Origin of the sequence: Flavobacterium luminosum (genome assembly GCF_023635005.1) — a bacterium.
Classification (GTDB): Bacteria; Bacteroidota; Bacteroidia; order Flavobacteriales; family Flavobacteriaceae; genus Flavobacterium; species Flavobacterium luminosum.
Genome location: NZ_JAMLJM010000002.1, coordinates 230,687 through 287,644 on the forward strand (window position 1 = coordinate 230,687; position 56,958 = coordinate 287,644).

Annotated in this window: 60 protein-coding genes and 2 tRNA genes (2 of these 62 only partly in view); 32 read left to right on the plus strand and 30 right to left on the minus strand. The window is 33.8% G+C overall.

The features are described 5' to 3' along the window. Positions 1-178, plus strand: partial view of a bacillithiol system redox-active protein YtxJ gene (gene ytxJ, locus NAT50_RS04245; protein ID WP_250591810.1) — the 3' end only. Its footprint begins 209 nt before the window's first position; only the last 178 of its 387 coding nucleotides appear in the window; the start codon falls outside the window, past its left edge; its stop codon occupies positions 176-178. A 45-nt stretch (positions 179-223) separates the two neighbouring features. Here ytxJ and NAT50_RS04250 read toward each other — a convergent pair whose 3' ends face one another. Beyond that, on the minus strand, positions 224-1,411 hold the full coding sequence (locus NAT50_RS04250; RefSeq protein ID WP_250591811.1) for a hypothetical protein: 1,188 nt from the start codon (positions 1,409-1,411) through the stop codon (positions 224-226). Positions 1,412-1,505: 94 nt separating this feature from the next. Beyond that, complete coding sequence (gene fahA, locus NAT50_RS04255; RefSeq protein WP_250591812.1) at positions 1,506-2,789, minus strand: fumarylacetoacetase; 1,284 nt, start codon at positions 2,787-2,789, stop codon at positions 1,506-1,508. A 113-nt stretch (positions 2,790-2,902) separates the two neighbouring features. Between fahA and glyA the strand changes: the two genes are divergently transcribed. After that, entirely contained in the window at positions 2,903-4,177 is a 1,275-nt protein-coding gene (gene glyA, locus NAT50_RS04260; protein WP_250591813.1) for a serine hydroxymethyltransferase, read from the plus strand. Positions 4,178-4,232: 55 nt separating this feature from the next. Here glyA and NAT50_RS04265 read toward each other — a convergent pair whose 3' ends face one another. Then, the gene (locus NAT50_RS04265) at positions 4,233-5,792 is read right to left on the minus strand and encodes a hypothetical protein (RefSeq protein WP_250591814.1); all 1,560 of its coding nucleotides are present in this window, start codon (positions 5,790-5,792) and stop codon (positions 4,233-4,235) included. A gap of 118 nt (positions 5,793-5,910) precedes the next feature. On the opposite strand from NAT50_RS04265, the gene NAT50_RS04270 reads away from it, so the two are divergent. From NAT50_RS04270 to NAT50_RS04285, 4 genes are all read left to right on the plus strand, one after another. After that, a complete protein-coding gene (locus NAT50_RS04270; RefSeq protein ID WP_250591815.1) occupies positions 5,911-6,333 on the plus strand; it encodes a PaaI family thioesterase in 423 nt (140 codons plus the stop codon). A gap of 2 nt (positions 6,334-6,335) precedes the next feature. Beyond that, positions 6,336-7,394, plus strand: coding sequence for a chorismate-binding protein (locus tag NAT50_RS04275; protein ID WP_250591817.1), 1,059 nt, complete (start codon positions 6,336-6,338; stop codon positions 7,392-7,394). 27 nt (positions 7,395-7,421) lie between these two features. Then, complete coding sequence (bshB1, locus tag NAT50_RS04280; protein ID WP_250591819.1) at positions 7,422-8,138, plus strand: bacillithiol biosynthesis deacetylase BshB1; 717 nt, start codon at positions 7,422-7,424, stop codon at positions 8,136-8,138. Between the two features lie 116 nt (positions 8,139-8,254). After that, positions 8,255-8,331: transfer RNA gene (locus tag NAT50_RS04285), tRNA-His, on the plus strand. An 82-nt stretch (positions 8,332-8,413) separates the two neighbouring features. Here NAT50_RS04285 and NAT50_RS04290 read toward each other — a convergent pair. The 4 genes from NAT50_RS04290 to NAT50_RS04305 form a co-directional block, all read right to left on the minus strand. Further along, a complete protein-coding gene (locus NAT50_RS04290) occupies positions 8,414-9,400 on the minus strand; it encodes a M28 family metallopeptidase (RefSeq protein WP_250592028.1) in 987 nt (328 codons plus the stop codon). Between the two features lie 445 nt (positions 9,401-9,845). Further along, positions 9,846-10,430 carry a DUF3667 domain-containing protein gene (locus NAT50_RS04295; protein ID WP_250591821.1) on the minus strand — a complete coding sequence of 195 codons (585 nt, stop codon included), beginning with the start codon at positions 10,428-10,430 and terminating at the stop codon, positions 9,846-9,848. A gap of 5 nt (positions 10,431-10,435) precedes the next feature. Next, positions 10,436-11,479, minus strand: coding sequence for an RluA family pseudouridine synthase (locus NAT50_RS04300; protein WP_250591823.1), 1,044 nt, complete (start codon positions 11,477-11,479; stop codon positions 10,436-10,438). A 2-nt stretch (positions 11,480-11,481) separates the two neighbouring features. Beyond that, positions 11,482-12,090: a PASTA domain-containing protein gene (locus tag NAT50_RS04305; protein WP_250591824.1), complete on the minus strand. Its 609-nt coding sequence runs from the start codon at positions 12,088-12,090 to the stop codon at positions 11,482-11,484. Positions 12,091-12,202: 112 nt separating this feature from the next. Here NAT50_RS04305 and NAT50_RS04310 point away from each other — a divergent pair, with 112 nt between their 5' ends. From NAT50_RS04310 to NAT50_RS04320, 3 genes are read left to right on the plus strand one after another with little or no spacing between them, the layout of a single operon-like run. Further along, positions 12,203-13,177, plus strand: coding sequence for a D-alanine--D-alanine ligase (locus tag NAT50_RS04310; RefSeq protein WP_250591826.1), 975 nt, complete (start codon positions 12,203-12,205; stop codon positions 13,175-13,177). Positions 13,178-13,183: 6 nt separating this feature from the next. Next, on the plus strand, positions 13,184-13,642 hold the full coding sequence (gene coaD, locus NAT50_RS04315; protein ID WP_250591828.1) for a pantetheine-phosphate adenylyltransferase: 459 nt from the start codon (positions 13,184-13,186) through the stop codon (positions 13,640-13,642). A gap of 42 nt (positions 13,643-13,684) precedes the next feature. Continuing rightward, the gene (locus NAT50_RS04320; RefSeq protein WP_250591830.1) at positions 13,685-15,403 is read left to right on the plus strand and encodes a M14 family metallopeptidase; all 1,719 of its coding nucleotides are present in this window, start codon (positions 13,685-13,687) and stop codon (positions 15,401-15,403) included. 82 nt (positions 15,404-15,485) lie between these two features. On the opposite strand, the gene NAT50_RS04325 is transcribed toward NAT50_RS04320, so the two are convergent. Next, positions 15,486-16,097, minus strand: coding sequence for an NUDIX hydrolase (locus NAT50_RS04325; RefSeq protein ID WP_250591832.1), 612 nt, complete (start codon positions 16,095-16,097; stop codon positions 15,486-15,488). Between the two features lie 7 nt (positions 16,098-16,104). On the opposite strand from NAT50_RS04325, the gene pyrE reads away from it, so the two are divergent. Both pyrE and NAT50_RS04335 read left to right on the plus strand, forming a co-directional pair. Continuing rightward, positions 16,105-16,752 carry an orotate phosphoribosyltransferase gene (gene pyrE / locus NAT50_RS04330; protein WP_250591834.1) on the plus strand — a complete coding sequence of 216 codons (648 nt, stop codon included), beginning with the start codon at positions 16,105-16,107 and terminating at the stop codon, positions 16,750-16,752. A gap of 40 nt (positions 16,753-16,792) precedes the next feature. Next, on the plus strand, positions 16,793-17,185 hold the full coding sequence (locus tag NAT50_RS04335; RefSeq protein WP_250591835.1) for an SRPBCC family protein: 393 nt from the start codon (positions 16,793-16,795) through the stop codon (positions 17,183-17,185). A gap of 57 nt (positions 17,186-17,242) precedes the next feature. Here the strand turns inward: NAT50_RS04335 and NAT50_RS04340 are convergent, their stop codons facing one another. Further along, positions 17,243-17,974 (minus strand): biotin--[acetyl-CoA-carboxylase] ligase, encoded by a 732-nt coding sequence (locus NAT50_RS04340; RefSeq protein WP_250591836.1) that lies wholly within the window; start codon positions 17,972-17,974, stop codon positions 17,243-17,245. Between the two features lie 100 nt (positions 17,975-18,074). On the opposite strand from NAT50_RS04340, the gene rsfS reads away from it, so the two are divergent. From rsfS to NAT50_RS04375, 7 genes are all read left to right on the plus strand, one after another. Then, positions 18,075-18,446: a ribosome silencing factor gene (rsfS, locus tag NAT50_RS04345; protein ID WP_250591837.1), complete on the plus strand. Its 372-nt coding sequence runs from the start codon at positions 18,075-18,077 to the stop codon at positions 18,444-18,446. A 12-nt stretch (positions 18,447-18,458) separates the two neighbouring features. Next, positions 18,459-20,372 carry an ATP-dependent zinc metalloprotease FtsH gene (gene ftsH / locus NAT50_RS04350; protein WP_250591838.1) on the plus strand — a complete coding sequence of 638 codons (1,914 nt, stop codon included), beginning with the start codon at positions 18,459-18,461 and terminating at the stop codon, positions 20,370-20,372. A gap of 118 nt (positions 20,373-20,490) precedes the next feature. Next, entirely contained in the window at positions 20,491-21,096 is a 606-nt protein-coding gene (locus NAT50_RS04355; protein WP_250591839.1) for an LUD domain-containing protein, read from the plus strand. 1 nt (position 21,097) lies between these two features. Continuing rightward, entirely contained in the window at positions 21,098-21,901 is an 804-nt protein-coding gene (locus NAT50_RS04360; RefSeq protein ID WP_250591841.1) for a phosphatidate cytidylyltransferase, read from the plus strand. Beyond that, complete coding sequence (locus NAT50_RS04365) at positions 21,891-22,541, plus strand: phosphatidylserine decarboxylase family protein (RefSeq protein ID WP_250591842.1); 651 nt, start codon at positions 21,891-21,893, stop codon at positions 22,539-22,541. Before NAT50_RS04360 ends, NAT50_RS04365 begins: the two co-directional genes overlap by 11 nt. 6 nt (positions 22,542-22,547) lie before the next feature. Further along, a complete protein-coding gene (locus NAT50_RS04370; RefSeq protein ID WP_250591843.1) occupies positions 22,548-22,823 on the plus strand; it encodes an acyl-CoA-binding protein in 276 nt (91 codons plus the stop codon). Next, the gene (locus NAT50_RS04375; RefSeq protein ID WP_250591844.1) at positions 22,810-23,682 is read left to right on the plus strand and encodes a superoxide dismutase; all 873 of its coding nucleotides are present in this window, start codon (positions 22,810-22,812) and stop codon (positions 23,680-23,682) included. The genes NAT50_RS04370 and NAT50_RS04375 overlap by 14 nt, the downstream gene beginning before the upstream one ends. Positions 23,683-23,842: 160 nt before the next feature. Here NAT50_RS04375 and lgt read toward each other — a convergent pair whose 3' ends face one another. The 5 genes from lgt to NAT50_RS04400 form a co-directional block, all read right to left on the minus strand. Next, a complete protein-coding gene (lgt, locus tag NAT50_RS04380) occupies positions 23,843-24,781 on the minus strand; it encodes a prolipoprotein diacylglyceryl transferase (RefSeq protein WP_250591845.1) in 939 nt (312 codons plus the stop codon). A 101-nt stretch (positions 24,782-24,882) separates the two neighbouring features. Further along, positions 24,883-25,104 carry a membrane protein insertion efficiency factor YidD gene (gene yidD, locus NAT50_RS04385; RefSeq protein WP_250591846.1) on the minus strand — a complete coding sequence of 74 codons (222 nt, stop codon included), beginning with the start codon at positions 25,102-25,104 and terminating at the stop codon, positions 24,883-24,885. A gap of 37 nt (positions 25,105-25,141) precedes the next feature. Next, entirely contained in the window at positions 25,142-26,623 is a 1,482-nt protein-coding gene (gene cysS / locus NAT50_RS04390; protein WP_250591847.1) for a cysteine--tRNA ligase, read from the minus strand. A gap of 129 nt (positions 26,624-26,752) precedes the next feature. Then, positions 26,753-27,424, minus strand: coding sequence for a GTP cyclohydrolase I FolE (gene folE, locus NAT50_RS04395; protein ID WP_250591849.1), 672 nt, complete (start codon positions 27,422-27,424; stop codon positions 26,753-26,755). 180 nt (positions 27,425-27,604) lie between these two features. Continuing rightward, on the minus strand, positions 27,605-28,798 hold the full coding sequence (locus NAT50_RS04400; protein WP_250591851.1) for a pyridoxal phosphate-dependent aminotransferase: 1,194 nt from the start codon (positions 28,796-28,798) through the stop codon (positions 27,605-27,607). Between the two features lie 269 nt (positions 28,799-29,067). On the opposite strand from NAT50_RS04400, the gene NAT50_RS04405 reads away from it, so the two are divergent. After that, positions 29,068-30,396, plus strand: a complete 1,329-nt coding sequence (locus NAT50_RS04405) for an aspartyl protease family protein (protein ID WP_250591852.1) — start codon at positions 29,068-29,070, stop codon at positions 30,394-30,396. 34 nt (positions 30,397-30,430) lie between these two features. Here NAT50_RS04405 and NAT50_RS04410 read toward each other — a convergent pair. Then, positions 30,431-30,504, minus strand: a tRNA-Arg gene (locus tag NAT50_RS04410). A 98-nt stretch (positions 30,505-30,602) separates the two neighbouring features. On the opposite strand from NAT50_RS04410, the gene NAT50_RS04415 reads away from it, so the two are divergent. After that, positions 30,603-31,115 carry an adenine phosphoribosyltransferase gene (locus tag NAT50_RS04415; protein ID WP_250591853.1) on the plus strand — a complete coding sequence of 171 codons (513 nt, stop codon included), beginning with the start codon at positions 30,603-30,605 and terminating at the stop codon, positions 31,113-31,115. Here the strand turns inward: NAT50_RS04415 and NAT50_RS04420 are convergent. The 3 genes from NAT50_RS04420 to NAT50_RS04430 all read right to left on the minus strand — a co-directional run bounded on the left by NAT50_RS04420 (position 31,105) and on the right by NAT50_RS04430 (position 34,812). Then, positions 31,105-31,251, minus strand: coding sequence for an SsrA-binding protein (locus tag NAT50_RS04420; protein WP_250591854.1), 147 nt, complete (start codon positions 31,249-31,251; stop codon positions 31,105-31,107). The two genes, NAT50_RS04415 and NAT50_RS04420, sit on opposite strands and share 11 nt — an antisense overlap. A gap of 111 nt (positions 31,252-31,362) precedes the next feature. Next, complete coding sequence (locus NAT50_RS04425; RefSeq protein ID WP_250591855.1) at positions 31,363-33,234, minus strand: peptidase U32 family protein; 1,872 nt, start codon at positions 33,232-33,234, stop codon at positions 31,363-31,365. 348 nt (positions 33,235-33,582) lie between these two features. After that, positions 33,583-34,812: an MDR family MFS transporter gene (locus NAT50_RS04430; protein WP_250591856.1), complete on the minus strand. Its 1,230-nt coding sequence runs from the start codon at positions 34,810-34,812 to the stop codon at positions 33,583-33,585. Positions 34,813-34,895: 83 nt separating this feature from the next. Here NAT50_RS04430 and NAT50_RS04435 point away from each other — a divergent pair, with 83 nt between their 5' ends. Genes NAT50_RS04435 through NAT50_RS04445 form a run of 3 tightly spaced genes read left to right on the plus strand, consistent with a single transcriptional unit; the run spans position 34,896 to position 36,868 of the window. Beyond that, positions 34,896-35,489 carry a DUF1684 domain-containing protein gene (locus tag NAT50_RS04435; RefSeq protein WP_250591858.1) on the plus strand — a complete coding sequence of 198 codons (594 nt, stop codon included), beginning with the start codon at positions 34,896-34,898 and terminating at the stop codon, positions 35,487-35,489. Continuing rightward, entirely contained in the window at positions 35,489-36,124 is a 636-nt protein-coding gene (locus NAT50_RS04440; protein WP_250591860.1) for a TatD family hydrolase, read from the plus strand. The genes NAT50_RS04435 and NAT50_RS04440 overlap by 1 nt, the downstream gene beginning before the upstream one ends. 24 nt (positions 36,125-36,148) lie before the next feature. Further along, positions 36,149-36,868: a tRNA threonylcarbamoyladenosine dehydratase gene (locus NAT50_RS04445; protein ID WP_250591862.1), complete on the plus strand. Its 720-nt coding sequence runs from the start codon at positions 36,149-36,151 to the stop codon at positions 36,866-36,868. A 54-nt stretch (positions 36,869-36,922) separates the two neighbouring features. Here the strand turns inward: NAT50_RS04445 and NAT50_RS04450 are convergent, their stop codons facing one another. Further along, complete coding sequence (locus NAT50_RS04450; RefSeq protein ID WP_250591864.1) at positions 36,923-37,957, minus strand: AraC family transcriptional regulator; 1,035 nt, start codon at positions 37,955-37,957, stop codon at positions 36,923-36,925. Between the two features lie 322 nt (positions 37,958-38,279). Here NAT50_RS04450 and NAT50_RS04460 point away from each other — a divergent pair, with 322 nt between their 5' ends. Then, complete coding sequence (locus NAT50_RS04460; protein WP_250591866.1) at positions 38,280-38,663, plus strand: nucleoside triphosphate pyrophosphohydrolase family protein; 384 nt, start codon at positions 38,280-38,282, stop codon at positions 38,661-38,663. A 49-nt stretch (positions 38,664-38,712) separates the two neighbouring features. Here the strand turns inward: NAT50_RS04460 and NAT50_RS04465 are convergent, their stop codons facing one another. Then, entirely contained in the window at positions 38,713-39,780 is a 1,068-nt protein-coding gene (locus NAT50_RS04465) for a branched-chain amino acid aminotransferase (protein WP_250591867.1), read from the minus strand. A gap of 210 nt (positions 39,781-39,990) precedes the next feature. Here NAT50_RS04465 and NAT50_RS04470 point away from each other — a divergent pair, with 210 nt between their 5' ends. From NAT50_RS04470 to NAT50_RS04485, 4 genes are all read left to right on the plus strand, one after another. Beyond that, positions 39,991-40,506, plus strand: a complete 516-nt coding sequence (locus NAT50_RS04470) for a DUF4920 domain-containing protein (protein WP_250591868.1) — start codon at positions 39,991-39,993, stop codon at positions 40,504-40,506. Continuing rightward, entirely contained in the window at positions 40,506-40,937 is a 432-nt protein-coding gene (locus NAT50_RS04475) for a hypothetical protein (RefSeq protein ID WP_250591869.1), read from the plus strand. The genes NAT50_RS04470 and NAT50_RS04475 overlap by 1 nt, the downstream gene beginning before the upstream one ends. Position 40,938: 1 nt before the next feature. Next, positions 40,939-41,604 (plus strand): tRNA (5-methylaminomethyl-2-thiouridine)(34)-methyltransferase MnmD, encoded by a 666-nt coding sequence (mnmD, locus tag NAT50_RS04480; protein WP_250591870.1) that lies wholly within the window; start codon positions 40,939-40,941, stop codon positions 41,602-41,604. A gap of 71 nt (positions 41,605-41,675) precedes the next feature. Further along, entirely contained in the window at positions 41,676-41,873 is a 198-nt protein-coding gene (locus NAT50_RS04485; RefSeq protein ID WP_250591871.1) for a hypothetical protein, read from the plus strand. Between the two features lie 416 nt (positions 41,874-42,289). On the opposite strand, the gene NAT50_RS04495 is transcribed toward NAT50_RS04485, so the two are convergent. Further along, positions 42,290-43,231 carry a LysR substrate-binding domain-containing protein gene (locus NAT50_RS04495; protein ID WP_250591875.1) on the minus strand — a complete coding sequence of 314 codons (942 nt, stop codon included), beginning with the start codon at positions 43,229-43,231 and terminating at the stop codon, positions 42,290-42,292. 97 nt (positions 43,232-43,328) lie between these two features. Here NAT50_RS04495 and NAT50_RS04500 point away from each other — a divergent pair, with 97 nt between their 5' ends. Continuing rightward, positions 43,329-43,808, plus strand: a complete 480-nt coding sequence (locus NAT50_RS04500) for a Dps family protein (protein ID WP_250591876.1) — start codon at positions 43,329-43,331, stop codon at positions 43,806-43,808. On the opposite strand, the gene NAT50_RS04505 is transcribed toward NAT50_RS04500, so the two are convergent. Then, complete coding sequence (locus NAT50_RS04505; RefSeq protein WP_250591877.1) at positions 43,801-45,003, minus strand: LETM1-related biofilm-associated protein; 1,203 nt, start codon at positions 45,001-45,003, stop codon at positions 43,801-43,803. The genes NAT50_RS04500 and NAT50_RS04505 overlap by 8 nt on opposite strands. Positions 45,004-45,205: 202 nt before the next feature. Here NAT50_RS04505 and NAT50_RS04510 point away from each other — a divergent pair, with 202 nt between their 5' ends. Beyond that, positions 45,206-45,886 (plus strand): superoxide dismutase, encoded by a 681-nt coding sequence (locus NAT50_RS04510; protein WP_250591878.1) that lies wholly within the window; start codon positions 45,206-45,208, stop codon positions 45,884-45,886. 163 nt (positions 45,887-46,049) lie between these two features. On the opposite strand, the gene NAT50_RS04515 is transcribed toward NAT50_RS04510, so the two are convergent. The 8 genes from NAT50_RS04515 to NAT50_RS04550 form a co-directional block, all read right to left on the minus strand. Beyond that, positions 46,050-47,846: an acyl-CoA dehydrogenase family protein gene (locus tag NAT50_RS04515; RefSeq protein WP_250591879.1), complete on the minus strand. Its 1,797-nt coding sequence runs from the start codon at positions 47,844-47,846 to the stop codon at positions 46,050-46,052. 45 nt (positions 47,847-47,891) lie between these two features. After that, positions 47,892-48,248, minus strand: a complete 357-nt coding sequence (locus NAT50_RS04520; protein WP_250591880.1) for a four helix bundle protein — start codon at positions 48,246-48,248, stop codon at positions 47,892-47,894. 40 nt (positions 48,249-48,288) lie between these two features. After that, the gene (locus tag NAT50_RS04525; protein WP_250591881.1) at positions 48,289-49,470 is read right to left on the minus strand and encodes an acetyl-CoA C-acyltransferase; all 1,182 of its coding nucleotides are present in this window, start codon (positions 49,468-49,470) and stop codon (positions 48,289-48,291) included. Positions 49,471-49,547: 77 nt separating this feature from the next. Next, the gene (locus tag NAT50_RS04530; protein ID WP_250591883.1) at positions 49,548-51,938 is read right to left on the minus strand and encodes a 3-hydroxyacyl-CoA dehydrogenase/enoyl-CoA hydratase family protein; all 2,391 of its coding nucleotides are present in this window, start codon (positions 51,936-51,938) and stop codon (positions 49,548-49,550) included. Continuing rightward, positions 51,922-52,389 (minus strand): MarR family winged helix-turn-helix transcriptional regulator, encoded by a 468-nt coding sequence (locus NAT50_RS04535; protein ID WP_250591885.1) that lies wholly within the window; start codon positions 52,387-52,389, stop codon positions 51,922-51,924. Before NAT50_RS04535 ends, NAT50_RS04530 begins: the two co-directional genes overlap by 17 nt. Before the next feature lie 188 nt (positions 52,390-52,577). Next, a complete protein-coding gene (locus NAT50_RS04540; protein WP_250591887.1) occupies positions 52,578-54,350 on the minus strand; it encodes an AMP-dependent synthetase/ligase in 1,773 nt (590 codons plus the stop codon). Between the two features lie 65 nt (positions 54,351-54,415). Then, the gene (gene msrB, locus NAT50_RS04545) at positions 54,416-54,805 is read right to left on the minus strand and encodes a peptide-methionine (R)-S-oxide reductase MsrB (RefSeq protein WP_250592030.1); all 390 of its coding nucleotides are present in this window, start codon (positions 54,803-54,805) and stop codon (positions 54,416-54,418) included. Between the two features lie 85 nt (positions 54,806-54,890). Next, positions 54,891-55,745 (minus strand): alpha/beta hydrolase, encoded by an 855-nt coding sequence (locus NAT50_RS04550; RefSeq protein ID WP_250591889.1) that lies wholly within the window; start codon positions 55,743-55,745, stop codon positions 54,891-54,893. Positions 55,746-55,883: 138 nt separating this feature from the next. Here NAT50_RS04550 and NAT50_RS04555 point away from each other — a divergent pair, with 138 nt between their 5' ends. Both NAT50_RS04555 and NAT50_RS04560 read left to right on the plus strand, forming a co-directional pair. Next, positions 55,884-56,696, plus strand: a complete 813-nt coding sequence (locus NAT50_RS04555) for a M48 family metallopeptidase (RefSeq protein WP_250591891.1) — start codon at positions 55,884-55,886, stop codon at positions 56,694-56,696. A gap of 68 nt (positions 56,697-56,764) precedes the next feature. Continuing rightward, on the plus strand, positions 56,765-56,958 hold the beginning of the coding sequence (locus tag NAT50_RS04560) for an MFS transporter (protein WP_250591893.1). The gene runs 1,102 nt beyond the window's last position; the window shows 194 of its 1,296 coding nt (coding positions 1-194); it begins with the start codon at positions 56,765-56,767; its stop codon lies beyond the right edge, outside the window.

Genomic DNA, 56,958 nt, shown 5'->3' on the forward strand with positions numbered 1-56,958 from the left:
AAAGGTTAAACCTTATTTTTTGGATTTGTTAGAATATCGTCCTATTTCTAATGAAATTGCGGTGCGTTTTAATGTAATGCACCAGTCGCCTCAAATGATTGTTCTTAAAGACGGCTTTTCGGTTTACGATGCTTCACATGATGCTATTGATGCTGAAGATCTGAAAAAATTTGTTTAAAATAAAAAATCCGAAATAGTTTCACTGTTTCGGATTTTTTTGTTGTTATCTTCTGAATTTATTTCGGGTAATAATACTTTTTAATTTTGCTTTCAGATCTTCTCCTGAATCATAAACCATTTGTTCGTTGCTTGGAAACGGTACAGCGCGTCGACCAAAATATTGTAAATAATCAGCATCGCAAGCATTTTTATCTCCGTTATAGTTAGCATAAATATATTCGAATACAAATTCGCTTGAAAGAGGGAAAGCATCAATTAATTGGTTGGTTCTAAAATCAATATAATCCACTTTTGCAGTTACTTGTGCTGCTTTGTATTGTTTGAATTCATAAATCGTAGCACGTACTGTTTTTAAATTGTCCACCATAATCACATTGCCTTTTTCGTCTTTGGTTTGATTACCATTTGCGTCTAATAAAGGCTTTTGTCCATCAACAATTTGTTTTTCTTTAATGAATTCACGCTCTTTTACTTGTTCCGGAGAAATGTTAATCTGACGGAAATTAACAATCATTCCAAAATCATATTTAATCTCTTTTACTTTATTGTTGTGATAAACGGTCCATTTGTCGTTTAAACCAAAAGTACTAAAATCCAATAAATCACTTTGCAAACGAGCCGGAATGATCATGTTGGTTTCATTTTTAGTATATACATATACAAAGTCAGTTCCTCTGAAAAGAGCTTCCTCCATTAGTTTTTTGACATCTTTGTAGTTAGGATTTAACTGATCTAGGTAGGCTAAATCATCATACGCTTGTCTGAAACTCATTTTGTTGTTTTGTTTCATCAATCCCTTAGAATTGTCATATAAGTATTTAGACAAAGCTTCGCGTGTTTTGGTAATTGAATTAGAGTAATCATCAAAAGGGAAGATAGCATTACGCTTTTCATGCAATAAAGGCAAAGGTAAAAGAGGACGGATTCTTTCCTGACGATTTTCTAATTGAAGATACGTATTGTATATTTTTTCAAAATTAGCAGGATTGTTCGATTTCTCTAACATATCGATATTGCGAAGATCCTTCTCTTTAGCTTTGGCAAAAGCTTCTTCTAACAAGTACACATATTCTTGTTTACCTTTAGAGGTTTTATTGGTTTTAAGAGCTTCAACTGAACGATTGATAGCTGCATCATAATTACCGTCGCTTAAAAAAGATTGCGTTTTTTTTACTCCGCTGCAACTGGCTAATATTGTAATAGATAAAATTAAAAAAGTAATTTTTTTCATAAATGGAAATTTTAACAAAGATAGGTATGTATTTGATAAAGCAAAGACTAGGCCAAAAAAAAAACTCCAATTCTTTGGAGTTTTTTTAAATGTTTTATTTAGTTGTTATAGGAGGTAGAAGTTTAGTAGATACTTCTCCAAAACCAATACGTATTGTATCATTTTTGCAATAACCTCTAATGATTACGGTATCACCATCATTAATAAATTTTCTTTCAGTACCATCTTTCATTGGGATTGGGTTTTTTCCGCCCCAAGTGAGTTCCAACATCGATCCGAAAGAATCTTCTGTAGGTCCAGAAATGGTTCCAGAACCCATCATGTCTCCTGAATTTATTCGACATCCGTTGATAGTATGGTGAGCCAATTGTTGACTCATTGTCCAATACATATATTTCAGGTTTGAATTACAAACCACTGTTTCTTCTGTATTTTCTGGAGCAATCGCTACCTGTAAATTAATATCGAAAGCATGATTTCCTTCTTGTTGTAAGTAAGGGAGTGGTGCTGGTTCCTGTTTTGGTTGTTCACAACGGAATGGCTCTAATGCATCCATAGTTACGATCCAAGGTGATATTGAAGAGGCGAAATTTTTGGCAAGAAAAGGACCAAGAGGCACATACTCCCATTTTTGAATATCTCTAGCGCTCCAATCATTCAGTAAAACCATGCCAAAGATATGATCTTCAGCTTCGTTAACCGGAATATTTTCACCCATAATGTTGGCATCAGTAGTGATAAAAGCAGTTTCCAATTCGAAATCCACTAATCGCGAAGGACCAAAAACTGGTGTTGTTGCATCTGCTGGCATGGTTTGTCCCATAGGACGATGTACCGGTATACCTGATGGAACAATAGTAGAACTACGACCGTGGTATCCTACTGGAATGTGTAGCCAGTTAGGTAGTAAAGCATTTTCTGGGTCACGGAACATTTTTCCTACGTTGGTGGCGTGTTCTTTACTAGAATAGAAATCGGTGTAATCTCCAATAAAAACCGGAAGTTGCATTTCTACGTCTTCCATTTTGAAAATTACCACATCACGGTGTTTTTTATTGTCTCTTAAAGCTGGGTTTTCCGCGTCAAAAATGTCTGCAATTCGATTACGTACCAAACGCCAAGTTTTTTTTCCATCAGAAATAAAATCATTCAAAGTATCTTGAAGAAAAACATCGTCTGTTAGTTCTATCCCTTCAAAGTATCCTAATTGCTGCAAAGCACCTAAATCTATGGCAAAATCTCCTAGACGAGTTCCTACAGTAACGATGTTCTCTTTGGTTAAGAAAACACCAAAAGGAATATTCTGAATAGGGAAATCACTCTCGGGAGCAATTTCTAGCCATGATTTTCTGTCTGGATTGTTAGCGGTTATACCCATAGTATATTTTTTTGTTATAAAACTTTATTTTCAATGTTCAAATATAACTTCTATTAAGATTAAACCAAACACTTTTCGTACTTTTGACGGGTATTTAACAAATTTTAATTAAAATGCGACGCGACGAACAAATTTTTGACTTAATTCTTGACGAGCAAGATAGACAAATTCACGGTATAGAGCTTATCGCCTCAGAAAATTTTGTGAGCGATCAGGTTATGGAAGCTGCTGGTTCATGTTTAACCAATAAGTATGCTGAGGGTTATCCTGGAAAAAGATATTACGGAGGATGTGAGGTAGTAGATATTGTAGAACAAATTGCTATCGACAGAGCTAAAGCACTTTTTGGCGCTGAGTATGTGAATGTACAGCCACACTCTGGCTCACAAGCCAACACAGCGGTTTTTGCAGCTTGTTTGAAACCGGGTGATAAAATCTTAGGTTTTGATTTATCTCATGGAGGTCACTTAACTCATGGTTCGCCGGTTAACTTTTCTGGTAAATTATACAATCCAGTTTTCTATGGAGTAGAACCAGAAACAGGAATGTTGAATTATGATAAAATTCAAGAAATTGCTACTAAAGAGCAACCTAAATTAATCATTGCTGGTGCTTCGGCTTATTCTCGCGACATGGATTTTAAACGTTTCCGTGAAATTGCTGATTCAGTAGGAGCAATTCTAATGGCGGATATTTCTCACCCAGCAGGATTAATTGCTAAAGGATTATTAAATGACCCAATTCCTCATTGTCATATTGTAACAACGACAACTCACAAAACTTTACGTGGACCACGTGGAGGTATGATTATGATGGGTAAAGATTTCGAAAATCCTTGGGGATTAACTACACCAAAAGGTGAAATCAGAATGATGTCTCATGTTTTAGATATGTCTGTATTCCCAGGTAATCAAGGAGGACCTTTAATGCATATTATCGCGGCTAAGGCTGTTGCTTTTGGAGAATGTTTAACAGATGAGTTCTTTACTTACGCAATGCAGGTTCAAAAAAATGCTAAAGCGATGGCTGAGGCTTTTATAAAGAGAGGTTATAACATCATTTCAGGAGGTACAGATAATCACATGATGTTAATCGATTTACGTAATAAGAATATTTCAGGAAAAGAAGCTGAAAATGCTTTGGTGAAAGCTGAAATTACGGTAAATAAAAACATGGTTCCTTTTGATGATAAATCTCCATTCGTAACATCTGGAATCCGTGTAGGTACTCCAGCTATAACTACTCGTGGACTAGTGGAAGCTGATATGGAAAAAGTAGTTGATTTAATCGACAGAGTGTTGATGAATCATACTAACGAAGAAGTTATTGAAGAGGTTGCAGATGAGGTAAACGAAATGATGAGCGAAAGAGCAATGTTTGTTTTCTAGAAAATTCACAATATTCTATAACAAAAAACTCCCGTATCTTATTACGGGAGTTTTTTTATTCATTCAAATGTTGATAGGCTCCAAGGTCTGGTGGAGAGGTTCTAAAAACATTATCTACGTCAAAGGGAATTATTAAATCGGGATTTCCTTTTCCTATAACGGAAGAAGTTGATAATATTTTCAAATTATTTTTTTGCGGATTCTTAAATTTAGGCTCATTAGGAGTTCTAAAATTACTCACAATATTATTTTTCGAAGTTGGATTTTTTACAAAATCATAGATTGCATCAGTAAATTGATTATTGGTGTCGCTAAATCGGATTAAACTATAGCTAATGTCGAAATTAAAAGCAGCGGCATCATTTTTTTTCAATCCAATCTCGATACTGTTGGTGCCGTAGATAATAGAATTGGTAAACGTAGCCTTTTCTAAAGGAGCAATAAAGAGCGTTTCACCATCGCTAAAGGTATTATCTAATAACACGCTAGGTGTAGAACGTGGTCCTCCTGACCAATAATTGGCAAATGTACAATGAGTAAAGGTATAATTACCGCCTAGAGTACAAGCCAAAGCATATTGACCCGCTTTGTTGATGACAATATTCTTACCGTTAATTTTTCCAGTTCTTGCTAAAATACCCGCTACAGTAGAATTATAAATTTGGGTGTTTTCAATTTCAACATTGGTTCCGTCGTTATTTTGTATAAATAGACCAACCGTAGCATTTTTGATAGTTAAATTCTTAAAGCGATTATTGGTACTGCCATCGGTTAAAATCACAGCAAACCATTGTCCAGGAACCTCCGAAAATTCAGGTTCTAGTCGATCTCCTTCAAAAATAATTTCATTTTCCAAAGCTGCTGTCATAGAAGGAGCTCCGTTTACATGTATGCTGGCATTGTTAGCAACAATTAAACCGGATTGATCGTGAAAATGAACTCTGGCTCCAGCATCAATAATTAGTGTTTTATTGCTTGGAACTGTTGGGAAACCATAAATCACATACGGTTTTGTATTGTTGAAATGTAATTCGTTACCATTTTTTGGATCATTTTCATCCAAAAGATAGGCTGTAATTTTTGGATCATTATCGGATAATGACAGTCCTTCATAAGTATAACCGCCCTCGGTGTTTGGTGTGCGCTTTGGATAAATGAAATAAGCATCCTGAATTAAAGTGACTAAATCAACATCTTGTTGACGGCTCCCGGAATCAAATAAAATTTTATCGGTGTAAAGAAAGTCAGTTGGATTAGCTTCTTCAATACCAGCAGTAGCTTCAATGAAAACATATAAACTATCATTGGCTAATATTTCTACATTTTCAAAAAAAGTGCCTTTTCCGTCTCGTCCCGTCATACCATCCACCATCATTCGGTATTTCGAATTGTCTCCTTTTTCTAAGGCAATAGAAGGAATTTGGATATCGTCATTACTTTTATTATAAACTTTTAAGGTATAAGTGCTAGAACTTATGTTAGTAAACACGGTGTCTAAATAAACCGTGTCTCTAGAAAACTCTAGGCGTCCATTGCTGGCAACCGTTTCAAAGTCTTTTCTGCAAGAAGTGAGGCATGAAATAAGTACAATTAAAATCAGAAAAGTATAGCGCATCTTTTGAATTAAATTTCGATAAAAATAGTTAAAAAGTACGAACGAACGAAATTGTTTTTTAGTCTCTTTTTTTATTGATAATCTTAAAATTCGTAAATTTGGAAGATAAAATAATACTATGTCTTTCGATAAAGAAAAAGTTCTTAAAAAATGTAACGATTGGTGTAAAAACACCTTAATGGAAACCCTAGGAATAGAATATGTAGATGCTGGAGAAGGTTATTTGGTAGCCACGATGCCGGTAACTCCAAAAGTGCATCAGCCTATGGGATTACTTCACGGAGGAGCAACCGTAGCTTTAGCTGAAAGCGTGGGTAGTGCTGCTTCCATAATGTTTATTAATCATGAAAAACAAGAGGTAAGAGGAATCGAAATTTCTGCTAATCATTTAAGAAGCAAGCGTGAAGGTGTGGTTACAGCCACTGCAAAAATAATTCACCAAGGCCGATCGATTCATTTGTGGGAGATTAAAATTGTCGATGAACAGGAAAATTTGATTTCGCTTTGTAAATTGACCAACATGATTTTGCCAAAAAGATAACGATGAAAAGTTTGTTTGAAAAAGTTCATTTGCATCAAAAACTTCAATTGCCTTTTGTGGTTTATAGAAAACCTCATTCCAAGACATTAATAGGTGTCTTTCAGCAGGACGATCATTTGTATTTTTCAGATAGTTTTTCGGAAAAAGGATTTGTTTTTGCTCCTTTCGACGGGATGTCGGTTATCATGCTAGTCGAAAAATCTGAGGTTAAATTCAATAGTATTTATTTTGAAAATCAACCAAAATCTCATCTAGAAAACGAATCTGAGGATATAGCGGAAAAGGAAAAATTTATCTCGTTAGTAAAAAAAGGAATTTTTGCGATCAGAAGAGGGGAGTTCGACAAAGTGGTCCTTTCTAGAAAAGAAACAGTCACGATTCAAGATTTTCAAGTCGAAAATACTTTTGAAAAAATGTTACAGTTGTATCCTTCTGCCTTTTGTTATTATTGGTCGCATCCTAAAATTGGCGAGTGGATGGGGGCAACTCCAGAAAAGTTAATTCAGGCCAAAAGAAATGTTTTTAATACGATGGCATTGGCGGGCACACAACCCTATCAAGGCGATGAAGTGGTTTTTTGGAAGGATAAAGAAAAAGAAGAACAAGGATTTGTAACCGATTTTATTCTAGAGAATTTGAAACCCCATACCTTCAATGTCATGGCATCAAATCCTTATACAACTAGAGCTGGAAATTTGCTGCATATCCGAACTGATGTAGAAGGTATCATAAATCATGATTCAAATCTGAAGAAAGTGATTGATATTCTCCATCCGACACCTGCCGTTTGTGGTTTACCTAAATTTACGGCCAAAGATTTTATCATCAAAAATGAGAACTACCAAAGGGAATTTTATACAGGCTTTTTGGGAGAATTAAATTTTAATTTCAATACCAACGAAGAAGCGACAGATCTATTTGTAAACCTACGATGTATGAAAGTGATAGATAAAGAAACAGTGGCATTATTTGTGGGTTGTGGTATTACAAAAGATAGTAATCCCGAAGCGGAGTGGTACGAAACTGTGAACAAGTCAAAAACCATGAAAAAGGTTTTATAAGTAATAAATAAAATAAAAGTAAAATAAATGAAGTTAGATATACTTGCCTTTGGAGCTCACCCAGACGATGTAGAATTGGGTTGTGCAGCTACAATCGCTAAAGAAATTTCTTTAGGAAAAAAAGTAGGAATTATCGATTTAACCAGAGGTGAATTAGGAACTAGGGGTTCTGCAGAAATTCGCGATACCGAAGCAGCCAATGCAGCAGAAATACTAGGAATATCAGTTCGGGAGAATTTAAAATTTAGAGACGGATTTTTTATTAATGATGAGGTACATCAGCGCGAAATCATTAAAATGATTCGTAAATACAAACCTGAAATTGTATTGTGTAATGCTATAGACGACAGACACATTGATCATGCAAAAGGAAGTAAACTGGTTTCTGATGCGTGTTTTTTATCGGGATTACCCAAAATTGAAACAACTCTGGAAGGGAATGTTCAAGAGGCTTGGAGACCAAAATTGGTGTATCATTACATTCAATGGAAAAATATTGAACCGGATTTTGTGGTAGATGTTACTGGATTTATGGAGATAAAGATGGAGTCTATTCTAGCTTATTCTTCTCAGTTTTATAATCCCAAAGCTAATGAACCGGAAACTCCAATAACTTCTAAAAATTTTTTAGAGAGTGTTAAATATAGAGCTCAGGACTTAGGAAGGCTAATTGGAACTGAATATGCCGAAGGTTTTACAGTTGAAAGATGTTTGGCTGTCAATAGTTTAGAAAATTTATTGTAAAATATTGCTAATTTTTTTTGTAAAACTGAACTTTAGTTTTATATTTGCACTCGCAAATGAGGCTGATGCTAAGCTCAACGAGCAAAGTTTGAAAGTTTCATAAAAAAAATTAAATGGTGATTGTAGCTCAGTTGGTTAGAGCGTCGGATTGTGGTTCCGAAGGTCGTGGGTTCGAGACCCATCATTCACCCCAAAGCCTTGAGAAATCAAGGCTTTTTTTATGCATAAAATTTAAGGATAAAAAAAAAACTCTGGTATTCACCAGAGTTTTTTTTTTAATTTCCTGTTTTGTCAACCACAGGTCTATCTTTTCTGTTAGCTAATTCCCATGCTATTGTAAAAGCCAATTGAGTTCTTTTTGCCAACGCATCATATTCAATTTTACTAGGATCATCACCTGGTAAATGGTAATCTTCGTGTGTACCGTTAAATAAAAAAACCGATGGGATATTGTGTTTAGCAAAATTATAATGGTCAGAGCGATAATAAAAACGATTTGGATCGTTACGATCGTTGTATTTGTAATCCAGCGTCAAATTAACGTACTTTTTATTAGCTTCTTCGGTAATATTATACAAATCGGTCGATAAATAATCAGAACCGATAACATAAACATAGTTGTTACTTTCTTTATGAAAATCATCACGACGCCCAATCATGTCTATATTGATGTCGGCTATTGTTTTCTCTAAAGGGAAAAGAGGATGTTCTGAATAATATCTTGAACCATGTAAACCGTGTTCTTCTCCAGTTACATGTAAAAATAAAATAGAACGTTTAGGTCCAAAACCTTCGTCTTTTGCTTTTTTAAATGCTTGAGCTATTTCAAGTAGAGCCACTGTACCAGATCCATCATCATCGGCACCATTATATATTTCTCCATTTTTCATCCCCACGTGATCATAATGAGCAGAAATAACAAGAATCTCATCCGGTTTTTCAGAGCCTTCAATAAAAGCCCAAATATTTTCGGAATCACCTAATTTAGGAGCAAAAGCTCTTTGGAAATAGGAGGAAGGAATTGGTTGATAAAAAGTGGAAGCCCCTTTAGGAAAAGATATTCCGTTTTTTACATATTGTTCGATCAGGTATTTTCCTGCCTTTTTTTGTCCTTCTTCTCCAGTGTTTCTCCCTTGCATTTCATCGGAAGCAACAATATATAAGTGTGTTTTTAATTCTTCAGCCGTGATAGAATTCATATAATTCACAATGGCAGGCTTGACAGGTTTGGTTGTAATGGAATTCTGTGCAAAGCCACTCATAAATGAGAGCGAAGCAATAGTCCAGATAAATATTCTTCTTTTCATATAGATTTAATTGGTTAACGAATGTAATTAAATCCAAAGTTAAAGTCAATAAAAATTAGGATTAATTAACATTTAGAGCACTGTAGGCTATCAAAAAAAGAATAAGTACAGAAAATAGTAAAAGATTTATAAAGCCAATGAATGAAGCTTTAAACAGCGAAAACCAAAACTTTTCCTTGTAAAATAGACGATGCGCTTTGTAGAAATATAAAATCCACCACATGAATAGAAAGTTAGTAGAATAGTTTTCTATTACCGAAAGGGTTTCAAGTTCTAAAAACCATGATAATAAGAAAATAAATGTTGCATTGATGGTATAAGACAACAATAGCATTGAGAAATAATGAATGGTGAAAATTCCATTATCAAAATAATACCAGTTTTTCTTGTTGTGAAAGAGCTAAAGCACAAAAGCGAAAAACGGTAAAAACAAGAACAATGCTTTAGGAATGTTACTGTATAAGGATTTATAGAATTTTTCTGAAAAGTCTTTGTCTTGAGATTGTTTGGTTACATTTTTTAAACGATCCAACAACCATTTTTCACCAGGTGTTTTTTGTTCTAAAAACTCTTGGTCAAAGGCAAGACTATCGATTTGAATAACCTCATTTTTTTGTTTCTGCAAATTTTCTCCAATGGAAGTTATTGGTTGTGTTTTATTAGGATCTAATGAGGTTAATAAAGACAATAAGAAAAATGTAAGGAAACTGATAAAAATATAGAGTTTGACAGGAGCTACATATTTTTTTCTTTTTCCAGACAAATACTCTAGAGTCAATTTTGCGGGATGCAATAATAAATAACGTATCGTTTTCCAGAATGCACTGTCGTAATGGACAATGTCTTCTATGGTGTGAAAAAATAGATAATAAAAAGATTCTTTAGTTTCTATATTTTCTTGTCCGCAATTAGGGCAAAATCTTTTCTCAACTACGTGTCCGCAGTTTAAACAAGTCATGTCTTTTCTAATTGCGTGTTTTCCCATACTATTTATTCTTCCTGATTAAAAACATGTGATTTAGCATACGCGCGCCATTTTTCAATACATTCGGCCATATCTTTTGGTATTTCTGTATCAAATCGCATGTATTTTTTGGTTACTGGATGTTCAAAACCTAACGTTTTAGCATGAAGGGCTTGTCTCGGTAAAATTTTGAAACAATTTTCTACAAACTGCTTGTATTTAGAGAAAGTAGTTCCTTTTAGGATCAAATGACCTCCATAACGCTCATCGTTAAATAGCGGATGTCCTATGTGTTTCATATGCGCTCTAATTTGGTGTGTGCGCCCAGTTTCTAGGATACAAGAAACCAAAGTCACATAGCCAAAACGCTCTAATACTTTATAGTGTGTAACAGCTGGCTTACCGATGTTTGGATCTGCATAAACAGCCATTTGCATTCGATCGGTGGCATGACGTGCTAAATTTCCTTCAATGGTGCCTTCGTCTTCTTTTACATTTCCCCAAACGATAGCAATATATTCTCGTTCCGTTGTTTTTTCTTCAAACTGTTTGGCTAAATGAGCCATTGCAGCATCCGTTTTGGCAATTACTAGTAAACCCGAAGTATTTTTATCAATACGATGCACCAAACCTGGGCGTTCGCTACTATTCATGGGAAGATTTTCGAAATGATAGGCTAAAGCATTTACTAAGGTGCCAGTATAATTTCCATGACCAGGATGCACCACAAGACCTACAGGTTTGTTAATCACCAATAGCGCATCATCTTCATATACAATATCTAACGGTATATTTTCTGGAATAATATGGTTTTCGAAAGGCGGATGCGAAAGCATTACTTTAATTTCATCAAAAGGCTTCACTTTGTAATTAGATTTTACCGGAACGCCATTGGCAAAAATATTACCTCTCTCAGCTGCTTGTTGTATTTTATTGCGAGTAGCGTTTTCAATAAGTTGCATTAAAAACTTATCTACACGCAGTATAGATTGACCTTTGGGCGAAATAAATTTATGATGTTCATATAATTCGTCCTCTAATTCTTCATTTTCAAAAACTTCTTTATTCATTTTTATTCAATCACAGTTGAATCAATTTGATTGGTACTATCTAGTTCTTCTTCATCGAAACCTATTTTACCATCTCCCAATACTAAATCTATTTTTGACATTTTTAAGACCTGTTGACCGGCTCTTACTTTTTTTCCGTTCATTCTCATCTCTAACACCATGTCTTTAGCAAGGTTAGGAATATAAGTGGTGTCACCAACTTCAAGACCTAGCGCTTTTAAGGTTGGAACTGCCTGACGGTAAGTTTTTTGAACCAATTCCGGTAAACGAACTTTTGCATAGGTTTCAGCGTTGATTTTTACATAAATCACACGGTTTTCTTTTACTTTAGATCCAGGGTGAGGATCTTGTTGTACCACAGTCAGTTTTGGGAAAGCAGGATCGTAATCAACGGTATCTAAAAGTTCATAATCTAAATCCAATTCGTCTAATTTGTCTTCCGCTTCTTCCAACGTTAGTTTACTTAGGTTTGGAACAGTAATTTCTTCGCCATGATTGGTAGTGAAATTAATCCATTGCATAAATAAAAACATTGAAAGACAAACAATTAAAAAGGCTAACCCTAGTTGTTTGAAAAAAGTAAAGCTTAAAAGAAAACGTTTCCAACTCATTTTAAAAGTGATTTACTGCAAACTTACATAAATTTTTTGTGTAAAATATATAAAATAGGAAAGGCTTTTGATTCAAAAAAATGATACTTTTGTTCAAGTACAAAAAATAAATATGAAAAGTATTGCCATCATTATGGGAGGTTACTCCAGTGAGTACCAAATTTCGCTGAAGAGCGGAAATGTTGTTTATCAGAACTTAGATCAAACGAAATACAAAGGATATCGTATCCATATTTTCAAAGAAAAGTGGGTTTATGTAGACGATGACAATGTGGAATACCCAATAGATAAAAATGATTTTTCAGTAACGGTTAACGGTCAGAAAATTACTTTTGACTGTGTGTTTAATGCTATTCATGGAACACCAGGTGAAGACGGGTTGATGCAAGCCTATTTTGAATTGTTAAACATTAAGCAAACTTCTTGTGATTACTATCAAGCTGCTTTAACGTTTAATAAGCGAGATATGTTATCTGTACTAAAACCGTATGGCATAAAAACAGCTACTTCTTATTATTTGAATGAGGGAGATGTAATAGATGTTGATGCAATTATCGAGAAAGTGGGTTTGCCGTGTTTTGTGAAACCGAATAAATCGGGATCTAGTTTCGGTATCTCTAAAGTACACCAAAAAGCTGATTTTATGGCTGCGATAGAAGCGGCTTATAAGGAAGATAATGAAATTATTATAGAAAGTTTTCTGGATGGGACAGAAGTTTCGGTTGGAGTAATTAATTACAAAGGCGAAATAATTGTGTTGCCAATTACTGAAATTGTATCAGAAAATGACTTTTTCGATTATGAAGCTAAATATTTAGGAAAATCTCAAGAAATTACTCCAGCTAGAATTAGCCCGGAAATTGAAAAAAGAGTGCGTGAAGTAGCTAAAAAAGCCTACGAAGTTTTAAAAATGAGTGGATTTTCTCGTAGCGAATATATTTTGGTAAACGGAGAACCTCACATGTTGGAAATGAATACCATTCCCGGATTAACCAATGAGAGTTTAATTCCACAGCAAGCTAAAGAGGCTGGTATTTCATTACAAGATCTATTTTCGAATGCAATAGAATTGGCTTTAAAAAAATAAATAATTATGCGTAGAGCTATTTTTCCAGGATCCTTCGATCCTATCACACTAGGCCATTTGGATATCATCAACAGAAGTATTCCGTTGTTTGATGAGATTATTGTTGCCATTGGCGTTAATGCTGAAAAAAAATACATGTTTCCTCTAGAAGAACGCAAACGATTTATTGAAGAAACATTTAAACACGAGGACACAGTTTCTGTTATTACCTATGAAGGATTAACCATTGATATCTGTAGAAAGTTTGAAGCAGATTACATTCTTCGCGGGTTGCGCAATCCTGCAGATTTTGAATTTGAAAAAGCTATTGCTCATACCAATAGAAAGTTATCTAAAATTGAAACCGTTTTCCTTCTAACAGCAGCAGATACTTCATATATTAGTTCAAGTATAGTACGAGATGTAATTCGTAACGGAGGAAACTATAAAGTGTTAGTGCCACCAGCGGTTGAAGTCAAATTCTAATATAATAACAAGCAAAGGGTTTTCTTTGCTTTTTTTGTCATCATGAAAAAACTATTCACATTTCTCGTTTTATCTTCCTTTTTTGGATTTGGTCAAACTAAATATCAAACTTTTTTTGAAAAAGGTAATGGTAATCAATCGGCTACTTATAAAGAGGTGATCTCTTTCTTTCAATTATTGGATCGTGATTTTAAAACTGTCAAAATGCAAGAAATGAGCACCGAAGATAGTGGAAATCCTTTGCATATTGTTTCGTATAGTGCTGATGGTAAATTTGATTATAAAAATCCGAATAAGAGTGTAGTCTTGGTTATTAATGCCATTCACGCCGGAGAACCTGATGGTGTTGATGCTTCGATGCTTTTACTCCGCGATTTGGCTACCTCCAAAATTAGCGTGCCACAAAATACTATTTTAGTTGTTGTTCCTGTATATAATATAGGAGGTCTTCTGAATAGAAATTCTACTTGGCGAACCAATCAAAATGGACCAGAAGAATACGGTTTTAGAGGAAACTCTCGAAATTATGATTTAAACCGCGATATGATCAAAGCGGATACCAAAAACACTAAAGCACTGATTGAAATTTTTCATGCTGTTACTCCCGATGTGTTTATAGACAATCACGTAAGTAATGGTGCAGATTATCAATATGTGTTGACATTCATCCAGACTGAGCCTAGTAAAATAGGGAAGGAGTTAGGGGATTTTATGAATAAAGAAATGATTCCAAGTATTGAGAACGATTTAAAATCAAAAAATATTGAAAGTGCACCTTATGTAAATGTTTGGGGTAGTACACCAGATAAAGGTTTTGCTCAGTTTAATGAATCGCCAAGATACACCACTGGATATACTTCATTGTTCAATACGATTGGATATGTGGTAGAAACACACATGTGGAAAGACTATGCGAGTCGCGTAAAAGTGACCTATGAATTTATGGTTAGCACCTTGAAATATGCCGATTCTAATGTAAAAACCATAAAAGAAATACGAAAAAGAAACGCAGATCTTTTTCAACCCAAGAAACGTTATCCTTATGCTTGGGTTATAGATTCTTCTAAAGTACAAAAACGACGCTTTTTGGGTTATGAAGGAAAAATTAAAAAAAGTGATGTTACTACCGGAAATCGTTTGTACTACGATCGAAGCCAACCTTTTGACAAAGAAATTAATTTCTACACGCACTACAAACCAACGAAAGATATCGTAATTCCAGATGCGTATATTGTACCAAAAGCATGGTTCAATATTGTAGAGTTATTAAAATTGAATCAATGTCAATATAAAGTACTTAAAAAAGATTCGGTAATAGAGGTAGAAAGTTATCGTATCGTTGATTATAAGACTTCTTCACAAGCATACGAAGGACATTATTTGCATCGAAATACCGTAGTTAGCTCTACGAAAGAAAAGATTCAATTTTTCAAAGGAGATTATATTTTTCCAACGAATCAGCCAGCTATTAAGTATTTATTGGAAGTCTTAGAACCGGAAATGGTTGATTCTTTTTTTAATTGGAATTTTTTCGATACGATTTTACAGCAAAAAGAAGGGTATTCAGATTATTTATTTGAAGATTTAGCAGCAAAACTTTTTCAGGAAAATCCAGAATTGAAGAAACAGTTTGAAGAGAAACTTAAAAGAGATCCTGAATTTTTGAAAAATCCTCCAGCACAATTAGATTGGATACATAAAAATTCGGTGTATTACGAAAAAGCACATTTGCAATATCCTATATACCGTATCGTAAACTAATTGGTTTCTATTTAAAGATTAACGATTTATTAGAATTGGAACTAAAAGACAAAAAAAAACAACCACGAAAGTGGTTGTTTTTTTAGTTTTTAAGACTGTATTTTTTTTCTTCTTCAAATAATAATTTGATATTCTCGTAGGAATTTTTCAGAGCGCTTTCAATTTCTTCAGGATTTAGCCAAGCCACTTTTTCTATTCCTTCTTCTGCTTGTCCTACAAGCGGTCCTTCAAAATCGGTGTGCATTTCGTACCATTGCGTAATCTTTAGTTTGTACTTACCGTTACGTTTGAAGATATGATACGTTTTTTGAAGTTTTTTTGTAATTTTTAAGTTACTTACTCCTGTTTCTTCCTCAACTTCTCTTTTAGCGGCATCTTCAATTTCTTCGTATTTATTAAGACCTCCTTTGGGTAAATCCCACTTTCCATTTCTTAAAATAAATAAAACTTCTCCTTTTTTATTATAAACTAAACCACCTCCAGCTTTATTAACAGGAATTTTCTCTTTTAATTTTTTTATAATTTCTTTTTCGTCCGGATGATATAGATAAGCTTTGTGTATTTTATGTTGAAAATAATTCACAATAAGTTGTTCAATATCGATGCTTTCCAGTAGGAAAAATTTGAAATCGGTTTCCTTAACAATCTGATTTGTTAAGAAAAGAGGTTTATCGTTTACAAAAACTTTATACATTTGCAGTATGATTTTTAATAAAGACACAGCTAGTAAAACTGCCGAATTGCTTTTACAAATAAATGCAATTAAATTGAATTCTAAAAATCCTTTTACATGGGCATCAGGTTGGAAATCTCCAATTTATTGTGATAATAGGATAATTCTTTCATTTCCGGCAATCCGAAATTACATTAGAGACGAATTTGCGAAGAACATCGAAAAACAGTTTGGGAAACCAGACGTTATTGCTGGAGTAGCCACAGGAGCTATAGGCATTGGTGTTTTGGTAGCCGAAGATTTAGGTCTTCCTTTTGTTTATGTTCGCCCAGAACCTAAAAAACATGGTCGTATGAACCAAGTGGAAGGTTTTTTGCAAAAAGGACAAAATGTGGTAGTAGTAGAAGATTTAATTAGTACCGGAAATAGTAGTCTTTTAGCCGTAGAAGCCTTGAGAAATGAAGGAGCAAATGTTAAAGGGATGGCAGCCATTTTTTCTTATGGATTTGAAGTGGCAGTAGAAAACTTTAAGAGTGCTAATGTAGATTTGTACACATTGAGCAACTATGAAAATCTTTTAGATTTAGCCGTTGCAAAAGAGTACATCACCGAAGCGGAGCAAGATACTCTAAAAGAATGGCGTAAAAATCCTTCCGAATGGAATATTGAAGTATAATTTTGTAGAGAATTTTAAAAAAATTAATGATATAACAAAGATGAATTTAGAAAGCCCAAAAGTATCCGTACCAAAATCTGCTGAATATTTATTTAATGAGTTGTCTCAAGTGAAAAACTTCGAGAAATTAATGCCGGAAAACATTGCAAAATTTGAAGTTCTAGATGAGAATGCTTTTATTTTCGGATTGAAAGGAATGCCTGAAATTAAATTGAAAATGAAAGATAAAACGCCAAATTCTAAAATTGTTTTAGGAGCAGCTTCTGATAAATTACCATTCACATTAACCGCAAATCTTAATGAAAATGGTGCTGAGGCGACCGAAATACAATTGGTTTTTGATGGTGAATTTAATGCTATGATGGCTATGATGATCAAAGGGCCAATCTCTAAGTTTATAGAGACGTTAGCACAAAATATGAATAAGTTATAAAAACAGATTCAAAAATAAATATGATCCCAATTGAACTCGTTCTTTTGGGATTTTTTTTTAAAAAATCAGACTTACTTCTTTTATTCCATACTCTTGAATAGAATCATCTTCTAGTAAAACCTGCAATTTGCCGTTTCGGTTTACCCCTTGAATAATTCCCATAAATTTCAGTCCTTTTTGGTTTTCTAAAACAACCGGTATTCCTTTTTTGAATAGATTTTGTTGGTATTCCTCCCAAAGGATTTCCGATTTGTTGTCAGAAATCAAAGCAACCTTTTTTTTGATTTCTTCCACAATTTGTATGACAATGTCTTGGATGTCATATTCCATACGAGTGATGCCTTTAAGAGAAGAAGCTTTCGGTAAATTATTAAATTCAGTCTGGTTCACATTCAAACCGATACCTATAATGGACTGTATTTTTCCATTTTCTTGAATAAGGTTTTCAATGAGTATGCCAGCTATTTTCTTGTTATCTGACATAATGTCGTTAGGCCATTTAACGGATAAAGACGGAATTTTATTTTTTTGTAAAGCGGCTAAAATGCCTAAAGTTACCGCAATATTTAAAACAAAAATCCCCTCGATTGTAGTTAAGGTTTCTTTGATTAAGATGCTGGTTATGAGGTTTTTGTTGTACTCGTCATGCCATTGTGTTCCGTGTTGTCCTTTTCCTTTGGTTTGGGTTTTGGCTGTCACGACAGTATAATTTTCGATGTGCTGATTTTGTGCCAAACCCTTTAAAAAATCGTTGGTTGAATCTATGGCATCGAGTTTGATTAACTTCATGTGTCGAATTTTGAAACTTTATTAACAAAGTTGATTTGTATTTTGTGGTCAAAATAAAGACAAAAATCAATAACTTTGTAGAAATATTTATAATTATTAAATGGCGAAAAAAGAAGTAAGCAACGATATTTTATTAGCAAATATCATTAAGGGTATAGAAGAAGTAAAAGGAAATGATATAGATATTCTTGACTTAAGAGAATTAGACAACACAGTTTGCGATTATTTTGTAATTTGTAATGGTAATTCCAATACACAAGTAAACGCGATTGTAAATTCTATCCAAAAAGTAGTTTCAAAAGAACTTAAAGACAAACCTTGGCATGTTGAAGGTACAGACAATGGAGAATGGGTACTGATGGATTACATAGATATTGTAGTTCATGTTTTCCAAAAACACATTCGTGAGTATTACAACATCGAGAGTCTTTGGGGTGACGCAAAAATCACATCTATTGAAAACAAATATTAATCAAAAATAGCTATGTCAAAAGAAACAAAGCAAAATAATTTCAAGTTTAATCCATGGTGGATTTATGGCGTTATTGGTGCCATTTTTTTTGCCATGTGGATTTCGGGACAATCCCGTTGGGTAGAACCTCAAAAGACAACGGTTTCAAAATTCTATGAATATTTAGATGCGGGTCAAGTAGATAAAGTTATTGTTTACAATAAAAATTCTGCAGAGGTTTTCCTTAAGCCGGAAGCATTAAAACAAAAAGTTCACGAAAAACTTCCTAAAAAAGATTTACTAAATAATCCAAATTTAGGACCTCATTATACTTTAGAAATTGGTAATGATGAGATTTTTCAAAATAAATTAGACGAAGCTTTAAAAGCGAAACGCATCACTACTTACGATTATAAAACATCTAGTGATTTCACTGATTTGTTGATTAGCTTATTGCCAATTATAATTTTAGTTGGTTTCTGGTTATTCATGATGCGTCGTATGTCAGGCGGTGGCGCTGGTGGTGGCGGAGGTCAAATTTTTAACATAGGACGTTCTAGAGCTAAATTATTCGATGAAAAAACCGATGTTAAAGTAACATTCAAAGATGTTGCTGGTCTTGAAGGAGCAAAAGAAGAAATTCAGGAGATCGTTGAATTTTTAAGAAATCCTAAGAAATATACCGATTTAGGAGGTAAAATTCCTAAGGGTGCTTTACTTGTAGGTCCTCCAGGAACAGGTAAAACCTTATTAGCAAAAGCTGTAGCAGGAGAGGCGCAAGTTCCTTTCTTCTCTTTGTCAGGATCTGATTTTGTGGAAATGTTTGTTGGAGTAGGAGCTTCTAGAGTTCGTGATTTGTTTAAACAAGCAAAGGAAAAATCACCTTCAATTATTTTCATTGATGAAATTGATGCTGTAGGTCGTGCAAGAGGGAAAAGTAATTTTTCTGGATCAAACGATGAGCGTGAAAATACTTTGAATCAGTTATTGACCGAAATGGATGGTTTTGGTACCAATACTAGTGTGATTGTCTTGGCAGCAACCAATAGAGCCGATGTATTAGATAAAGCTCTGATGCGTGCTGGACGTTTTGACCGTCAGATTTATGTAGATTTACCGGATATCCGTGAAAGAAAACAAATTTTTGAAGTTCATTTAGGACCACTTAAAAAAGTAGAAGGTTTAGATACTGATTTTCTAGCAAAACAAACCCCAGGTTTCTCGGGTGCAGATATTGCTAACGTTTGTAATGAAGCGGCTTTGATTGCTGCAAGACACAACAAAACGGCAGTAGATAAGCAAGACTTTTTAGATGCTGTTGACAGAATTGTAGGTGGTTTAGAAAAGAAAAACAAAATTATAACTCCTGATGAGAAAAGAGCGATTGCCATTCACGAAGCTGGACACGCAACGGTGAGTTGGATGCTAGAACACGCTGCGCCATTGGTTAAAGTAACTATTGTGCCTCGTGGTCAGAGTTTGGGAGCTGCATGGTATTTGCCAGAAGAGCGTCAAATTGTTCGTCCAAATCAGATGTTGGATGAAATGTGTGCTACCATGGGTGGGCGTGCTGCAGAAAAAGTGGTTTTTGATACTATTTCTACAGGAGCTTTAAGCGATCTAGAAAAAGTAACGAAACAAGCTCGTGCTATGGTTACCGTGTATGGTTTGAATGATAAGTTAGGAAATATAACTTATTATGATTCTTCAGGTCAGGCGGATTATAATTTCTCTAAACCTTATTCGGAAGAAACGGCGAAAACTATTGATGAAGAGATTTCTTCGATTATTGAGTCACAATACCAACGCGCTATAAAACTTCTAGAAGAAAATAAAGATAAATTAGAAAAATTAGCCGATGTTTTAATCGAAAAAGAAGTTATTTTTAAAGATGATTTAGAAAATATTTTCGGAAAGAGACCCTTTGAAAAGGAAGTTTTCGAATAAAAAATGTTAAAAACTCCGTTAATAAAATCGAGAAAAATCTTAATCTAATTGAAAAATTAGGTTAAGATTTTTTTATCTTTGATAATTGTTTAAAGATTAAGCATATTTACAGCACTAGATGAGTATTTTTAAAAAAATATTTGGCACAGGAAACGATACTTCGAAAGAGGTTAATGAGAATGATTACAATCCTTTTCAAGATACGCATGCACAACTTCCAGTTGATGAACAATTTACCCTTAATTTTAAAAAAAATGGAGGTAAATTTTTATACTGTGAAAATATAGCTGAACTAAACGAACAATTTGAAAATATATTAGAAGAAAATGATTGGTTTGAATCGGAAGCCTTGTGTTTGGAACCTCGGTTATTCAAGATTTTAGAGGATAATAATATTGTTTACCAGAATCCATCAAATCCAAAATTTTTCTTTACAGGTTGTGAGAGTTTGGTTGCCGAAGAAGGTTCAATCATGTTTTCTTCCACACAAATTAGACAGAAAAAAGCAGCTGAGTTACCTGTAAATATCGTCGTTTTGGCTTCAACTAGTCAAATTGTTTTAGGGACTAGCGATGGTTTAAGGGAAATTAAAAAGCGTTATACTACAGATTACCCAACCAATATTACGACTATAAAATATTTCGAAAAAGCTAAAGAAGAAGATTTCTTGCAATACGGAAGTACTCCTAAAAACTTATACTTATTACTCCTTGAGAATTTATAAAATGAATGAAACTTTAATACGTTCATTATCAGGGTTAGTATATGTTTTAATCTTACTATTAGCTACCCTTCTGTCAAGAGAATCATTTCTCCTTCTTTTCGGTTTGTTTATGTTACAAACTGTAAGAGAATTTGCAAATCTGATTCATTTACCACAAACATTGGCATTAATCGCTTCAGGATTAATCTTTATCAATTTTGCTGTTTTTGCTACACCGCTATGGGTTGATATGGTAGTGATAGTATTTTCAATTGTAATTCTAATTTTGTTGATGTTGTGGTTGTTTTCAAAAAATCAAGCACCATTTAAACATTCAGGTTGGATTACGTTAACAGGTTACATTGCCTTTCCTTTCGTATGTTTAACGAAACTTCCTATTTTGGATTCTCAATTCATTCCTTCCATTATTATTGCTATCTTTATACTGATTTGGACGAATGATACTTTTGCTTATCTGATAGGAAAATCTTTCGGAAAAAATAAATTATTTGAACGCATTTCTCCTAAAAAAACCATAGAAGGCTTCTTGGGAGGTTTGCTTTTTGCAATCATAGCAGGTGTAATTATAAGTATGTATTATGTGCCTATTTTTTCTGTTCTGACATGGATGGTTATAGCAGTGGTGACAAGTGTTTTTGGAACTATTGGTGATCTTGTAGAATCTAAGTTTAAAAGAATGGCCAACGTTAAAGATAGTGGTCGTATTATGCCTGGACATGGTGGTATTTTAGATAGACTGGATAGTATTATATTTGTAGCTCCATTTGTTTTTATTTTATTTAAAATTTTAGAATATGTTTCATAAAGAAGGTTATAAAATCATTTTAATTGCTGCTTTAAGTTTAGTTGTAGGGATTTTGTTTTTAGATAAGCTAGTAGAGATTTTTTGGCTTAGATTATCTTTACAATTGTTACTGTTGTTTTTATTTGTAATGGTCTTACAGTTTTTTAGAAATCCTAATAGAACAATTACTCCAGACGATACTAAAATAGTAGCACCTGTAGATGGAAAAGTAGTGGTTATTGAAGAAGTTTTTGAACCTGAATATTTTAAAGATAAAAGATTACAAGTTTCTATTTTCATGTCACCAATCAATGTGCATGTAACGCGATATGCTCTTTCAGGATTAGTTAAATACAGTAAATATCATCCTGGTAAATATTTAGTTGCTTGGCATCCCAAAGCAAGTACTGAAAATGAAAGAACTACCGTAGTGATTGAAAATAAAGTATTTGGTGAAATCATGTATCGTCAAATTGCGGGTGCTTTGGCTAAACGTATAGTTAATTATGCGGAAGAAGGTACTCAAGTAGTTCAGGGTACTGATGCTGGATTTATTAAATTTGGCTCTAGAGTTGACATTTATTTGCCTCTGGGAACCAAAGTAAACGTAAAATTACAGGAAAAGGCTGTAGGAAATAAAACAATTATTGCAATCGCCTAATAATATATGTCTTGTAAGGATTTAGATAATCAATTTAAAGAAGCTTTTGAATTAGTTTCTAATATGGAGCAAGACTCGCTTCCTCAGGATATTATGTTGCGATTGTATGCTTATTATAAACAGGCAGCTTTCGGAAATATTAGTGCTGTTAAGTATTCTGCTCACGATGTTATAGATGGTTTCAAGCTAAATGCGTGGATGCAGGTATCTCATCTTTCCGCTGATGAAGCAAAGCAAGCTTATATTGATTTAGTTAAAGAAATTACCCATGAAAATGAATAAGAAAAACCTATTAATTCTTCCTTTTTTAGCTTCGGCAGTAGTTTCTTGTAAAAAAGATACTTTGGTTGAAGTCGTAGATGTTCCTGCAACACCTATTGTTGCTGTAGATCAAAAAGGAGGCAAACCAAGCGATTTAAAAGCTACGGAGGGGCCTTTTCAATTGTATGCATTACCTTTCGATTACAATGCGTTAGAGCCACATTTTGATGCTACAACAATGGAATTGCATTATTCCAAACATTTGTTGCCATTTGTGAACGCTTTAAATAAAGTTGTAATTGGTACTAAATATGAAGTCTTAGAATTAGACGCGATACTTAAAAACCTAAATTTTTCTGATACCGAAGTTCGTAACAATGCCGGTGCAGTTTACAATCATAATTTTTTCTTTGAATCTTTAGCTCCTAAAGCAGGTGGTCAACCGGAAGGCGAATTATCAGAGGCTATTACTCGTGATTTTGGTTCTTATGATGATTTTATTCGTCAATTTTCCGAAACAGCAGTTAAATTAAATGGTTCAGGATGGGTTTGGTTGTTATCCGATAAATACGGAAGGTTAAGAATTATTACCACTCCTAATAATGAATCACCATTAATGAAAGGACTTGGAATTACTGGTACTCCATTATTAAATTTAGATGTTTGGGAACATGCCTATTATTTAAAGTTTCAGAATAGAAGAAGAGAATACGCTAATACTTTTTTTAGTGTTGTGAATTGGGATAAAGTTGAAGAAAGATACGGAGCCTTTTCCAAGATGGCTGTGCCAAAATATCAGTCTCCAGCACCAACATCGGAAACAATAGAAGTTCCAGTGGAGCAAGCGAAACCTACTGAAGAAGCAACAAAGTCAGAATAAAGTAATTTACAACGATAGTAATTTTACCCTCAAATTAGTCTAATAGAATTTGAGGGTATTTTTTGTGTAGATTCAGTTTGTTTTCTTGTGATACCTAAGTATTTATTATAGAAAAAGCCCGAAATATTCGGGCTTTTTATTGATAATCGAAAACGATTTATTATGTGGTTTGAGTTTGTTTCGCTTTAAAAATTAAGTAGATACCAGCTATTACAAATGGAATACTTAACCATTGTCCTGTAGTCATTATACCTAAAATATTCTCAAAACCTCCTTGACTTTCTTTTACCGATTCTACTAAGATTCTGATGGAGAATAAAGTAACTAAAAAAGAACCGAAAAGAAGTCCTTCTTTTTTACGAGCATCCGTTTTCCAATACATATAAATTAATAATAGGAAAACAAATACATAGCCTACCGCTTCATACAATTGCGCAGGATGTCTGAAAGGAATAGCATTTAAGGTATTTATGAATTGAGGATCGGTTTCAATCAGTTTATAAGCTTGATTTAAATCATTCGTACCCGTAATTTGTTCCACACTTTTATCTGCCCAAAATTCGTCATCTCTAATAAATTTTACAGCATAAAAATGATCTCCTGAAGTTACAGGACCATAAATCTCTGAGTTGAAAAAGTTCCCTAAACGAACGAAAATAGCTCCTGAGGCTACCGGGATGACAATTCGATCTAAAATCCACAGATAAGAACGTTTTAAAATTCTTGTTTTATAAAGGTACATAGCAATGATAACTGCTATAGCGGCTCCATGACTAGCTAAACCTTGAAAACCAGTAAATTTAAACTCAGGTGTAAATCTAAAAGGTAAGATAACACTCAAAGGGTCTTGAAAAATTAATTCGGTTTGATAGAAAATTACATGGCCTAAGCGGGCTCCTAGCAGTATGGAAACCACCATATAAACAAAAAGAGAATCTAGTTTTTCTTGAGGTTCGTTTTCTCTCTTAAAAATAGGAGCCATAAGATACCATCCTAGAGCAAATGCTATTACAAACATTAAGCTGTAAAAACGAAGGGTAAAAGAGCCTATCTGTATCCCTTCAGAGGGATTCCAAACAATAGATAAAAAGTAAGTCATAGTTTATTAAATCGATGAATTCAAAAATAGTGTTTTCAAAAAGATTAGGCAAAAAATATTTTACGGAAAGGTAAATGAAAATAAAACGATAGTTATATTGTTTAGGGCACAGGATCGTATCCGCTACCTCCCCAAGGGTGACAACTTAATATTCTTTTTATGCCTAAGTACAATCCTTTCCAAAGACCATGTTTTTTTAAGGCCTCAATCATATATTGTGAACAAGTAGGGTGGTACCTACATGCTGCTGGGGTAAGGGGTGAAATTACGACTTGATAAAATCGCACTAAAAATATAAAAGGAGCAATCAGTATTTTTTTCATGTGAATAAAAAAACTCCCGAGAAGGGAGTTTGTATGATTAAAATGTAAAAGTAGTACCTTCTTTACCATCTTTTAGTACGATACCGAGTGCTGCTAATCGATCACGGATTTCATCCGATAATGACCAGTTTTTATTAGCTCTAGCTTCGTTACGCATGGTGATAAGCATTTCTACGACACCGCTTAATTTATCCGAATTGTTAGCGGTCTCAGCCTCGTTTCTAATTCCTAGAACATCAAAAACGAAAGCTTCCATGGTAGTTTTTAATTCTGATAAATCGAAAGCCGTTATGGTTTCTTTCTTATCGTTAATTAGATTGATATAGCGAACACCTTCAAAGAGTTGTGCAATTAAGATAGGCGTATTAAAGTCATCATTCATTGCATCATAACATGATTGTTTCCAATCTTTAATATTTAGGCTAGAAGAAGATGCGGTAGGTAACTTATCCAATAATTTAATACCTTCCATTAGACGAATAAAGCCTTTTTCACTGGCTACCATAGCATCGTTAGAAATATCAAGTACACTTCTGTAATGCGCTTGCATAAAACAAAAACGCACAATACTTGGGCTGAATGCTTTTTCGAAAAAAGTATTATCTCCATTTATTAATTCCATCGGTAAAATAAAGTTACCGGTAGATTTACTCATGCGCAAACCATTCATAGTAAGCATGTTGGCATGCATCCAATATTTTACGGGAGAAACACCATTACATGCCTTTCCTTGTGCAATTTCACATTCATGATGAGGGAACTTCAAGTCCATACCTCCGCCATGAATATCGAAAGTATCGCCTAGATATTTGGTACTCATTGCAGTACATTCTAAATGCCATCCAGGGAAACCTTCTCCCCAAGGAGAATTCCAACGCATAATATGAGCTGGGGAAGCGTTTTTCCATAAAGCAAAGTCTTGAGGGTTTTTCTTTTCGTTCTGACCATCAAGATCACGAGTATTTGCAAAAAGCTCATCGATATTTCGATTGCTTAATTCGCCGTAATTTAAACCTCTTTTGTTGTATTCTTGTACATCAAAATAAACGGAACCATTGCTAACATAAGCAAAACCATCATCAACTAACTTTTGAGTCAATTCAATTTGTTCTACGATATGACCTGTAGCAGTTGGTTCTATGTTAGGAGGATGTAAGTTGAATAAATCTAACACTTTATGAAAATAGACCGTGTATTTTTGTACTACCTCCATCGGCTCTAATTTCTCCAAGCGCGATTGTTTTACAAAACGATCATTATCAACATTACCATCATCTGTTAAATGCCCAGCATCAGTAATATTTCTTACATAACGAACATTGTACCCTAAATGTTTAAAGTAGCGATAGATCATATCAAAACTCATAAAGGTACGAACGTTTCCTAAGTGTACATAGCTGTAAACTGTAGGTCCGCATACATACATTCCAATAGTTCCTTCGTGAATTGGTGTAAATGTTTCTTTTTCACCTGAAATTGTATTGTATATCTGTAATGAGTGAGATTGATATAATGTCATGTTCTGTTTTTTAAGCTTCAAATTTAAGTATTTCCTTTGTAATTTCTTCTTGCGAAGTAGCATATATCAAAAAAAGGCCATTGAAAAATGACCCTCTTTAAAATTTTCGTATCGACTAAGTGATATGATTTAGAATTTAGTATCTAATTTAATATAGTCTAAAAATTCTTTTCGGGTAGCTTCATTTTTGAATTTACCACCAAATTCGGCAGTTACAGTACTACTTTCGATGTCTCTAATACCACGAGAATTCACGCAAAGATGTTTAGCGTCTATTACGCAAGCCACATCTTCCGTCCCTAAAACTTTTTGTAATTCTTGAACAATTTGCATTGTTAGACGTTCTTGTACTTGAGGGCGTTTAGCGTAATAATCAACAATTCGGTTCATTTTGGACAAACCAATAACGTTACCGTTAGAAATGTAGCCCACATGAGCACGTCCTATAATTGGAAGTAGGTGATGCTCACAAGTTGAATATACTACGATGTTCTTTTCTACTAACATTTCATTGTATTTGTAATGATTTTGAAAAGTAGATGAGCCCGGTTTTTTGTCAGGATGTAATCCTCCAAAAATTTCTTTCACAAACATTTTAGCCACACGGTTTGGTGTCCCACTTAAACTATCGTCAGTAAGATCCATACCCAATGTATTTAAGATGTTTTCTACATCTTTTCTGATTAATGCAATTTTTTCATCATCAGTTTTTTCGAATGCATCTTTTCGTAATGGATTTACTGCACTAGTTGCAATATGGTTGTTTCCGATTTCTTCTTGAAAATCTTCGTTATGAGCCATTAAATAAATTTTTTCTTCTGTGAGTTTATAAGTTTGCAAATATAGGAATAAATCCTGATAATGTTAAATCAAACAAATCTTAAAAGAATTAAAAGTTGTTTTTTCATTCTTCTGAAAATAAAAAAAACAGCTGTTGATTTTGATTCACAGCTGTTGATTTTTATAGTCCCTTAATTTCTTTTAATTATTGTATACTTTTAAGGCTTCCCCTAGAATTTGTACCGATTTAATTAGATCTTCTTTCTTCAATACGTAAGCAATACGAACTTCATTTTTACCCATTCCTGGAGTTGAATAAAATCCTGCTGCTGGGGCAACCATTACAGTTTCTCCGTTGTAGTCGAAAGATTCTAACAACCATTGTGCGAAATCATCTGCATCTGCAACTGGTAATTGTGCAATGCAATAAAAGGCTCCCTTAGGTGTAGCAATGGTAACTCCCGGGATTTTATTCATTTCAGCAATTAATGTATCGCGACGGTCTTTGTATTCACCAATTACTTCGTCAAAATAGTTTTGAGGTGTTTCTAAAGCAGCTTCACTAGCAATTTGTTCATAAGTTGGCGGTGATAAACGTGCTTGAGCAAATTTCATTGCCGTAGCCATAACTTCTTTGTTCTTAGAAACAATGCATCCGATACGAGCACCACACATACTGTAACGTTTAGAAACTGAGTCAATCATAATGGCATTTTCTTCGATTCCAGGTACATTCATTACAGAGTAATGTTTAGCTCCTTCGTCGTATACAAATTCGCGGTAAACTTCGTCAGCAATTAAAAATAAATCGTGTTTTTTTACTAGTTCTGCCAGTTGTTGGATTTCACTTTCTGAATATAAATAACCTGTTGGATTTCCTGGATTACAGATTAATATGGCTTTTGTTTTTGGAGTAATCAGTTTCTCAAAATCTGCAATTGGAGGTAAAGCAAAACCGGTTTCAATTCCAGAAATTACAGGTACAACTTTTACCCCGGAAGCAGTAGCAAATCCGTTGTAATTAGCGTAAAAAGGTTCAGGTATAATTACTTCATCTCCTGCATCCATTGTACTTCCCATAGCAAACAATAAAGCTTCGCTACCTCCGGTAGTTACAATAATATCTTCTTTGTTTACAGGTAAGCCTATTTTTTGATAGCTTTCTGCTAATTTGGTTCTATAACTATCAAATCCAGCAGAATGACTGTATTCTAAAACAGCAATATTGGTATTTTTAATTGCATTAAGAGCAACCTCCGGTGTTTTGATATCCGGTTGACCAATGTTTAAGTGGTATACTTTATGTCCTTTTTTCTTAGCAATTTCTGCGTAAGGAACTAATTTTCTGATGGGTGATTCAGGCATTTGTTGCCCTTTGTTAGAAATCTTTGGCATAGCTTTAAAATTTGAGTGCAAATTTGCGATAATTTATTCAAATAAGAATAATTTTTCGTTTCGATTTCATAAAAAAAACAGCTCCAAAGCCTATTTTTTGGATTCATATAATTTTTATGTCAACTGTTTCAATCGCAATTTGTCAATTTAAATAATTAAATACTGATATTCTGATTGTTTGGAAGTTAAATAATCGGATTGGAATAGTTGTTTTGAATACAGAATTTGTATATTTATATACTCAGTGACAATGATTTAAAAACAGTTTAATGAAAAAGTTATATTCTCTTCTATTTCTTATTATTCTGTCTGGTGCTAGCTTTTCTCAAGATGGATTTCAATTCAAGTCCAAAAGAAGCAAAATTTCAATACCTTTTGAAACTAGTAACAATTTGGTCATTATTCCTGTTGAAATAAATGGTGTGAATTTGAGTTTTTTATTGGATACAGGTGTAGATAGTACAATCTTATTTAGTTTAGATAAAACAGATTCTATTCAGTTTAATAATGTTGAAAAAATTAAAGTAAAAGGACTTGGAGGAGGGGAACCAATAGATGCTTTGTATTCGAAATTTAATAAAGTTGTTGTAGGTGATTATCAAGATAAGAATCATGATTTGTTAATTATTTTGGATCAGCAAATCAACTTTTCTTCTCAATTGGGTATTCCAGTGCATGGGATTATAGGTTACCAATTTTTTAAAGATTTTCCGGTAGAAGTTAATTATGATTCTCGAAATGTAGTCGTTTATCGCGACATGAATTATTTTTCGAAACGAAAATTGAAAAATTTTAAAGAACTGCCTCTTACGATTGAGTTGGATAAACCGTATGTAACTATTCCTTTGGTTTTGAATGGTAATAAAATGAATTCGAAAATGCTTATAGATTCAGGAAGTAGCGATGCTTTATGGTTATTTGAAGATACCTCAGAGTTGATAAAAATTCCAAAGAAGAATTTTGAAGATTTTCTGGGAAATGGTTTTAGTGGTGAAATTTTCGGAAAGCGTTCAAGGACTGAAGAAGTCTTTTTTGGCGATGAGTCTTTACAGAATGTGACGATTTCATTTCCGAATGATGAGTCGTTACGAAATGCTAGTTTTGTTGCAGGACGAAATGGATCTGTTGGTTCGGAAATTTTAAAACGCTTCAGGGTTTTGTATGATTATAAGAATTCTAAAATCTACTTGAAAAAAAACAACTATTTTGACAAGCCTTTTAATTTTAATATGAGCGGTCTTCAAGTGGAGCATGTTGGAATGCAGTTGGTTAAAGAAGAAATTGAGTTAAAAACAAGTTTTTTGCAAACTACAGAGGAGAAAAATGTGTTTAATGCAAGCAGAAAAAGTATTCGATACCAGTTTACGCTCAAGCCACAATATCAAATTACGAATGTGAGATCAGGATCGCCGGCAGATCTTGCAGGTATTAAAAAAGGCGATATACTCACAAAAGTTAATGGTTTGGTTTCTTATAAGTATAAACTTAATAGTATAATTGAACTGCTTCAGTCGGAGGAGGGAAAAACTATAAAAATGGAAATTGATCGTAAAGGAATGATTTTAAAAACGGAATTTGTTCTTAAAGATATATTGTAAATAAAAAAAGTCTGCTGAAAAGCAGACTTTTTTGTGACCTCGACAGGATTCAAACCTGTAACCTTCTGAGCCGTAATCAGATGCGCTATTCAGTTGCGCCACGAGGCCTTATAAACTTTCAAGATGTTTTCTTTCTTGATTGCGGGTGCAAATATAGAAACAAATGTGTAAATTGCAAAAGAAATTTTATAAAAAATGAATAAATAATGGATTTGAAACAGTATTTTCGTGATATACAGGACTTTCCAAAAGAAGGAATTTTGTTTAAAGATATTACTCCATTGCTTTTAAGCCCTGAAGCAAGAGAAGAAATGTTAGAAACATTGGTCACAACATTAAAAGATAAAAAAATTGACAAGGTAGTTGGAGTTGAATCGAGAGGATTTTTTTTCGGAATTTTACTGGCTCAAAAATTAAACGCTGGGTTTATTCCGGTTCGAAAACCCAAAAAACTACCCTACGAAACTATTTCAGCTAGTTACGAGTTAGAGTATGGTCAGGATACTCTCGAAATGCATATAGATGCTATTCAGAAAGGGGATAAGGTTCTAATTCACGATGATGTGTTAGCTACTGGAGGAACCATCAAAGCAGTTTGCGAATTAGTAGAAAAATTAGGAGGGGAAATTGTGCAATGCAATTTCTTAATGGAGCTTTCTTTTTTGACTGGAAGAGAAAAAATAAAAGGTAAAGAAATTTTTGCTGCAATTACTTATTAGAAAGTGCTCTTGAAGTAACATAATAGCGCCAAGCTAAAATTGCCAATTGCCATTTCTTAGCTTTTGCAGGATCAAGTTGCTGTTTTGAAAAACTAGGTAAAATTATTTTGTTGAGTTTAGCTACTATTTTGAACATAAAGCATTTGTTTTTTGCAAAGTTATAAAAAAAGACCGACTTGTTTAAGACGGTCTTTTTTGCTTATGATCAGTAACCTATATTTATTTTAAAGATTACTGCTGTTTCATTTTAATGAAGGTGATCTTCTTCAATTTCGAATTCGGCATCTTTTTCCCAAATTTCCATTTCACAAGGTTTACAATTGAATTTTAGTTTGTATTCCAATTCGCCTTGTTTTAAAACTAAAGGTTCTTTTAGCTTTTTATCCATGTTTTCACGATGGTATTTCGGGCAACGTTCTAATTCGTATTTAATGCAATATTTAGTCGTCATTACACGAGATTTCCCAGGATCCCATTGCAATTCAAACGCTTTTTCAATTTCGGTTACGCCATGACGTTCGTAGAATTTACGTGCCGTTTTATTGGCAACATTGTACATGAAATCCAATTTTGTTTCTGGATATGGATGTGATGTTTTAACCAATTGGTGTTCCTTACGAACATAATTTTTCAAACGAATTTCCGATAACTGTTCGTAAACTGTTCTTCGCATTTCATTGATTTTTGAAATCGGTAAAAACCAATTTTCAGAGAATATAACCGAAATTTCATCTGCAGTATAAGGCGTAAATCCTGTTTTAGCCAATTGCGTTTTGATGTTTTCTTCGATGGATTCGTTGTTTTTAGTGCGCTCTTTTGGATGCTCTAATTTTACGATACTTACATTATCATCTTCATCGGTGGCAATTAATTCAAAACCAGTTTCATTTTCAGTCATTAATAAAGTAGTACTGATTTTTCGAATCGCACTATCTTCACGTTCTACCAATTTAATGAAAGCCGCATCGTTATTTCTGTAAATTAAAGTACCTTCTTTAATTTCTTTCAACACGTTCGGATAAACGATTCCGTTCTCTACTTTGTTTACGTAGATTCCTTCGGCTTCATTGTTATCATTGATGTAGCACAATCCGTCACCGTTGTTTAGCAATTCTCCGTTTTCAATCACATAAGAATTCCCAACCGTTTTTACCAATTTTCCAATGTATTGACCTTTTGATTTTGGACTTTCCCAAGAACCAATCGATTGATGTCTTTCGTTCACAAAATAATCGGTGTAACCACGATTGAAAGTTCGAGTTAAGTTAGCATCAAAAGCATAAGTGCAACTTCCCGAAGAAGCTTTGGTATATTTATCGCTGTTTTTTTCTAAGAAATCATCTAATTTCTGACGTAAATACGACACGTTATTTTTTACATACACCACATCTTTCAAACGCCCTTCAATTTTAAAGGAAACAATTCCTGCTTCAATTAAATTTGGAATTTGGTCCGTAACATCAAAATCTTTAATCGAAAGTAAGTGACTATTTCGTATTAAAGTATCGCCATTTCCATCAATCAAATTATAAGGTAAACGACAGTTTTGCGCACAAGAACCACGATTTGCCGAACGTTCACCATTGGCAACACTCATATAACAGTTTCCACTGAATGAAACGCATAAAGCTCCGGTAACGAAGAATTCTAATTCCACATCCGTAGCTTGACTAATTTCTTTGATTTGATGTAAGTTTAATTCACGTGCCAAAACTACTCTTTGGATTCCAGCATCCGCTAAGAATTTGATTTTAGCAGCATCACGATTATTGGCTTGTGTACTCGCATGAAGTGCAATAGGAGGCAACTCCATTTCCATAATCGCCATGTCTTGAATGATTAATGCATCCACTCCAGCATCGTATAATTTCCAAATTAATTGACGACATTTTTCTAATTCTTCATCGTATAAAATGGTATTGATTACCACAAAAACTTGTACGTTGTATAAGTGTGCGTATTGCACTAAGGCCGCCACGTCTTCTAATGAATTATGAGCATTTGAACGTGCTCCAAATTGTGGTGCCCCGATGTAAACTGCGTCTGCACCGGCGTTTATAGCTGCAATACCAGTTAGTAAATCTTTTGCAGGAGCTAAAATTTCAATCTTCTTTTTCATGTATACAACTTTAATTAATCGGGATTTGCCGATAAAAAGTGTGCAAAGTTCTTATAAAAAATTCAAGATTTCTAATTCCTATTGATTTTTTTTATGCATCTCTTGAAATAAGTTAGAAGTTGATCAAAACAGAAGTTTTTGGTGAGAATCATGGACTTCTGTTTTAAATGATTTTAGCCTGGTTACTTTCAAAAACTAAAAAAGGCTATTCTTTATCGGAACAGCCTTTTTGTTTTTGTTTTTTCTTTGCGCTTTGACATCTGCTCTATCAGTTCTGCTAAAGCATCGAGTTAGCAACGATTTTTGAGATAATTGTTGCTTTGTTCTTATTTAAGTTGTTTTAAAGTATTATGAGATAGTGTTTTGTTTTTCAGCTTGGGTTATTTTTAATGTCCATATCCCCATGAAAACACCAATAACCCCCAAAGTTCCCATAAACAGCCAATTGGAATTATAACCCGAAAAAGAGATAATACCCATTCCTAATTTGGCGCTTAAAATATGTGATAAACTATAGCTCATTGTAAAGATAGCCATGTAGCGCCCTTCATGTCCTTTTGGAGCTCTGCTCATCGCAAAAGAATTAGAAAAAGGAAAAGCAAACATTTCCCCGAAAGACATCAGAAACATCATAATGACTAAAATACCGGCCCATTGGTTGATCAGCATTAAATACAAGCTTATTGCCATACAAGCCGCTCCAACACAAACCACTTTGATTTTGTTGAGGGATTTTCGTTCCACATAACTAACGATAGGCATTTCAAGAAAGAAAATCAGCAAACCATTCATCATCATCAGTAATCCGGTTTGGAATTCGGTCAGATTAAATTGCTCTTTTTGGTATAATGGCAAGGTTGTGAACAATTGAAAGAATAGAATTCCTGTAATACTGCAACAGCCTAAAAAAATCCAAAAGGCTTTGTCTTTAAAAACAGAATGCGTTAGTACTTCTCCAGGATGATCTTTGTCGGTATATTTTGAATGCTTTTTTTCTTTGACGAAATTCCAAAAAATTAAAATAGCCAAAATACAACTCGCACCATCTACCCAAAAAAGTCCTTTGTAGCCTATGTTCATTATGATTAAGCCTCCCATTGCAGGACCCGCAGCAAAACCTAAATTAATCGCTAAACGCACTAAAGTTAAGGCGCGTGTTCTATCTTCTTTTTTCGCATAAGCGCCCAGTGAGACAAACATGGCAGGACGGAACATGTCCGCAATTACCATAATAAGAAACATACTGATACATAGTCCAATAAAACTGGTAATAAATTGAATGATAAAGAATGAAACGCCACTAAAAAAGAGACTAAAAACCATGATCTTATAAAAACCAATTTTATCGGATAATTTTCCACCTAGCCAAGAACCTAACATTGAGCCTATTCCGAAAAAAAACATTACCCAACCTACCTGATTGTATGAAAAATGTAAATCTTCTTTTAGGTATTTTGATAAAAAAGGCAAAACCATGGTACCCGCACGATTAATAAAAGTCATTAGGGTGAGTATCCAAATTTCTTTTGAAAATCCTCTGAAGTTGTTTATATAGCGGTGTAAGGCGTTTATGATCATGATATGTGGAAATGTGACCCAAAGTTAGTGAAATACTGTTTTGTACTGAAAAATGTTTCACCTAATTTTGTAAAAATTACGTTATGAAGAAAATTATTATAATCTTACTTGTTTTTGTTTCAGCAATTTCATTAGCGCAGGAGAAAATCCAATCTGCAGAAGAGTACCAAAAGGAAATGAATGTTAGATTCTCTGATAGCTTAACGAGTCCTTTGATGAAAGAAGATTTAGTAAATTTTAAAGGCTTAGATTTTTTTCCTATTGATAAAAAATATAGTGTTCAGGCTACGTTCAAGCGAGTGAAAGGAAAAGCTTTTGAGATGAAAACTACAACGGATAGAAAACCGCAATATAGAGTTTATGGTGTTCTTAAATTTCAGATCGAAGGAAAGGAATTGCAATTATTTGTTTATCAGAATTTAGAGCTTATTACCAGACCGGGATTCAAAGATTATTTATTTCTTCCGTTTAGTGATATGACCAATGGAAGCGAGACTTATATTGGAGGTCGATATCTTGATATGAGAATTCCTAAAGAAAAAATGGTAATTATCGATTTTAATAAGGCATACAATCCGTATTGTGCTTACAACTACAAATATTCCTGCCCTGTAGTACCGTTGGAAAATGATTTAAAGGTAGAAATCAAAGCGGGTGTTAAGAAATTTCATGACTAATGTTGTATAATTTACATACGCACGAATCCTCAAATTCAAAGGAGGTTTTAGAAATTGTGAATCAATATCCATATGATTTCAATTCTGAAGTAGCCTATTTTTCCATTGGAATTCATCCTTGGTACATCGATACAAATCGAACCGATGAATATTTGAAGAAAATTGAAGAAAAATTAATCATGGCCAATTGTTTGGCTTTGGGCGAATGTGGTTTAGATAAACGTATCGATATTCCGTTGGAAATTCAACAAGAGGTTTTCGAAAAGCAGTTGACACTTGCACAAAAGCACAAAAAACCTGTAATTTTGCATTGTGTCGCAGCGTATCAAGAGGTGATTGCTATTAAGAAGAAAATGAATATCAAAGAACCGATGATTGTTCATGGATTTTCTAAAAATTTGCAAGTAGCTCAATCCCTATTAGAAAATGGGTTCTATTTGTCTTTTGGAAAATATTTACTTCGTAACCCGGAATTGGCCTCAGTTTTTTTGCAAGTACCCGACGATCGTTTTTTGTTGGAAACGGATACTATTTCAGAAACTATTTTAGCAGTTTATGATAAAGCGGCTTCTATTAAGAAAATTGATATTGAAAAACAGGTTTCAAAAAACTTTACACATATTTTTAAGATTTAATATAATAAAAAAAGAAACAATTATATGGCGGTTTGGCAAGAGAGAGCAGAATTATTATTTAAAAAAGAAGGTTTAGAGAAATTAAAAAATTCGAATGTATTAATAGTAGGTATGGGTGGTGTAGGCTCTTTTGCAGCTGAATTTGTTGCTCGTGCCGGGGTTGGAAAAATGACGATCGTAGATGGAGATGTTGTAGATATAACCAATATCAATCGTCAGTTACCTGCGTTACATTCGACAGTAGGATTGCCAAAAGTAGAGTTGATGGCTGCCCGTCTTAAAGATATCAATCCAGAGTTAGATTTAACAGTAGTGAAGGAATTTTTATCACCAGAACGTGCTTTCGAGTTGGTTACTGAAGATTTTGATTATGTTATGGATTGTATTGATAGTATTACTCCGAAACTGAATTTAATTATAGCAGCAAAACGAAAGAAAGTAAAAATCATTAGTAATATGGGAGCAGGAGGGAAGTTTGAAGCTTCTAAAGTATCCGTAAAAGATATTTCCAAAACCGATTATTGTCCCTTGGCCAAACAGGTGAGAAAACGTTTAAAAGCAGAAGGAATATCAAGTGGTGTAAAAGTGGTTTATTCTTATGAAAGACCAGACTATGATAGTGTCAAAATGACTGATGGTTCTAATTTTAAAAAGTCTTTTTACGGAACAAACAGTTGGATGCCCGCTTTATTCGGGTTGCATGCAGCTGAAAAAGTGATAACCGATTTATTAAAAAAGAAATAATAATAAAAAAGGCTGTTCAATGGAACAGCCTTTTTTGTAGATGCATCATAGCATTTATTTTTTATCAGCATTCATAATATCTTTTATAATTGCTTTAGTGATAGAATCTTGATTGATTTTTTTCTCCTTTCTAACTACTGTAGATTTAATAGGTCTTACAGGGATATAAATTTCTGTAATCCACTTTGAGGCAGATTTATCAGTAGTTATATTTCTGGTGATAACATCAATTTCTTTGAAATTGTCACTTTGCTCTAACTTGTTTTGAGTCATATACTCATGAATTTTTTCTAGAGCTTTTTTCTTATGGGTGTAATTTCCAACTAACGTAGCTTTAACAGTGCTAGAAGGATTAATTTGTCCTGTTAAAAATTCACTATCCATCGAAGTATAAATTTTTTCCTTCGTAGGGATGGCTACCGAAAACTTATATACATTATTTAGCGTATCTTTTGAATGATAAACCAAAAAAGGATCTCCATTAATTGCTGTATTGGTACTGGTAAGTACTCTTTTTAATTCAGGTAAAAATTCTTTAATACGCAATGGAATCTCCTCAGCTTTCGCCATAACCACTTTCTGAATATAAAAAACGGTGTCTCTTTTTACAAATCCATCGAAACGTACTTCGTAAGTATGAAGTTCACGGTTCAAAATTGTATTAATGGTGTTAAGTCCATCATCAAATCGATCGGCAAAATCATTGTTGACACCACGGCCAATGATTCCTAAGAATTTATCTTTAAAAGTCAAACTCCCTTTGGTAGACCAAGTCAATAGTGTTTTTTGGTTCAGGGTATCTTTAAAAGTCAATACTAACTCGTTATTGTTTTCGTTAAGAGTTATATAATGCGTAATACTCTCACCGTCAATTTTAGTGATATTATTGATTGTAATATTTTCTTTCATCCAAGGATTGATAGAATCCCAATTTTCATTGTCCGTAACATATTTATATACCAAATCTTTAGGTGTATCAATTACCTTTTTTCTTACTATAGTATAACTGCCATCTTTGGTCGCAACAAAAACAGAGAGTGCCCCAAGGCACAACATTATTAATAGAAATATATATTTTGCAATTTTCATAAGTTAAAATTATGGTAATAGCGTAAAAATATAAAAAAAAATGTTAAACGGAAGATGAAGTGTTAATCTTTTAAAAAAGTTTTAATGGCAAACAAAATTCCAATGAAAACTAAAAAAATAACCAATATCCAAATGCTCCCTTTATAATGTTGTCGGTGAAGTTTAATGTCTTTTCGATAAGAAAAAATCATTACAGCTATAAAACTAACAACAAAAAATAATGCGAATAATAATTGACCTTTACTGAACATATTTTTTTATGACAAAAATAGGGAATTGTCAAATCAATATGTTATTTTGTGGAGTGATAAATTAATAAGAAATGAAAAAACAATTGCAAGCAGTATATGAATTTCATCATGCTTTTGGATTAGGTATTCAAAATGAACCTGTTGGAGATTTGGGAGAGAATAAAAATTTTCTTCGATTTAATTTGATGAAAGAAGAGAATGAAGAGTATCTTGAAGCGGTTCAAAATAATGATATTACAGAAATTGCAGATGCTTTGGGAGATATGTTATATATTTTGTGTGGCACTATTTTAGAGCACGGACTACAACATAAAATTGAGGAGGTTTTTGATGAAATTCAGCGAAGCAATATGAGTAAATTAGGTGAGGATGGTAAACCAATCTACCGTGAAGATGGAAAAGTTATGAAAGGACCTAACTACTTTAAACCTGATTTTGAAAAAATCTTAGGGTAATTTTAATAAAAAAAGCGATTTTGAATTCAAAATCGCTTTTTTACAATATTTATACTTTTACAGTCCAACCGAAGGTATCTTCTTCGATTTTATACTGAATGTTGGTCATTTTTTCTTTTAAGTGAGCTGAAAAAGAATTTTCTATTTTAGGTAATTCGATATACTCATCTTTGTATTGAAAACCGCTAATTGGACTTACTACTGCTGCAGTTCCTGCTCCAAAAATTTCTTTCAGGCTACCATTTTTCGCTGCTTCAACCAATTCGTCAACAAGTACAGAACGAACTTCAACAGCAATTCCCTCGCGTTTTGCCAAGTCTATTAGACTTTTGCGGGTAACACCATCAAGAATTCGGTCACTAGTTGGAGCCGTATATAAGGTATCATTAATTCTAAAAAAAACGTTCATGGTTCCAGCTTCTTCCAATTTCGTATGCGTAGCATCGTCAGTCCAGATCACTTGTTGGAAACCTTGCTCGTTTGCTAATTTTGTAGGGTAAAATTGCCCAGAATAGTTACCTGCCGCTTTTGCAGCACCAATACCTCCATTAGCTGCACGACTGTAGTAATCAGCAATCAACACTTTAACGTCTCCTGAATAATATGATTTTGCAGGAGATAGAATAACGCAGAAACGATATTGTGTAGATGGTTGAGCAATTACTCCACTACCGATGGCAATCATGAATGGACGAATGTATAAAGAATTCCCTTTTCCTTTTTTTACCCAAGATTTCTCAAGGTTTATTAATTCTTTCAAACCATCAATAAAAACATATTCAGGAACTTCTGGCATGCATAAACGCACTGCAGATTTGTTAAATCGAGAGAAGTTTTCATAAGGCCTGAACATCCAAACATCGTCATTTTCATCTTTGTAAGCCTTCATTCCTTCAAAAATGGCTTGTCCGTAATGAAATACTTTAGCAGACGGGTCTAAAGTGAAGGGTTCGTAAGGTTTAATTACTGGTTTTTCCCAAGCACCGTTTTTAAAATCACATACCAACATGTAGTCGGTAAATACATTACCAAAAGTTAAATTTTCAAAGTCTACCTCGTTGATTTTAGAAGTGTTAGCTTTGATAAAGTCAAACTTGGTTTGAATATCTGAGCTCATGCCTAATTATTTTTTTGCTAATTTATAAAAAAAATGACCTTATTGTTAAATAATAGATAAGAATCAGTGAGGATACTATTATTTTTTGCAAATAATTAAATTTTTAAAAATAGAATTATCAATGTGATATTTTTTTTAGAAAAGTATTAAGAGATGTGTATGTTTCAATGATTTCTAATAGATTTGCATGAATAAACAAAAAAATAAAAAATGAAAAAATTACAATCTTTCTTTTGGATAATTGCAATGTTATTTGCATTAGGTGTTCAAGCACAAACCACGACAAAAAAACAGAATTCCCAAAAAACTGGAATCAATATTGCTGACTACGCTTTGTTTGGAGAAAAATTTACACCCAAAAATGTATTGTCTGAAAAAGCGATGCTTAAAAAGTATAAAAGTTTGAAAAAAGGAGATACCGTAACCGTAAGTTTTAAATCGGTAATTAAAGAAGTTTGCAAAAAGAAAGGTTGTTGGATGAATATGGATTTATCCTCTAATCAAAATTCATTTGTACGTTTTAAAGATTATGGATTCTTCGTTCCTTTAAATGCCGATGGAAGCGAAGCTATTGTTAACGGTAAAGCCTACATCGATGTGGTATCTGTTGAAGAACAACGTCATTATGCAAAAGATGCTAAAAAAAGCCAAGCGGAAATTAATAAAATCACTAAACCTAAAATCACCTATGCTTTTCAGGCTACAGGAGTTTTAATTAAGAAATAATGCAAAAACTAGTTTTATCTTTAGCAGTAGTGTTGCTTTTTTCTTGTCAGAAGAAAAATGAGCCAAGTGAACTTCCTAAAAAAGAAGAGAAAAAATTTGAAATGTATGAAATGTCGGAAATGGCCATGCTGATGGAACAAATGTATGCCGACAACGAAAGACTCAAACAGCGTATCCTCAATAATGATACAATTGGTCAGTTTCCTCAACATTTTCTGAAAATTCATGAAGCTGTTATGACCGATGAGCAGGAAAACGATGCTTTCTTTAAAGAACACGCTGCGGCTTTTATAGCTTCACAAGAACTGATTTATAAAGACCCGTCAAATGCCAAAGAACATTTTAACAATAGTATTTCTGAATGTGTAAAATGTCACGAGGTGAAATGTGGTGGTCCTATAGTTCGAATTAAAAAGTTATATATTAAGTAGTTTGAAAAGAAAGATTATACAAACACTCGACGGTTCAACTACCATCCAATTGGTTGATTGGGATGAGTGTTATCATTCTAAAAATGGGGCCATACAAGAAGCGCAACATGTATTCATCCAAAACGGACTTTCTTTGTTGGAAAAAGAAACCATAGCAGTTTTAGAGATCGGTTTTGGTACGGGACTTAATGCTTTTATTACTTTTTTAGAAGCTCAGAAACGTAATTTAAAAATTGATTATGTTGGTGTGGAAGCGTATCCCTTGAGCCCCGAAGAAGTGCTTTCCATGAATTATGTTGAAGCTTTACAAGTACCTCAATATGATGCTATTTTTAAAGCCATGCACCAATGTTCTTGGGAAACAAAGCATCAAATTTCATCGAATTTTTTCTTAACTAAAAAGAAACAATTATTTCAAGAGATAAATTTTATCAATCGGTTTGATATTATTTATTTTGATGCTTTCGGTTATCAGGTACAACCTGAGTTATGGAGTACAGAAATTTTCCGTAACATGTTTAAGGTATTAAAAGAAAAAGGAATCCTAGTAACCTATGCCGCTCGAGGTGTTGTAAAACGTTCGATGCAAGAGGTTGGTTTTACTGTAAAAAAAGTACCTGGACCTCCTGGAAAAAGAGAAATGATGATCGGTTTTAAGGATTTTTAGAAAATTATAACATTTTAGTTTTTATAAAATAGTTATATTTGAAATAATCAATACCACAAAATATAATAATTATGACAAGACAAATGGTAAGTTTTACGAAATCTATTCTGGAAAGAGTGAGTTTCGATCCTATTTTGTTTAAGAAGGAATTAAAAAAAGCTGTTAAAGTCTTATTACCGTATGAATTGGAAGAATTAACAGAGTGGTTTTTTAAATTTACTCAAGGGAAACCGGAACTCAGAAAGTGCGAAATTTATTTGAAATCATAGTATAAAAAGGGAGCTGTAAAGCTCCCTTTTATTTTAGATGATATATTTATGTAAGTAATTATTTTGAAATCTATAAAAAAAATACATCTCATCGATTTTTTTTACTCTTAATCGTTTTAAAAAGCTATTTTTATAAAAGAGTTTTCAACAAGTGTTTCATTTTAAAAATGTAAGTTATGCCCTGAATGATTTACGATTACACCAAAAATGTACTTGAAAAAGTAAGCTTTGACGTTCAACTTTTTATGAAAGAGTTAAAAAAAGCTGTTAGAAATTTACTTCCTTATGAATTAGAACATCTAAAAAATTGGCTGTTGTATTTCACAAGCGAAAAACCGGAACTTAGACAGTGTATTCACATTGTTGATACTTATTAAATTACCAAACCAACCTAACTAGGAGCTTTTTAGCTCCTTTTATTTTTTCTGTAACGGACTGATAATTTCTACGTTCTGAAAGGCTATAGCCCCGCGCACAACTCCCAAAATGGTATTGCGTAACGCATCGGTGATGTGCATTTTTAATTCGTTTTTTGGAAATAGTAAGCTAATTTCTCTTGCCGGTTTAGGCTCCACAAAATGTTTTAATTTCTGCTTGTCGCTTTCTTTTAAATCTAAAGTATGTAAATAAGGTAAAAGCGTAATCCCTAAACCTTCGTCGGCTAGTTTTATTAAGGTTTCAAAACTTCCACTTTCAATTTGGAATTTTGATTCTGAATGGGTTGATTTGCTTTTGCACAGATTTAATATGCCATTTCTAAAACAATGACCGTCTTGTAAAAGTAAGATTTCATCAACATTCAAATCGGTGATTTCCAACTCATGTTTGTTGAATTTAGGATGCTGTTGTGGGACATAAACCATAAAAGGTTCATAGTATAAAACAATTTCTTTTATTTTTTCTTCTTCTAACGGAGTGGCCGCGATTGCTGCATCTAAGTGTCCGTTTTTGAGTTTGGTAATGATTTCATTGGTATTCAATTCCTCAATAATCAATTTTACTTTCGGATATTTTTTTATGAAATTATTCAGGAACATAGGTAGTAAGGTTGGCATTACCGTAGGGATTATTCCAAGGCGGAATTCACCACCTATGAATCCTTTTTGTTGGTCTACAATATCTTGAATTCTATCGGCTTCATTTACAATATTTTTTGCTTGAGCAACAATTTTTTGACCAACTTCAGTTAATTGAATAGGTTTTTTACTTCGGTCAAAGATGATGATGTCTAATTCTTCTTCAATTTTTTGAATTTGCATGCTTAGTGTCGGCTGTGTTACAAAGCATTTTTCGGCGGCAAGAGTAAAATTTTTGTGTTCGGCAACTGCCAAAACATATTGTAATTGGGTAATGGTCATGGTATAATCAATTTTGATACAAATATAAAAACTATCGATTTAATTTATAATTATTTTGGAAAAGTTTCAAGTAAATTTGTAAATAAATTTTAAAACTATGAAAACTAATAGTATTGGATTGCCGCAAAAAGAAACTGAAATTTTAGTTAACGAACTCAATATTTTGTTGGCTAACTTTCAGATTTATTATCAAAATTTGAGAGGAATGCATTGGAACATTCGTGGTAAAAGTTTTTTTGATTTGCATCTTAAATTTGAAGAATTATACAATGATGCTCAATTGAAAATAGACATGATTGCCGAAAGAATTCTAACGCTTGGGGGAACACCGTTTCATACTTTTCCGGATTATATTGAACATTCAAAAATTCAGATTGAAAAAAATATTTTTAAAGATGAGGAAGCCATAAATTTGATTGTAAATTCATTGTCTGAATTGTTAAAAATGGAAAGAATAATCTTGAAACAATCTGGCGCTATTGATGATGAAGGAACCAACGGAATGATGAGCGATTTTATTTCTGAACAAGAGAAAACAATCTGGATGATGTCGGCTTGGTTAGGAAAAACTATTTAGTTTTATCTAAATTTTCATTAAAGGCCGAAGGTAATAATTGAGGTATAAACTTAACCAAAATTGGCAAAAGTAAACTTCCTCCGGGGACCAAAAAGATGGTTAATGAGGGTATGGTTTTACAAATGTCTAGGAGTTGGGTTTTTACCTTTTTCTTTTCTTCCTGATTCAATTCTCTGATGGTCGATTGAGTTAGGAGCAACATTAACTCTTTGCTTTGAGATATTTCCGTTAGCAATCTTCCTTTGTTCCTTGCAACTAAGGTTTGAACATTTTGAGTAGTTTGATCGTAAAAATGTTTAACAGGATTAGAGTAATTAAAGTATGGAATATCTTGCTTGTTTTTTGAAATAAAAACGGCCATTGCTGCGATACTTTTGTCAACAAAATCATTTGAGGAATTAAATTTCTCAGCCAATTGATAGAGAAAATATTTTTCGGAAGTTTCTATTTCAGCGTCATTCCATATAGCCATAGTGGCAATATCTATAAGGTAAAATTTTTCAAAATCATCTGAAAAATAAGAAAAATTAACGTGTTCTAAGACGTCAGAATCTGATTTATTGAACTTGGTATACCGCACAGACGATTCGAAGAGTTTCTGTAATAAATCATCGTATTTTGTTTTCTTTTCTTTGGTTTTTAAGGCCAAATTAACCACAGTAATAATAATTTCTTCTGCTTTTTTTAAATATTTAGTTGAAATTTCTTGAGTAGCCAAATATTTTTTAAATGCCAAAACATCTATAAAAAGCAAAGCATTGGTTAGAATGTGCGAGAAATTTTTACTGATGATATTATCGTTAGTTTGAATCCGTGAACTAAGAATTTTTTCTAGTTTATTGGAAAGAGTATCGGTTGGAAGTATTGCTTCCAGAAGTCCAATCCTTTTAGGATGTAATTCTTCATAAAACTGAACACATTTTACGATGAACTCTTCATGATCTCTGTTCTTTTCGGAAAGTTGGTAGATGCCAAAAAGAGTATTAAGTAAGGCAATTTTAGAAAATTCCGAAGTAGTCCAACCTTTTGTTTCGATTGGTATTTGAGTAACAAAGTGGGTGGTATAACCAAATAGAAACCCTGTTTCACGAGTGTTTTCATAGAACAAGCGGGCATCTTCTATGAGGGGCTGTTCTTCCGAATTTTGTTCAAAGAAAAATTTTTTTACCCAACCGTGAACTGAAGGATTGATCATATTGAATTATAAAAATGCAAATTTAAACATTTTGAAATGTCATTGTCAATTTTTTCAGGGATTTACCAAAAGTATCCAGAAATAGGAGCGCTATCGTTCTTTAAATTGTACTTTTTTTAAATTAAATTTCTGTTAATAGTTCGCTAAAAAAGCATGTTGATTTAAAAAATCGAATTACTTTTATAGAGAAAAAAATAGTAAAATGAAAAACATAAAATCATTATTATCCGCATCTGTTTTATTATTAGCAGTATCGGCTTCGGCTCAATTTACCCAAAAAGCATTACCTTATTCTTATAATGCTCTAGAAACTTACATTGATGCTCAAACAATGGAAATTCATTACAGCAAGCATCATGCAGCTTATGTAAACAACTTAAATAAAGCGGTAGCAGGAACTACTACAGAAAAAATGTCATTGGTTGAGATTTTTGCCAATGTCTCTAAAATGAGTCCAGCGATTAGAAACAATGGTGGCGGTCACTATAATCACGAATTGTTCTGGTCTGTACTTACTCCAGAGAAAAACACTAAAATGTCTCCTGAATTAGAAAAAGCGGTTAAAGAAAGCTTTGGAACACTAGAGGTTTTAAAAGAAAAACTAAACGCAGCTGCTATGAGTCGTTTTGGATCAGGTTGGGCATGGTTGTATGTAACAAAAGACAACAAGTTAGCCATCTCGTCTACACCAAATCAAGATAATCCATTAATGGATGTAGCGGAACAAAGAGGTATTCCTGTTTTTGGAATCGATGTTTGGGAGCATGCTTATTATTTGAAATATCAAAATAAAAGAGCTGATTACTTAAATAACATTTGGAATGTGGTGAATTGGACGGAGATCAGCAAACGTTACGAAGAGGCTCTTAAAGCAAATAAGTAACCTTTAAAAAAATAGAGTAGAGGAGTTCCCAAAAGGACTCCTTTTTTGTTTTTATGCAGAATGAATTCGATCTATAGTCATTTGTTAAATCGTAGAAATAAAAAAACCACAATAGTAATTTACTACTGTGGCTTTTTATCTAACTAATTAAAATTTAAAGGGATTAAAAGCAGTAAGTGTTTTCTGCTATTAATTTTGCAGCAATAGTCTCACGTAATTTTACTACGTTAGGCATGTTAACGTATTTTGTATAACGACGTAATCCCATTAGCATCATGCGTTGTTCATCACCTTCAGCAAAAGAAACAATTCCTTCTTTTCCTTTTTGAGAGATAATGTCAACAGCATTATATAAATATAACTGAGCCATAGCGATTTGTTCTTTTACATTTTCTGCACCTTTAGCTTTAGCTAATTTTTCAGTACGTAAAATTCCAGACTCTGCCATGTAGATTTCAATTAACATATCAGAAGCCGCCATTAATAATTGTTGGTGTGCTTCTAAATCTGGACCAAATTTTTGAACCGCAGCACCGGCAACCATTAAAAAGGATTTTTTCAATTTACCGATTAATTCTTTTTCTTCAGCAAACAATTCTGTGTAATCAGGAGTATCGAAATCAGGAATACCCATTAATTCTTCAGCCACTTTCATTGCAGGACCTAATAAGTCAACATGACCTTTCATGGCTTTTTTCACTAACATACCTACAGAAAGCATACGGTTAATTTCGTTTGTTCCTTCATAGATACGAGCAATACGAGCATCTCTCCAAGCAGACTCCATAGGTGTTTCTTCCGAGAATCCCATACCACCAAAGATTTGGATTCCTTCATCAGAACAGTTTTGAATATCTTCAGAAACCGCTACTTTTAAGATAGAACATTCGATAGCGAATTCTTCTACTCCTTTTAATTCCGCTTCTTGGTGAGAAGTTCCCTCAGCCACACGAGCTTCAATTCTATCTTCAATTGATTTCGCCGCACGGTAAGAAGCAGCTTCACCAACATAAGCATTTGTAGCCATGGTAGCTAATTTAGCTTGAATAGCACCAAAGTTGGCGATAGGAGTTTTAAATTGTACTCTCTCATTAGCATATTTAACTGCTGCTGAGATCGTACGACGTTGTGCATCTAAACAAGCTGCCGCTAATTTGATACGACCTACGTTTAAGGCATTCATAGCAATTTTGAAACCTTCACCACGTCCAGCTAACATGTTTTCAGCAGGCACAATAGTATCGTTGAAAAACACTTGACGAGTTGAAGACGAACGGATACCTAATTTATGCTCTTCTTCACCTAAAGTGATTCCGTTAGGGTTTGCTGGATCGTATTCAACGATGAAACCAGTGATGTTTTTATCGTCTTCGATACGAGCAAAAACGATCATCAAATTACAGAAACCTGCATTGGAAATCCACATTTTCTGTCCGTTGATTTTGTATGATTTTCCATCAGCAGTCAATTCTGCTTTGGTTTTTCCTGAATTAGCATCAGAACCAGCTCCTGGCTCTGTTAAACAGTATGAACCAAACCATTCACCAGAGGCTAATTTTGGAACATATTTTAATTTTTGTTCTTCAGTTCCGTATAAAGTAATTGGCATGGTACCAATACCTGTATGAGCTCCAAAAGCAGTAGAGAATGAACCTGTTGCTCCAGAAATGTAATCACAAGTTAACATTGTAGAAACAAATCCCATTCCTAATCCACCATAAGCTTCAGGAACCGCTACACCTAAGAAACCAAGATCGCCAGCTTTGCGCATACACTCTTCAGTATAAGCGTAGTCTTTTTTCTCAAATTTGTCTTTGTGTGCCCATAATTCTTTGTCAACGAATTCTTTAACAGAATCGCGCATCATGATTTGTTCTTCCGTAAAATCTTCCGGCGTGAAAATATTTTCACATTTTGTCTCTTTAACGAGGAATTGTCCTCCTCTAGTGATATCTTCCATAGTTTTTATTTTTAAGAAAATAGAGAATAGAGCTAAGAAAATAGACTATTTTAGACCGTTTTGAAACGACATAGTCATTCTTTGAAATTCTTCTATTTTAGATTCTAATTGGTTATAAATTATTTCGTTTATGTATTTTCTGTGTTTTGCAACAATTAATTGAGTTGTTAATTCAAAAGAAGAGCCTAGAGCAATATCTATAAAATGACTAAAGGATTTATCTGTTCGAGCAGATCCTTCAGCAATATTACTTGGAATAGATACTGAACATCTACTTATTTGTGAGCTTAAATCAAATCTTTCGTGTTTTGGAAATTCTAAAAGGATATCAGATATATCATTAGCTATTTCTATAGCAATTTGCCAAATTTTAAGATTTTTATAATTATGACGTAAGCTCATAAATCTTTTCTCTATTTTCTTTATTCTGCTCTTCAAAAAATTACAATAGCTCAAAGATACCCGCGGTTCCTTGTCCTGTACCCACACACATGGTTACCATTCCGTATTTGTTGCCGCGACGTTTCATTTCGTCGAATAACTGAACGGTTAGTTTAGCTCCTGTACATCCTAGAGGGTGACCTAAAGCAATAGCACCTCCGTTTACGTTGATGATTTCTGGATTTAAGTCTAATTCACGGATTACGGCTAAAGATTGTGATGCGAATGCTTCGTTTAATTCGATTAATTCAATATCAGAAATCTTTAAACCAGCTTGTTGTACTGCTTTTGGAATCGCTTTTACTGGACCAATTCCCATGATTCTTGGCTCAACACCAGCAGAAGCAAAGTTTACCAAACGAGCGATTGGTTCTAAGTTTAATTCTTTGACCATTTCTTCGCTCATGATTAATACGAAAGCAGCACCGTCACTCATTTGTGATGAGTTACCAGCAGTTACAGAACCATCAGCAGCGAATACTGGACGTAATTTGTTTAGTGCCGCTACATTTGTATCAGCACGAGGTCCTTCGTCTTTATTTACCGTATAGGATTTGGTTTCTTTTTTACCGGCTTCGTTAATGAAAGTATGTTCTACAGTGATAGGTGCAATTTGAGCATCAAATTTACCTTCCGCTTGTGCTTTTAAGGCTTTCATGTGTGAGTTGTACGCAAACTCATCTTGATCTTCACGAGAAACATTGAATTGTTTTGCTACCGCTTCGGCAGTTAAACCCATTCCCCAGTAGTAGTCTTCGTGACCAGCTGCAGCAGCTTTATAATCCGGAGTAGGTTTGTAACCTCCCATTGGAATATAACTCATACTTTCTGCACCACCGGCAATGATACAATGTGCCATTCCTGCTTGAATTTTTGCAGTAGCCATTCCGATAGTTTCTAAACCCGATGCACAGTAACGGTTCACGGTTACACCCGGAACATCAGTCACTTTTAATCCCATTAATGAAATTAAACGACCTACGTTAAGCCCTTGTTCTGCCTCTGGCATCGCATTACCTACCATTACGTCATCAATTCTTGTTTTGTCAAAACCTGGTAATTGCGCCATCATATGTTCAATGGTTTCAGCGGCTAATTCGTCAGGTCTTTTGAAACGGAACACTCCTTTAGGTGCTTTACCTACGGCTGTTCTATATCCTTTTACTATATATGCTGTTTTCATATTTTTTTTTTTAGAGAAAAGAAGAAAGAGAAAAGAGGAAAGAAATTGTCTTTGTTCTTGCTTCTTTGTTCTTGTTTCTAATTTCTAAGCGGTTTTCCTTTAGTTAACATAAATTGGATACGCTCCAATGTTTTTCTTTCTGTACAAAGAGATAAGAAAGCTTCTCTTTCTAAATCCAATAAATATTGTTCAGTTACTAATGTTGGTTCAGATAAATCTCCACCCGCCATAACGTAAGCTAATTTATTGGCAATTTTTTGGTCGTGTTCCGAAATGTATTGACCAGCTACCATTTGATCAGTTCCTACCAAGAACATACCTAACGCTTGTTTTCCTAAAACTTTGATATCTTTACGTTTCGCTGGTTGTGTATAACCTGCTTCAGCCATTAATAAAGCGTGTTTTTTAGCTTCAGCAATTTGACGGTCTTTGTTCACAACAACTATGTCTTTACCTTTTTGTAAGATTCCTAAATCGAATGCTTCGTATGCCGAAGTGGCTACTTTTGCCATACCAATAGTTAAGAAGTACTCTTGTAAAACGTTCAATTCAACGTCGTTTTTACGGAAAGTGTCAGCAGCTCTTAAAGCCATTTCTTTAGAACCACCACCACCAGGGATTACACCTACACCAAATTCTACTAAACCGATGTAAGTTTCAGCAGCAGCTACCACTTTATCAGCATGCATTGAAAGCTCACAACCACCACCTAAAGTCATTCCGTGAGGCGCAGCAATTACTGGAATGGAAGAATAACGAGCACGCATCATAGTGTCTTGGAACATTTTGATAGCCATGTTCAATTCATCGTATTCTTGCTCAACAGCCATCATGAAAATCATACCGATGTTAGCACCAACTGAGAAATTAGCCGCTTGGTTACCAATTACTAAACCGTTGTATTCTTTTTCAGCTAAATCAATGGCTTTGTTGATTCCTGTCAACACACCACCACCAATAGTATTCATTTTAGAATGGAATTCTAAGTTTAAGATTCCATCGCCGATATTGTGTACTGTACAATCTGCATTTCCCCAAACTTTTTTGCTTTCGCGGATGTTGTTTAAGATGATAAATGCGTCTTGTCCAGGTACTTTTACTTGTGATTTTGAAGCAGTGTTATAATAATTTGTTGCACCTTCTTTAACAGTATAGAAAGAGGTGTTGCCAGAAGCTAACATTTCTGTTACCCATGCAGCAGGAGCATAACCTTCGGCCTTCATCATTTCGATACCTTTTTCTACACCGATAGCATCCCAAATTTCAAATGGACCATTTTCCCATCCAAAACCAGCTTTCATTGCATCGTCAATTTTGTAGAAATCATCAGTAATTTCAGGAACTCTGTTAGATACATAAGCAAACATAGCAGAGAAGTTTTTGCGGTAGAATTCACCGGCTCTGTCAGTTCCTTTTACTAATACTCTGAATCTATCGATTGGTTTTTCAATCGTTTTTGTCATTTCTAGGGTAGCAAACGACGCTTTTTTATTGGGACGATATTCTAAAGTATTTAAGTCTAACGAAAGAATATCTTTTCCTTCTTTTTTGTAGAAACCTTGTCCGGTTTTGCTTCCTAACCATTTGTTTTCCATCATTTTGTTGATGAAATCAGGAAGTTTGAATAATTCGTGAGCTTCATCGTTAGGGCAGTTTTCGTAAAGACCGTTAGCAACGTGTACTAAAGTATCTAACCCAACGACATCAACTGTACGGAAAGTAGCCGATTTAGGGCGACCAATTACAGGACCGGTTAATTTATCAACTTCTTCAATAGTTAATCCCATTTCTTTTACTTGGTGGAATAAGCTCATGATTCCGAAGATTCCGATGCGGTTACCAATAAAAGCTGGGGTATCTTTTGCTACTACCGATGTTTTTCCTAAGAATTGTTCCCCATAGTTATTTAAGAAATCCAATACATCTTGTGAAGTTTTTGGACCAGGAATAATTTCAAATAATTTCAAATAACGAGCTGGGTTAAAGAAGTGTGTTCCACAGAAATGTTTTTGGAAATCTTCGCTTCGGCCTTCGCTCATAAAATGGATAGGAATACCTGAAGTGTTAGAAGTAACAAGAGTTCCAGGTTTTCTGTGTGCATCAATTTGCTCGAAAACCGATTTTTTAATGTCTAATCTTTCAACAACTACTTCAATTATCCAATCTACAGTTGCAATTTTTGCAATATCATCCGTAAGATTACCCGTGGTTATACGGTCTGCAAATTTTGGATGATAAATAGGAGAGGGTTTCGATTTTAAAGCGTTCGTTAAACTATCATTTACGATACGGTTACGGACTGCTTTATCGTCCAATGTTAAACCTTTTTTTTGCTCCGCCTCGTTTAATTCGCGAGGGACAATGTCTAAAAGTAAAACTTCGACACCGATGTTGGCAAAATGACAAGCAATGCCTGATCCCATAATTCCGGATCCGACAACTGCAACTTTTTTAATTACTCTTTTCATCATTTAGTACTTCTGGTTGATTGTATATTTTTTTGTCTTGTATTAATTCGTTTATAATTTCGGTAACTTCTAAAAAATGATTTAATTTTTCTTCTGAAATATTGTTTCTGACTGTTTCATTGAATTTAAGTACCGTTTGTTTTGATAATTCTCTTTTTTCTTTTCCTTCTTCCGTTAAGTAAATCAAAACACCTCTTCCATCAGCTGGGTTGGGTCTACGGTATATTAAGCCTTTTTCTTCCATCGATTTCAGCGTTCGGGTTAAACTGGTTGGTTCCATTCCCATTCTACTACTTATAAAGGTAGAAGGAGTCCCTTCTTCTTTGTCGATACTTAAAAGAGCAAATCCTACAGCCATTGAACCACCATATTTAGTAGCTTCTTCGTTGTACATACGTGAAACCGCTTGCCAAGTTGCTCGTAGTACATAATCTATAGTTTTATCTTTCATAAATGATTCTAATATTCCAAAAGTAATAAAAAATATTATGCATGCATAATAAATTGTAAAAAAAATTAGAGGAATTTATAGAAAATAAAAAAACTCCCTTTGTTTAAGGGAGTTTTAGGGGGTACTATATTAAATTATTAATAACTAATTAATCTAAACGATTTAGCTTTTAAACTTTTGCTAGATTTCTAGTTGTATATTTTTTCGTATAGTCCTTTATATTTTTCAAGGATTACTTTACGCTTTAATTTTAGGGTAGGAGTTAAATGTCCTTCCTCGATTGACCAGATATCTGGCGTTAATTCAAAACGTTTGATTTTTTCCCAATTCCCGAATTTAGTATTTAGTGTATCAACTTCTTGAGCAATTCTTTCAATAACTTTCGGATTGTTTACAATTTCTTCATTAGTAGCTCCTAGATTAATTTTATGAATTTGAGCCCATTCTTTGATAAAATCGAAACTAGGTTGGATTATAGCTGCTGGCATTTTTTGACCTTCACCAATCACCATGATTTGCTCTATGAAGCGTGATTGTTTCATAGTATTTTCAAGAATTTGAGGCGCGATGTACTTTCCACCAGAAGTTTTGAACATTTCTTTTTTACGGTCGGTTATTTTTAAGAAACCTTCACTATCCACTTCTCCAATATCTCCTGTATGAAAATAACCGTTTACAATCACTTCCGAAGTCAATTTTTCATCTTTGTAATAGCCAAGCATTACATTAGGGCCTTTGCAAAGAATTTCACCATCTTCAGCGATTTTTACTTCTACGTTATCTAGTATTTTTCCTACTGTTCCGATTTTGAAACCATGATTTCTCATGTCGTTTACAGCGATAACAGGTGATGTTTCGGTTAATCCATATCCTTCCATGATAGGGATTCCAGCTGCTGCGAAAACACGAGTTAATCTAGGTTGAAGCGCTGCACTACCAGAAACCATTAATTCTAATCGGTTACCAAGGGCTTCTTTCCACTTGCTGAATATTAATTTTCGTGCAATTTTAAGTTGAAATTCATACCAAAAACCATTAGCTCCATAAGGTTCGTAGCGTAATCCTAAATCGATTGCCCAAAAGAAGATTTTCTTTTTAAGTCCTGTAAGTTCAGTTCCTTTTGCATAAATTTTGTCATATACTTTTTCTAGAAGTCTTGGAACAGCCGACATTACCTTAGGTTTAACCTCTTTTAGGTTGTCGCTCATTTTTTCGATAGATTCTGCATAATAAATCGAAATACCATAATATTGGTATAAATACAAAATCATTCGCTCAAAAATGTGACAAACCGGCAAGAAACTTAAAGCACTCACATTACCCGATTCAAAAGGAATTCTTTTTGAACTATCTAATACATTAGAAACAATGTTTTTGTGCGAAAGCATTACACCTTTTGGTTTTCCGGTAGTTCCGGAGGTATAAATTATGGTAGCCAAATTATCAGTTGTTACACTGTTTTTGCGATCTTCTACTTCATTTTGGTTCGAAGTGTCTTCTCCCAAGGATAATAAATCTTTCAAATTTTTTTCTCCTGGAATTTCATCGAAGGTGTAAACATCCTTTAAAGAAGGTACATTGTTTTTTATCGCATTAATCTTGTTTAAAACCTCGATATCCGACACAATACAATATGTAGATTCAGAATGGTTTAAAATGTATTGGTAATCTTCTTCTGAGATGGTTGGGTAAATTGGAACCGTTTGCGCACCCGTTTGAAGAACACCAATATCAGTAATATTCCATTCGGTTCTATTATTGGAAGAAATGATAGCGATCTTATCGTTTTTCTGAACCCCTAATTTTAAAAAGGCACGGGATAATGTATTGGCTTGGTCAATATATTGTTGTGTAGATGTTTTTACCCATTCGCCATTGTATTTTGTTACTAGGGCATCAGGTAAATTGTTGTTTTCCAGTTGATAATAAGGAAAATCAAAAAGTCTTGTAATTTTGGTCATTATAGTTATGGCTAGGTTATATGGTTTGCAATGTAAATAAATTTAATAAAAATATCAATTTTTTGTTATTTTTTAAAATCTATTGATAGAGAATTCACACAAAACCGTTTTCCTGTTTCAGTAGGACCGTCATCAAAAATATGACCTAAGTGGCCTCCGCATCGAGCACAAAGAATTTCTACACGCTTCATACCGAAGCTATTGTCTGCTTTGTACTCAATTTTTCCCGGAATCGCTTCATCAAATGAAGGCCATCCACAGTTTGATTCAAATTTAGAATCACTCTCAAAGAGAGGTTCTTGACATCCGCCACACACATAGGTACCTTTTTCAAAATGAAGATTATATTCTCCAGTGTGAGCATATTCGGTTCCTTTTAAGCGAAGAATTCTATAACGTTCTTCTCCTAATTGCGCTTTCCATTCGGCATCTGTTTTTTCAATCGTGTATTTCATAGGTTTTTTGGTATATTCTTTTTTCTCTTGTCCGTGACAAGAAGTCATAAAAGATAAAATTATTAAAAATGTGATTTTTAGTAAACTATTCATGGATAAAAGAAATTATTTTGGTAATAACAGCTGGATCTCCTAGTATTTTTCTGTGACCCAATTTTTTGGTAATCATAATTTGACCGTCGGACAAATGTTTATGAATGTTGTGTGCGCAAAAAACGGGAACATCGTTATCTTCTTCATCGTGAATGACTAATGTTGGGATGTTTACTTTCTTGGCTGCTTCATGAGCCGCGTAGTCTTCCATTGGAACTCCGAATTTCTGTTCAAAAAACATTTTCATTTTATTGACGATACTATGTTTTAAACCTAATTTGTCTACAAAATCAATTAAGATATCTGTAATTTTATCTCCACTGCCAATCACTACAGCTTTTTTAACATTGAGTCCTTGTTTGACAGCATTCAGTACCGACATGCCTCCTAAAGAATGTCCTATAGCATAATCAAAAGGTCCGTATTTCTTTTCTAATTCTAAAATTGAAGCAATAAATTCGGTCATAATAGTTGACGAACTTGATGATTTTCCGTGACCGGGAGCATCAAAACTAATGGTTGCATATCCTTGTTTTAGAAGTTCATCAGCTATTTTTACTAATTGCGTTCCTCTTCCGGACCATCCGTGAACTAATAAAATCTTCTTTTCACTATTGCCATAAAGATAAGTAACTATTTCTTTATTGATTTTCGGAACAAAAACTTTTTCTTGTTTCGAATTTTTGTCCATTTCATGTTCTCGTTTTGGAGTTTTGTGCTTTATGGGAGTGGTGAAAATTTTAGTGGCTAATCTGGTAACTAAGTCCTCTGAAAAAAATTCAACTAGTTTTAAACTGTATTTTAATGGTTTAGGAACCTCAATTCCTTGATGCTTCTTAGATTTCAATTTTTTTTATTTTAAATGGTAATGCAATTTACAATTTGGTACGAAATTTGACTCTTAAAATTATGATAATTTTAGAAAGTATTTTTGTAAAATTTATTACTTTTAAGGTAGCATCACTAAATATCAAATTAATAAAACATGAAAAAAATAATAGCATCTGTAGGGCTTTTGATCTTAGCTTATTCTTGTACTACTAATCCATTTACTGGACAGAAAACGATGGCTTTGGTGCCAGATAGCGAGATTTTCCCAATGTCATTTCAACAATACAGCCAATTTTTGTCTGAGAACAAAGTAGTTACAGGAACCAAAGACGCTATGCGTGTAGAGTCTGTAGCTAACAAAATTAAAGTAGCTTCAGAGCGTTGGTTAAACGCTAATGGTAATATTGACTATTTGAAAGACTATAAATGGGAATATAAATTAGTTGATAGTAAAGAAGTAAACGCTTGGTGTATGCCAGGTGGTAAAATTGTGGTATACACGGGTATTTTACCAATTACAAAGGATGATGCTGGTTTGGCAGCTGTCTTAGGTCATGAAGTAGCTCATGCTTTAGCGAATCATGGACAACAACGAATGAGTGCTGGATTAATTCAACAAGCAGGCGGAGTGGCAGTGGCGTTGGCCACTAAAGATAAATCACCCGAAGCTCAGCAAGCATGGATGCAAGCCTATGGGGTAGGAAGCCAAGTAGGAGGAATGTTGCCTTTTAGTCGTACCCATGAGACGGAAGCTGATAAGATTGGTTTGTTGTTAATGACTATAGCAGGATATACTCCAGAAAGTGCTGTTCAAGTTTGGGAAAGAATGAGTGCTATGTCGGGAGGTCAAACTCCTCCAGAATTTTTAAGTACTCACCCAAGTAACCAAACCCGTATAGATAACTTAAAATCTTGGATTCCTCAAGTAAAAGAGGAAGCAGCAAAATTTAATGCTAAATCCAAATAAATAAAGAAAAAAGTGTATTTTCGAAGCTCCTACTAAGTAGGAGTTTTTTTATTTTCAAAAAATACATTATGAGTCAATTTCCAAAAGGAGATCCAAAACTTCTGAATGCCTGGGCTTTCTATGATTGGGCAAATTCAGTTTATAGTTTAGTTATTACTTCAGCTATTTTTCCAATTTTTTACGAAGCCATTTTTAAAATCGAAAATCGAGATTATGTTGACGTCTTTGGATATCATTTCAAAGATACAGCAATGATTACCTT

Bases quoted from the DNA above. Each gene is read 5' to 3' on its own strand.
- NAT50_RS04525 (WP_250591881.1), bottom strand. From the start codon at position 49,470: ATGAAAACAGCATATATAGTAAAAGGATATAGAACAGCCGTAGGTAAA.
- ftsH (WP_250591838.1), top strand. From the start codon at position 18,459: ATGTCAAAAGAAACAAAGCAAAATAATTTCAAGTTTAATCCATGGTGG.
- NAT50_RS04405 (WP_250591852.1), top strand. From the start codon at position 29,068: ATGAAAAAGTTATATTCTCTTCTATTTCTTATTATTCTGTCTGGTGCT.
- NAT50_RS04450 (WP_250591864.1), bottom strand. From the start codon at position 37,957: ATGAAAATTGCAAAATATATATTTCTATTAATAATGTTGTGCCTTGGG.
- NAT50_RS04540 (WP_250591887.1), bottom strand. From the start codon at position 54,350: ATGACCAAAATTACAAGACTTTTTGATTTTCCTTATTATCAACTGGAA.
- NAT50_RS04295 (WP_250591821.1), bottom strand. From the start codon at position 10,430: ATGGGAAAACACGCAATTAGAAAAGACATGACTTGTTTAAACTGCGGA.
- glyA (WP_250591813.1), top strand. From the start codon at position 2,903: ATGCGACGCGACGAACAAATTTTTGACTTAATTCTTGACGAGCAAGAT.
- NAT50_RS04275 (WP_250591817.1), top strand. From the start codon at position 6,336: ATGAAAAGTTTGTTTGAAAAAGTTCATTTGCATCAAAAACTTCAATTG.
- NAT50_RS04355 (WP_250591839.1), top strand. From the start codon at position 20,491: ATGAGTATTTTTAAAAAAATATTTGGCACAGGAAACGATACTTCGAAA.
- NAT50_RS04495 (WP_250591875.1), bottom strand. From the start codon at position 43,231: ATGACCATTACCCAATTACAATATGTTTTGGCAGTTGCCGAACACAAA.
- NAT50_RS04485 (WP_250591871.1), top strand. From the start codon at position 41,676: ATGACAAGACAAATGGTAAGTTTTACGAAATCTATTCTGGAAAGAGTG.
- NAT50_RS04445 (WP_250591862.1), top strand. From the start codon at position 36,149: ATGGCGGTTTGGCAAGAGAGAGCAGAATTATTATTTAAAAAAGAAGGT.
- yidD (WP_250591846.1), bottom strand. From the start codon at position 25,104: ATGAAAAAAATACTGATTGCTCCTTTTATATTTTTAGTGCGATTTTAT.
- NAT50_RS04530 (WP_250591883.1), bottom strand. From the start codon at position 51,938: ATGAAAAGAGTAATTAAAAAAGTTGCAGTTGTCGGATCCGGAATTATG.
- NAT50_RS04475 (WP_250591869.1), top strand. From the start codon at position 40,506: ATGCAAAAACTAGTTTTATCTTTAGCAGTAGTGTTGCTTTTTTCTTGT.
- NAT50_RS04555 (WP_250591891.1), top strand. From the start codon at position 55,884: ATGAAAAAAATAATAGCATCTGTAGGGCTTTTGATCTTAGCTTATTCT.
- NAT50_RS04370 (WP_250591843.1), top strand. From the start codon at position 22,548: ATGTCTTGTAAGGATTTAGATAATCAATTTAAAGAAGCTTTTGAATTA.
- NAT50_RS04265 (WP_250591814.1), bottom strand. From the start codon at position 5,792: ATGCGCTATACTTTTCTGATTTTAATTGTACTTATTTCATGCCTCACT.
- NAT50_RS04325 (WP_250591832.1), bottom strand. From the start codon at position 16,097: ATGTATAAAGTTTTTGTAAACGATAAACCTCTTTTCTTAACAAATCAG.
- fahA (WP_250591812.1), bottom strand. From the start codon at position 2,789: ATGGGTATAACCGCTAACAATCCAGACAGAAAATCATGGCTAGAAATT.
- NAT50_RS04440 (WP_250591860.1), top strand. From the start codon at position 35,489: ATGTTGTATAATTTACATACGCACGAATCCTCAAATTCAAAGGAGGTT.
- NAT50_RS04375 (WP_250591844.1), top strand. From the start codon at position 22,810: ATGAAAATGAATAAGAAAAACCTATTAATTCTTCCTTTTTTAGCTTCG.
- coaD (WP_250591828.1), top strand. From the start codon at position 13,184: ATGCGTAGAGCTATTTTTCCAGGATCCTTCGATCCTATCACACTAGGC.
- NAT50_RS04470 (WP_250591868.1), top strand. From the start codon at position 39,991: ATGAAAAAATTACAATCTTTCTTTTGGATAATTGCAATGTTATTTGCA.
- msrB (WP_250592030.1), bottom strand. From the start codon at position 54,805: ATGAAATACACGATTGAAAAAACAGATGCCGAATGGAAAGCGCAATTA.
- NAT50_RS04500 (WP_250591876.1), top strand. From the start codon at position 43,329: ATGAAAACTAATAGTATTGGATTGCCGCAAAAAGAAACTGAAATTTTA.
- bshB1 (WP_250591819.1), top strand. From the start codon at position 7,422: ATGAAGTTAGATATACTTGCCTTTGGAGCTCACCCAGACGATGTAGAA.
- NAT50_RS04460 (WP_250591866.1), top strand. From the start codon at position 38,280: ATGAAAAAACAATTGCAAGCAGTATATGAATTTCATCATGCTTTTGGA.
- NAT50_RS04515 (WP_250591879.1), bottom strand. From the start codon at position 47,846: ATGGAAGATATCACTAGAGGAGGACAATTCCTCGTTAAAGAGACAAAA.
- rsfS (WP_250591837.1), top strand. From the start codon at position 18,075: ATGGCGAAAAAAGAAGTAAGCAACGATATTTTATTAGCAAATATCATT.
- NAT50_RS04290 (WP_250592028.1), bottom strand. From the start codon at position 9,400: ATGAGTGGCTTTGCACAGAATTCCATTACAACCAAACCTGTCAAGCCT.
- NAT50_RS04340 (WP_250591836.1), bottom strand. From the start codon at position 17,974: ATGAAGTTAATCAAACTCGATGCCATAGATTCAACCAACGATTTTTTA.
- NAT50_RS04425 (WP_250591855.1), bottom strand. From the start codon at position 33,234: ATGAAAAAGAAGATTGAAATTTTAGCTCCTGCAAAAGATTTACTAACT.
- NAT50_RS04365 (WP_250591842.1), top strand. From the start codon at position 21,891: ATGTTTCATAAAGAAGGTTATAAAATCATTTTAATTGCTGCTTTAAGT.
- NAT50_RS04360 (WP_250591841.1), top strand. From the start codon at position 21,098: ATGAATGAAACTTTAATACGTTCATTATCAGGGTTAGTATATGTTTTA.
- NAT50_RS04250 (WP_250591811.1), bottom strand. From the start codon at position 1,411: ATGAAAAAAATTACTTTTTTAATTTTATCTATTACAATATTAGCCAGT.
- NAT50_RS04305 (WP_250591824.1), bottom strand. From the start codon at position 12,090: ATGAGTTGGAAACGTTTTCTTTTAAGCTTTACTTTTTTCAAACAACTA.
- NAT50_RS04510 (WP_250591878.1), top strand. From the start codon at position 45,206: ATGAAAAACATAAAATCATTATTATCCGCATCTGTTTTATTATTAGCA.
- NAT50_RS04310 (WP_250591826.1), top strand. From the start codon at position 12,203: ATGAAAAGTATTGCCATCATTATGGGAGGTTACTCCAGTGAGTACCAA.
- cysS (WP_250591847.1), bottom strand. From the start codon at position 26,623: ATGACATTATATCAATCTCACTCATTACAGATATACAATACAATTTCA.
- folE (WP_250591849.1), bottom strand. From the start codon at position 27,424: ATGGCTCATAACGAAGATTTTCAAGAAGAAATCGGAAACAACCATATT.
- NAT50_RS04535 (WP_250591885.1), bottom strand. From the start codon at position 52,389: ATGAAAGATAAAACTATAGATTATGTACTACGAGCAACTTGGCAAGCG.
- NAT50_RS04430 (WP_250591856.1), bottom strand. From the start codon at position 34,812: ATGATCATAAACGCCTTACACCGCTATATAAACAACTTCAGAGGATTT.
- NAT50_RS04505 (WP_250591877.1), bottom strand. From the start codon at position 45,003: ATGATCAATCCTTCAGTTCACGGTTGGGTAAAAAAATTTTTCTTTGAA.
- NAT50_RS04465 (WP_250591867.1), bottom strand. From the start codon at position 39,780: ATGAGCTCAGATATTCAAACCAAGTTTGACTTTATCAAAGCTAACACT.
- NAT50_RS04420 (WP_250591854.1), bottom strand. From the start codon at position 31,251: ATGTTCAAAATAGTAGCTAAACTCAACAAAATAATTTTACCTAGTTTT.
- NAT50_RS04520 (WP_250591880.1), bottom strand. From the start codon at position 48,248: ATGAGCTTACGTCATAATTATAAAAATCTTAAAATTTGGCAAATTGCT.
- pyrE (WP_250591834.1), top strand. From the start codon at position 16,105: ATGATTTTTAATAAAGACACAGCTAGTAAAACTGCCGAATTGCTTTTA.
- NAT50_RS04320 (WP_250591830.1), top strand. From the start codon at position 13,685: ATGAAAAAACTATTCACATTTCTCGTTTTATCTTCCTTTTTTGGATTT.
- NAT50_RS04400 (WP_250591851.1), bottom strand. From the start codon at position 28,798: ATGCCAAAGATTTCTAACAAAGGGCAACAAATGCCTGAATCACCCATC.
- NAT50_RS04335 (WP_250591835.1), top strand. From the start codon at position 16,793: ATGAATTTAGAAAGCCCAAAAGTATCCGTACCAAAATCTGCTGAATAT.
- NAT50_RS04415 (WP_250591853.1), top strand. From the start codon at position 30,603: ATGGATTTGAAACAGTATTTTCGTGATATACAGGACTTTCCAAAAGAA.
- NAT50_RS04270 (WP_250591815.1), top strand. From the start codon at position 5,911: ATGTCTTTCGATAAAGAAAAAGTTCTTAAAAAATGTAACGATTGGTGT.
- NAT50_RS04300 (WP_250591823.1), bottom strand. From the start codon at position 11,479: ATGAATAAAGAAGTTTTTGAAAATGAAGAATTAGAGGACGAATTATAT.
- lgt (WP_250591845.1), bottom strand. From the start codon at position 24,781: ATGACTTACTTTTTATCTATTGTTTGGAATCCCTCTGAAGGGATACAG.
- NAT50_RS04435 (WP_250591858.1), top strand. From the start codon at position 34,896: ATGAAGAAAATTATTATAATCTTACTTGTTTTTGTTTCAGCAATTTCA.